Here is a 54049-nt window from a genome sequence, read left to right on the forward strand (position 1 = left end):
CGCTTCACAAAGCGAATCCGGCCACAATCCAGAAAAACACACAACAATTCGCACCGAGATGCGACGAGGCGCAACTCAGCACGGAGAGAAGAAATAGTGTTTCAGAGGATTGGCCACCCCGGGACCGTCCGCGCCGATGCGTGTCCGGTGCTCCCTGCCGAGCGACTAGAGAACACTACCCCTCCTCACACCTCGATGCAAACCGCCGGACCACCAGGTGCGACTCGCTGCGATCCGCCGCGATCCGTCAGTCTTGAGCGACTGCTCAGATCTCTGCCATCATGTCCGCCACCGAGATTGAGCAGTCGCTCAAATCATCAGGGGGGACAGTCATGCCCGGTTCCACCGGACGGCGGGCCAGACCCATCTACGTCGAGATCCAGATCGGTGCAGCGATCGACGTGGTGTGGGAGCTGACCCAGCGTCCGCAGCACCATCAACGCTGGGACGCGCGCTTCTCGCGGATCACCTACGCCGAGGCCTCTGCGCCACCACCAGCCGCAACGCCGTCGCCACCGCCAACCCGCTTCCGGTACACGCTCGGAGCGCGGCACGGCCCGGCACTGACCGGCACTGGGGTGACAACCGCCGAACGCTGCCGGCCCGACGGGACTCGGATCAGTGCATTGCGCTTCTCCTCCGACACGCGGCTCTCACCCCTGCAGGACGGCGCAGGCTACTGGCGCTACCTGTCCGTGCCCTCGCTCGCGGCCTCCACACCCGAGACCGTGCGGTTCGTCACCGGGTACGACTACCGGTCCTGGCCAGGCCGTCTCGGTGACTTGCTCGATCGGCGGCTGGTCCGGCCGATCGTCGGCTGGCTCACCGCCTGGTCGTTCGACCGGCTCCGACTCTGGGCCGAACGCGGGATCACACCGGAGCAGTCCCGGTTGAACGCCTTCTCCGAAGTCCTCGCCCGGTTGGTCCTCGCAGCGGCCGGTGCGCTGATCACCGCGCAGGCGTACGGAACAGCTTCAGGGGTGGCCGTCGGACTGACGGTGCTCGGACTCTCGACGCTCGTCCCGCCCTCGGCGGTCACTCCCGCTGCCCGGCGGTGCATCAGACATCCGCGTGATCGCCACACAGCCCGCGCGCCCAAGGCGCTCAGCACATTGGAGAGGCCATGACGACCGCACCCACACCCACACCCACACCGAAGCGGAGCACCGACGAGGCCCGCGCCACCGGGTCGATCTTCCAGCGGGCCCTCGGGGCCGACTTCGACCGCCTGCACCCGGAGATGCAGCGCCGGTTCGGTTTCTCCAGCCGGGACCGGATCGCCTGCATCGGGACGGGGCGCATGGAGCGGATCTGGCACGGATCCCGCCTGGTCACCCCCTTCCTACGGCTCGGCAGCCGCTTCAACATCCTCTTTCCCGAGCGAGGGCGCGACATCCCGTTCTCGATCGCCAACTACGCCTACCGGGACAGCTTCGGCCGCGAGACGGTGACCTTCGTTCGTACCTTCCAGTTCACGCGCCCGCGCCGCTTCGACGCGACGATGATCGCTTCGGACTGCCGGCCCGGCACCGTCATCGACTATTTGGGGACACATCAGCATCTCGCGGTCGATCTGGCTTTCCGGGTGAGTCCGTTGGGCGGTCTGGTGATCACCTCAGGGGACCAACGGGTCTCCGCGTTGCCGGGTTCGCCACGCTGCCCCGACGCCTTGACCGGTCGGGCCACCGTCCACGAGTGGTTCGACGACGGGCTCGGTCGGTTCCGGATCGACGTACGCGTCAGCAATCCGGTCGTCGGGCCGGTGATCGGCTATCGAGGGTCGTTCACCACCGACTATCTACCGGTCGACTCGGCGGGCATACCGATCCACGTCCGTCCCGTCCGGGAGTCCGCGCGTACCTGAGAGCCGGCGTCCTGAACGGGGAGTGAGTGTCCACAGGGCCGTCGCACCGTCCACGGTCCGGCCGCTGCGGACGGGCCGATACGCTGCACCGCATGGGCGACACACGGGAGAGGCTGATGGAAGCTGCCATCAGCGCGCTCAAGAGACAGGGCATCTCGGGTGTCTCGGCGCGGACGATCGCTGCGGAGATCGGGGCCAACCAAGCGCTGGTCTTCTACCACTTCAAGACCGTCGAAGGCCTGCTAGCCGCGGCGGCCATCCGGGAGACCGGGCTGCGGCTGGAGCGGTTCCGGTCGCGCCTCGACGGCGCGACTTCGCTGCGAGACCTGCTGCGGCTCGGGCGAGCACTCCACGAGGAGGAGCGGGCGCTGGGGAATGTGGCGCTGCTCGGGCAGTTCCTCGCCGGGGCGACCAGCTATCCGAAGTTGGCAGAGGTCACGGCCGATGCCCTGCGTATGTGGACCGACGAGATCCAGCGGGTACTGGAGCGGCTCTTCCTCGGGCATCCGCTGGCGGACCATCTCGATCTGCCCGGTCTGGCGCGGGCCGTGTCCGCCGCCTTCATCGGGTTGGAGCTCTACGACGGGGTCGATCCCGAAGGAGCTGCCGGGGCGTTCGCGGCGCTGGACCAGCTGGGCGCGCTCGTCGAGGTGGTCGACGGGCTCGGCCCGGTGGTGTCGAAGGCCGTTCAGCTCAAGCTGCGGCGCAGCGTCGGCGGACGGGCCCCGAATCGCGGCGACTGATCCGGCCGTCAGCCCAACAGGAGCGGCAAGGAGCAGCAGAGAACGGCAGAGGGCTGCCCGGACCGTCCCACACAGTCGGCGTGTGGTGCGGAGCTGGCAGCCCTCAACCGTCGGTCAGAGAGCCAGAGACCCAGAGAGCCAGAGACTCGGCAACTCAGGAGGTCCGGGCGTCGGATCGTCAGGACCCCAGGAGGTCGCCCCCGATCAGGAGTTGGTCGGGAAGCCCAGGTTGATACCGCCGTGCGACGGGTCGAGCCAGCGCTGGGTCACCGCCTTGCCGCGGGTGAAGAACTGGACGCCGTCGGGGCCGTAGGCGTGGGCGTCGCCGAAGAGAGACGCCTTCCAGCCGCCGAACGAGTAGTAGGCGACCGGCACCGGGATCGGCACGTTGATGCCGACCATGCCGACCTCGACCTCGTGCTGGAAGCGCCGGGCGGCGCCGCCGTCGTTGGTGAAGATCGCGGTGCCGTTGCCGTACGGGTTGGCGTTGATGAGCGCCAGACCTTCCTCGTAGGAGGAGACCCGGACGACCGACAGCACCGGCCCGAAGATCTCGTCGTTGTAGACGGACATACCGGGCTTGACGTGGTCGAAGAGAGTGGGGCCGAGCCAGAAGCCGTCGGCGGTGGGGGTGCCGGAGGCGTCCTCGGCGGCGATCAGGTGCTTACGGCCGTCGACGGCCAGCTCGGCGCCGTCGGCGAGACCGGACTCGACGTACGAGGTGACCTTGTCGCGGTGCTGGCCGGTGACCAGCGGTCCCATCTCGGAGTCGCCGTTGCAGCCGGGGCCGACCTTGAGGGTGGCCATCCGCTGCTTGATCTTCTCGACCAGCTCGTCGCCGACCGGGTCGACCGCGACCAGGACCGAGACGGCCATGCAGCGCTCGCCCGCGGCGCCGAAGCCGGCGTTGATGGCGGCGTCCGCGCTGAGGTCGAGGTCGGCGTCCGGGAGCACCAGCATGTGGTTCTTGGCGCCGCCGAGCGCCTGCACGCGCTTGCCGTAACGGGTGCCGGTCTCGTAGACGTACCGGGCGATCGGGGTGGAGCCGACAAAGCTGACGGCCTTGATGTCGGGGTGCTCCAGCAGGCGGTCGACGGCGGTCTTGTCGCCGTGGACGACGTTGAAGACACCGTCGGGCAGGCCGGCCTCCTTCCACAGCCGGGCGATGAAGTCGGCGGCGGACGGATCCTTCTCCGAGGGCTTCACGACGACCGTGTTGCCGGCCGCGATGGCGATCGGGAAGAACCACATCGGCACCATGGCCGGGAAGTTGAACGGCGAGATGATCGCGACCGGGCCGAGCGGCTGGCGGATCGAGTAGACGTCCACACCGGTCGACGCCTGCTCGGTGAATCCGCCCTTGGACAGCTGCGGGATGCCGCAGGCGTACTCGACGACCTCCTGGCCCCGGGCCAGCTCGCCGAGCGCGTCCGAGTGCACCTTGCCGTGCTCGGAGACGATGATCGAGGCGAGCTCGTCCTTGCGGGCGTTGAAGAGCTCTCGGAAGGCGAAGAGCACCTGGGTGCGCTTGGCGACCGAGGCGTTGCGCCACTCGGCGAAGGCCGATGCGGCAGCCGCGACGGCCTGGTCGACCTCGGCGATCTCCGCGAAGTCCACCTGTCCGGTCACCTGTCCGGTGGCCGGGTCGAAGATGTCGCCCCGGCGGGGCGCGGAGCCCGAGGTGGCGACGGGGGCACCGTCGATCCAGTGGGTGACGTGCTTGGTCCTGTTGAGCTTGCTCAAGGTCATCCTCCGAAGTCCCGTACGGCTCGCCTGCCGCCGGTCCCTTTACGGCGCCGCCCGACTCGGGCCGGGCGACGGGGATCACGGGGCTACCGCTCTCGACTCCAGTCTGCGGACCCGCAGGGCCCGCCTCAACGAACAGCATGACGGGGATCCTGGATTCAGCCTTACAGGTCGTCGGAAGGTCTTGGCGTTGACGGCCACTGCTCCGTTCGGTACAGCTCGGCGGCGGCCTCGTGCAGGGCGAGTTCGAATACGACCGGGTCGGTCAGGGCCCCCGAGCCGTCGGGCGGGACGAGCCATCGGACGCCGCTGCTGCCCCGCCGGGCGGGGTGCGGGAGGACGACCCAGGTCCCGGCTCCGGCGCCGCGCAGTCCGGTGCCGACCCAGCGCCCGGCCGTGCCGACGGGGACCAGGAATCCCAGGTGCTCGTCGCCGAAGTCTGCGTAGACCGGACCGGGTCGGGCCAGGCGGATCAGGACGGCGAGGGCGTGGTGCCCGAGCCGACCGGGCGCCAGCAGGACGTCCCACCGCTGCCCGGCGGGCAGGAGCAGCAGGCCGGATCCGAGGTGGGCCGAGCCCTGGGCGGCGGCCAGCCAGTCCAGTGCACCTGTCCGGGGAGTGCTCGCCATGGCGTGTCCTTCCTGGTCGGACGGTCACCAGGAAGAGGCCGCCCCGCCGGGGTTCTTACACGGTTCGCCACCGGAGTACGCATACGGACAGGGGGCGCATCCACGAACGGGATACGCCCCCACCGAGATCAAGCGGATCAAGCCGAGACCGTCGATCCGGACCGGACAGTCGGTTGAGCCCAGACGGTCAGCTGTCGAATCCGAGGCCGAGACGGTCGAGCGTGCGCAGCCACAGGTTGCGGTGCCCGCCGTTGTGGTCGGAGCGGTCCAGCGACCACTTGGTCATCTCGATACCGGCCCAGCGCACCGGCTCGGGCGGGAACGGCAGCGGCTTGCTGCGGACCATCTCCAGCGCCGTGCGTTCCGTCGTTTCGCCCGCCAGCAGGTCGAGCATCACCTCCGCGCCGAACCTGGTCGCGCCGACGCCGAGGCCGGTGAAGCCGGCCGCGTAGGCGACACGTCCCTTGTAGGCGGTGTCGAAGAAGGCGGAGAAGCGGCTGCAGGTGTCGATCGCGCCGCCCCAGGCGTGGGTGAAGCGGACGCCGTCCAGCTGCGGGAAGGTCTGGAAGAACTGCCGCGCCAGGGTGCGGAAGGTCTCCGGCCGCTGGTCGTACTCGGCCCGGACCTGGCTGCCGTAGTGGTAGACGGTGTCGTAACCGCCCCAGAGGATGCGGTTGTCGGCGGACAGCCGGAAGTAGTGGAACTTGTTGGCGCTGTCGCTGAGGCCCTGCCGGTTGCCCCAGCCGATGGCGGTCAGTTGCTCGTCGGTGAGCGGCTCGGTCATCAGGGCGTAGTCGTAGACCGGGACGATGAACGGCCGCACCCGCTTCACCAGGGACGGGAAGACGTTGGTGCCGAGGGCGACGCGGCGGGCGAAGACCCGGCCGTACGGGGTGCGGACGGCCGTACCGCTGCCGTACTCGGCCAGGTCCAGCGCCTTGGTGCGCTCGAAGATGCGGACGCCCTGGGCCAGGCAGGCGTCCTTGAGGCCCCAGGCCAGCTTGGCCGGGTGGAGCATGGCCACGCCGTCCTTGTCCCACAGGCCGCCGAGGAAGGTGGGTGAGTCGACCTCGGCGCGCAGGGCGTCGGTGTCGAGCACCGTCACGTCGAGACCGTACTGGGCGACGGCCTCCGCGACCTCGTGCAGCTCCTCCAGCTGGTGGGGCTGGGTGGCGATGTCGATCTCGCCGGTGCGCTCCCACTCGGCGTCGATGGCGTAGCGCTTGAGGGTGTCCTCGATGGCGCTGAGGTTGGCCGCGCCCTGGCGCTCCAGCTCGGCGAGTTCGCCGGGCCAGCGCGCCAGGCCGTTGCCGAAACCGTGGGTCAGACTGGCAGCACAGAATCCACCGTTGCGCCCGGAGGCCGCCCACCCCACCTCGTGGCCCTCGACCAGGACGACGTCCAGTGAGGGGTCGCGCTCCTTGGCGATGAGTGCGGTCCACAGGCCGGAGTAGCCGCCGCCGACCACGAGCAGGTCGCACCTGGTGTCGCCGACCAGCGCGGGCAGAGCCTGCGGCCGACCGGGATCCTCCAGCCAGAAGGGGGTGGGCTGAGCATCACTGAGCGCACGGGCAGAGTCCATGCTGTATCAGCTACTTTCTGGTGATCGTAGGTGATCGAAAGGTCATCAGTAGTGATGGAAGAAATATGACATTCGGTCAGGCCTGTGCCTTCCTGCGGTTGCCGATCCACTGACCGGCGACCGTCAGTGCCACGGCAGCGATGAACATCGCGGTACCGATCACATTGACCTGCACCGGAATTCCGCGCTGGGAGGCACCCCAGACGAACATCGGGAAGGTGACCGTGGTCGGTCCCGAGTTGAACTGGGTGATGATGAAGTCGTCGAAGGAGAGCGCGAAGCTGAGCAGCGCACCGGCCGCGATACCGGGAGCGGCGAGCGGCAGGGTGACCCTCAGGAAGGTCTGGGCCGGGGTGGCGTAGAGGTCCTGGGCGGCCTGTTCCAGGCGCGGGTCCATGGACATCACACGTGCCTTGACAGCGGTGACCACGAAGCTGAGGCAGAACATGATGTGCGCGATCAGGATGGTCAGAAAGCCGAACTGGATCCGCATGTTGAGGAAGAGCGTGCCCAGCGAGGCGGCCATCACCACCTCCGGCATGGCCATCGGCAGGAAGATCAGCGCGGTGGTCGCGGCCCGGCCGCGGAAGCGGTAGCGGGCCAGCGCGAAGGCGACCATGGTGCCGAGCACGGTGGCGCCGATGGTGGCCAGCAGGGCGATCTGCAGGCTCAGCGAGAGCGAGCCGCACATGTCGGCGACGCCGCAGGGGCTGGTCCAGGCGTCGGTGGAGAACTGCGACCACTCGTAGTTGAACTTGCCGACGGGCTTGTTGAACGAGAAGGCGAAGACCACCAGGTTGGGCAGGACCAGGTAGGCGAGGGCGAGGATGCCGGCCAGCACCGCCAGATGCTCGCGGATCCACTTGAAAACCCTGGACATCAGACCAGTTCCTCCGTCCCGGCCTTGCGCATGTAGACCGTCACCATGCCCAGGATCAGGGCCATCAGAATGAAGCTCAACGCGGCGGCCGTGGGGTAGTCGAGCACGTTCAGGAACTGCTTCTGGATACCGTTGCCGACCATCTGCTCGCTCGGCGAACCGAGCAGCTGCGCGTTGATGTAGTCACCGGAGGCCGGGATGAAGGTGAGCAGCGTGCCCGCGACCACGCCCGGCAGCGAGATCGGGAAGGTCACCTTGCGGAAGGTGGTGAACGGCCGCGCGTACAGGTCTCCCGCCGCCTCGTGCAGCCGGGGGTCGATCCGCTCCAGCGAGGTGTAGAGCGGCAAAATCATGAACGGCAGGAAGTTGTACGTCAGTCCGCAGACCACGGCGAGCGGGGTGGCGAGCACCCGGTGGCCCGAGGTCAGGCCGATGGCGTCGGTGATGCCCAGCACATGCAGGGTGTTGAGCGCGCTCACCACCGGGCCGCCGTCCGAGAGGATCGTCTTCCAGGCCAGGGTGCGGATCAGGAAGCTGGTGAAGAACGGCGCGATCACCAGGATCAGGATGACGTTGCGCCAGCGCCGGTTCGCCTTGAACGCGATGGTGTAGGCCAGCGGGTAGCCGACGGCGAGGCAGAGCGCGGTGGCGATGGCCGCGTAGCTGAACGAGCGGACGAAGTGCCACTTGTACTCGGCCAGGGCGTCCCAGTAGGTGGCGAAGTGCCAGGTGAGCCTGAAGCCCTGCTCCAGCGAGCCGGTCTGCAGCGAGGTGGAGCCCTGGTAGACCATCGGCACGGCGAAGAAGACGACCAGCCAGGCGATGCCGGGAAGCAGCAGCCAGTAGGCGGTCAGCTTCCGCCGGGGCTTGGTGGGAGGCAGCGGTATGACCTCGGGCGGTGCGGCCTCGGTGGTGGTGGTCACGCCGCTTCCTCCCCGGTGCCGGCGTCGATCGCCTGGGAGGCGTCGAGGCCGAAGGAGTGGGCCGGGTTCCAGTGCAGGACGACGGGGGCGCCGGGGGTGATCCGGGTGTCGCGCTCCATGTTCTGCTCGAAGACGGCGATCTCCCCTCCGCCCTCGGAGCGGACCACGTACTGGGTGGAGACGCCGATGAAGCTGGAGTCGACGACGGTGCCGCTCAGCTTGTTGCGGCCCTCGGCGACGGTCTCGGAGGCGTGCGCGATGGTGATCTTCTCCGGACGGACGCCCAGGTGGATCCGGGTGGCCTCGGTGGCGCAGCGGGCCCTGGGGACGCTGAGCCGCACCCCGGAGGCGCTGAGCAGCAGGTCCTCGCCGCTGCGGCCGGTGACCTCGGCGGGGATCAGGTTGGACTGGCCGAGGAAGTTGGCCACGAAGGTGGTGGCCGGGTTCTCGTAGAGGTCGGCGGGGGCGCCGAGCTGCTCGACCCTGCCGCCGTTCATCACCGCGATGGTGTCGGCCATGGTCATGGCCTCCTCCTGGTCGTGGGTGACGTGGACGAAGGTGATGCCGACCTCGGTCTGGATGCGCTTGAGCTCCAGCTGCATCTGGCGGCGCAGCTTGAGGTCGAGGGCGCCGAGCGGCTCGTCGAGCAGCAGCACCTGGGGGTGGTTGATCAGCGCGCGGGCGACCGCGACGCGCTGCTGCTGGCCGCCGGAGAGCTGGTGCGGCTTGCGGCGGGCGAGCGGGCCGAGCTCGACCAGGTCGAGCATCTCCTCGACCTGCTTCTTGACGTCCTTCCTGCCACGCCGGCGCAGCCCGAAGGCGACGTTCTCGAAGATGTCGAGGTGCGGGAAGAGGGCGTAGCTCTGGAAGACGGTGTTCACCGGGCGCTTGTAGGGCGGAAGCGCGGTGACGTCCTGGCCGCCGATCAGGACGGTGCCACAGCTGGGCTCCTCCAGGCCGGCGATCATCCGCAGGGTAGTGGTCTTGCCGCAGCCGGAGGCACCGAGCAGGGCGAAGAAGGAGCCCTGGGGCACCGTCAGGTCCAGTGGGTGGACGGCGGTGAAGTCGCCGTAGGTCTTGCCGATGCCGGTGAGGCGGACGTCTCCGCCGGCCGTCGCCGCGTCGCGCAGCTGCTCAGTCATGGTGTCTCTCTGTCAGGTGCCGTACTACAGATGCAGGGGCCGATGTGGGTCGGCGCCGATCGACTCAGGCGCCGATCAACTTGGAGAACTTGCCCTCGAAGTCCGTCTCCTCGGCCTCGGTGAGAGTACGGAAGACGTGGACCTTGGCGGCCATCTCCGGGGTGGGGACGACCAGCGGGTTTTCGGCGACGTCGGGGGCGAGCCTGGCGAGCTCGTCCTTGATGCCGGCGACCGGGGACACGTAGTTGATGCCCGCCGTGAGTTCGGCTGCGATCTTCTGCTGATAGTAGAAGTTGATCAGCAGTTCGGCGTTCTTCTTGTGCTGGGCCCTGGCCGGGATCAGCAGGTTGTCGGTCGAGGCGACGTAGCCCTGGTCGGGGATGACGTACTCGATGTCGGGGTTGTCGGCCCTGAGCTGGATCAGGTCCCCGCCCCAGGCCAGGCAGGCGGCGATGTCGCCCGAGGACAGCTCCTGGCCGTAGTCGTTGCCGGTGAACTTGCGGATCTGCTTGTCGTCCACGCCCTTCTGCAGGCGGGCGATCGCGGCGTCGTAGTCGGCGGTGGTGAGCTTCGCCGGGTCCTTGCCCTGGTCCAGCAGCACCATCCCGACGGTGTCCCGCATCTCCGAGAGGAAGGTGACCCGGCCCTTCAGCTCGGGGTCGTCGAGGAGTTGGCTGACGCTGGTGACGGGCTTCCCCCTGGTGGCCTTCCGGTTGTACGCGACCACCACCTGGATGCCCGCCCACGGGTAGGAGTACCGGTTGCCGGGGTCCCAGTCAGGGACGCGGAAACGATTCTCCAGATTCAGGATCGCGTTGGTGACGTTCGCCGGGTCGAGCCGCTGGACCCAGCCGAGCCGGATCAGGCGCCCGGCCATCCAGTCGGTGAGCACCATCAGGTCCCGGCCGGTGTCCTGACCGGCCGCCAGCTGCGGCTTGATCTTGCCGAAGAATTCGACGTTGTCGTTGACGTCCTCGTTGTACCTGACCTTGACGCCGGTGGCCGCGGTGAACCCGTCGAGGGTGGGGTGGCGGTCCTTGTTCTTCTCGTCGACGTCGATGTACAGCGGCCAGTTGGAGAAGTCGACCACCTTCTCCGAGTCGGAGAGGTCCTTGACGGAGCTGTCGGACACCTCGCCCGCACTGCTCTTCGCGGGCGGGATGCCGCAGGCGGCGAGCGAACCCGCACCGGCCATCAGGACCGTGGCCCGCAGCAGCATCCGGCGGGTCAGCGCGGCCCGGCCGCTGGTCAGACTGCGTTCCCACGCCTTGCGGACGGGCTCGGGCAACCCGTCGACGATCTCGTTGAACTCCATGCGGGGGACGACCTCCTGGGGGAAGAGGTGGGGAGCCGGCCGGGCGATCTCGACTCGCGGGGCCGGCTCCCGGCGGGGGCTATCTGTCTCCGAAGATCGTGCGGTGCCAGTCCTTGCGGGCCACCGCCGTGGTGTCGTACATGACGTGCTTGACCTGCGTGAACTCGTCCAGCGAGTACTGGGACATGTCCTTGCCGTAGCCGGAGGACTTGTAGCCGCCGTGCGGCATCTCGCTGATGATCGGAATGTGGTCGTTGACCCAGACGCAGCCGGCCGCGATCTCCCGGGTGGCGCGCAGCGAGCGGTGGACGTCCCTGGTCCACGCCGAGGCGGCCAGACCGTACGGGGTGTCGTTGGCCAGCCGCAGCCCCTCCTCGTCGCTGTCGAAGGGGAGGGCGACCAGCACCGGGCCGAAGATCTCGCCCTGGACCACCTCGCTGTCCTGGGCGACATCGGTGATCAGGGTGGGGAGGTAGTACGCGCCGAGCGAGAGGTCGGTGCCGTCGTGGCCCTTGACCGGCGCCTGCCCGCCCGCCACCACGGTGGCGCCGTAGGAGCGGGAACGCTCGACGAATCCGGCCACCCGGTCCCGGTGGGCGTACGAGACCAGCGGGCCGAGGTCGGTCTGCGGGTTCAGCGGGTCGCCGAGGCGGACCGCCGCGAACAGCTCGGCGACGCCCGCCACAAAGGCGTCGTACAGCGGGCGCTGGACGTAGGCGCGGGTGGCGGCGGTGCAGTCCTGGCCGCTGTTGATCAGGGAGGCGGCGACCGCGCCGTGCACGGCGGCCTGAAGATCGGCGTCGTCGAAGACCACGAACGGGGCCTTGCCGCCGAGCTCCAGATGGGTGCGCTTGACGGTGGCGGTGGCCAGCTCGGCGACCCGCTTGCCGACAGGGGTGGAGCCGGTGAAGGAGACCATCGCGACGTCGGGGTGGGAGATCAGATGCTCACCGGCACTGCGGCCGGCGCCGGTCACCACGTTGACCACACCGTCGGGAACACCCGCCTCGGTGCAGGCCCGAGCGAACATCAGCGAGGTCAGCGGGGTCAGCTCGGCGGGCTTGAGCACGACGGTGTTGCCCGCCGCGATCGCCGGGAGGATCTTCCAGGCCGCCATCTGCAGCGGATAGTTCCACGGGGAGATGGACCCGACCACGCCGATCGCCTCGCGGCGTACGTACGAGGTGTGGTCGCCGGAGTACTCCCCCGCCGCCTTGCCCTCCAGGTTGCGGGCGGCCCCGGCGAAGAAGGAGGTGTTGTCGATGGTGCCGGGGACGTCGAACTCGGTGGAGAGCTTGATCGGCTTACCGGTCTGGGCGGTCTCCACCCGGGCGAAGTCCTCGGCCCGGTCGGCCAGGATGCCCGCCAGTTCCAGCAGTACCTCCGAACGGGCCCCCGGCGTGGCGCGGGACCACTCAGGAAGTGCGGCCTTCGCGGCGGCGACCGCCGCGTCCACGTCGTCGGTGGAGGCGAGCGTGACCTGCTGGACGACGCTGCCGTCGGCCGGGTTTACGACCTGGAAGGGCTCGGTGCCCGTGCCTGCGGTCAGCCGACCCGCGATGTACTGCGCGCCCGCACTGAGACTGGTCAGGTCCATCAGATTCCTCCATGTGCCCGGTGGTTCGACGGCCGCGCGACGAGGTGACTGCCTGGTCACCGCCGGGCGGCCCGGGGAAAGCCGAGTCGGCCGACCGCCGGGTTTGCGCGATCCTGGCAGGCTCGGGCTGCTTCCACAAGGGATTCCGCTGTTGCCTTCTCGTTACGCCACGGATTCCGACGGTGATCTCCGGCTCTCTCCATTTGCCGACCCGCTGACCTTGCCTGCTGCGGCATCCGGGTGACAAGGGTCACTCCGACAGGCCGGCCGAGAAGCGCCTTACAAGGTGCAAGGCTGCGAAGTGGGCAACAGAGCGTCTGGGCGATGGATGATTTCCCTGACACTCTGATCGCCTGGAGGCCCGCGATGCTCCCCACCGTCGCCCGCGTACTCGACCTGGACGTGATGCGACGCGGCCTTCCCGAGGTGGTGGCCGGCGCCGCCCAGCTGGAGCGCCCGGTGCGATGGGTGCACGTCAGCGAGCTGCCCGACGTCGCCGGAATGCTCCAGGGCGGCGAACTGGTGCTGACCACCGGGATCGCCCTGCCCGAGGACCGTGAAGGGCTGGCCAGGTACGTCCGGGAACTGGACGAGGTCGGGGTCGCCGGGCTGGTGATCGAGTTCGGCCGACGCTACTTCGACACCCTGCCGCGTGCCCTGGTCCACGCCGCCGAGCAGCGCGGTCTGCCACTCGTCGCGCTCCGCCGCGAGCTGCGTTTCGTCGCCGTCACCGAAGCCGTGCACGCCCTGGTGGTCAACGCCCAGCTGGAGCAGCTGCGCACCTCGGAGGCTGTCCACCAGGTCTTCAACGAGCTGGCCGTGGAGGGCGCCGAACCGGTCGAGGTGGTCCGCCAGGTCGCCCAGCTTGCCGGGCGTCCCGTGGTGCTGGAGAACCTGGCGCACCAGGTGCTCACCCACGATCCGGCCGGGCGTCCGGAGAGCGAGCTGCTGGAGGGCTGGGAGCGCCGCTCGCGCGGGGTCCGCCCGCCCGGCCGGACCGGCTACGACCCGCGCAGCGGCTGGCTGGTCACCGCGGTCGGCGCACGCGGCCAGGACTGGGGCCGGCTCGTCCTGGTGACGGAGCCGGGTCCGCTGCCCGTCGGCACCCCGCACCCGCACGCCATGCTGCTGGAACGCGGCGCCGCCACCCTGGCGCTCAACCGGCTGGTGGTCCGCGACCGGGAGAGCCTGGAGCGACAGACCCACCGCACCCTGATCTCCGGCATCCTGACGCACTCGCTGACCGTCTCCGAGGTCGCACTGCGCGCCCAGGCCCTGGGTGTGCCGCTGGAGAGCCGCCGCCTGGTCGGGGCGGTGCTGCGGCAGCGCAGCGGGCCGATCCCGGCCGCCCTGGAGGCCCAGGCCAGACTGCGCGACTTCACCGAACTGGCCGCCACCGCGATCCGGACCTGCCGCCTCTCCGCCCTGGTCGGCGCTCTGGACGACGAGGGCGTGGGCCTGCTGATCGCACTCGGTTCACAGCAGGACGAGCACTCCGCGCTGGAGTCCTTCGCCGCCGCCCTGCGCAAGCTGGTGACCGATGGTTCGCGGGACGCCTCGGCGCCCGCCCCCGAGCCGGTGATAGCGGTCGGCTCCTCGGTGGGCTCGGTCAGGGACGCCCGGCGCACCCTGCTGGAGGCCGCCCAGGTCGCCGACGCCGCCCTGCACGACGCCCCCGGCGGCCGGACCGCCTCCTACTACCGGCTCCCGGACGTCCGGCTGCGTGGCCTGCTCCACCTGCTGCGCGACGACGCGCGCTTGCAGACGTACGTCGAACGCGAGCTGGGTCCGCTGCTGGCCTACGACGCGGAGCACGGCGGGCAGCTGGTGCAGATGCTGCGGATCTACCTGGACCAGGGCCGCAACAAGTCGGCGGCGGCCGACGCCGCGCACCTGTCCCGGCCGTCCTTCTACGACCGGCTGCACAAGGTCGAGCGGATCCTCGGCGTGGACCTGGACCAGGTGGAGTCCTGCCTCTCCCTGCACGTCGCCCTGCTCGCCCTCGACGCCGTGCGGCGCTGACGCCCCGTCAGACTCCTGCCACCTTGCCCCAGATCTGATGGAACCCGGGACGCTCCTCGGCCGTGACGTCCCGCATGGTGTGCAGCTTGGCGCGTATCTCGTCGGTGGGGAAGATCAGCGGCTCGTCGGCGAGAGCGGCCGTCACCGGGTCCTCGTTCTTGGCCAGCACCTCGCGGGCGGCCGGGACCGGGCAGATGTACTGCACGAAGGCGGCCAGCTTGGCCGCCACCTCGGGCCGGTAGTAGTAGTCGATCAGCAGCTCGGCGTTCTGCTTGTGCTCGGCCTTGTTCGGGATCATCAGACTCTCGGCCCAGAGTTCGGCGCCCTCCTCGGGCACCACGAACTCGATGTCCGGGTTGTCGGCCTTCAGCTGGATCGCGTCACCGGAGTACGCCTGGCAGGCGATCGCCGCACCGGAGGCCAGGTCACTGGTGTAGTCGTTGCCGGTGAAGCGGCGGATCTGCTTGCGGTCCACCATCTTCTGCACCTGGTCCATGGCCTTGTGCGCGTCGTCGGCAGTGAACTCGGCGATGTCGGCGCCCTGCGCCAGCATCAGCAGGCCAAGCGCCTCGTCCATCCCGGCGAACAGGGTGACCCTGCCCTTGAGGTCGGGCGCCCAGAGGTCGGCGGTGGACTTGATCTCCCGCCCGAGCGCCTTGCGGTTGTAGGCGATCCCGGTGATCCCGGACTGCCAGGGCACGCTGTTCCTGCGCCCGGGGTCGAAGGCGGGGCTGGCGAGCTGCGGGTCCAGGTACTTGGTGACGTTCGGCATCCGGTCCCGGTCCATCGACTGCACCCAGCCGAGCTTCACATAGCGCCCGGCCATCCAGTCGCTGATCACCATCAGATCCCGGCCCGGACTGCCGCCCTGGGCGAGCACCGGGCTGATCTTGCCGAAGAACTCGTCGTTGTCGTTGATGTCCTCGGTGTAGGTGACCTCGATACCGGTCTGCTTGGTGAACTCCTCCAGGGTGGGCCGGTGCTCGGCCTTGTCGACGTCGATGTACTGCGGCCAGTTGGAGAAGGTCAGGGACTTGTCCCGCTCCGAGTGGTCGGGCGCCGAGCGCCGCTCCTCCGGCACGTACGCGGCGGGGATGCCGCAGCCCGACAGCGCGGCCGCGCCGAGCAGACCGGTGGCGCCGAGCAGGGCGCGGCGGGACGTGGTTGAGCGCATGGTCGAACTCCTGGACAGAGAACGTGGGGAAAGGGACGTGGGCAGGGGACGGCCCCGGGCCATGGGGGTGCCCGGGGCCGAGTCGGTGGCGAGGCGTCAGACGGTGTGCGCGTCCGTCAGCGTGAGCGCCTCGTCGAGGATCGCCAGACCGGTCTTGGCCTCCTCCTCGGTGACGGTGCAGGGCGGAACCACGTGGAAGCGGTTCATGTTGACGAAGGGCCAGAGACCCTCCCGCTTGCAGGCGGCGGCCAGCTCGGCCATCGGCGCGTTGTCGGCACCGGCGGCGTTGTACGGCACCAGCGGCTCGCGGGTCTCACGGTTCTTCACCAGGTCGAGCGCCCAGAAGACGCCGAGGCCGCGCACCTCGCCGATCGACGGGTGACGCTCGGCCAGCTCGCGCAGACCGGGGCCGAGCACATTCTCACCGATCCGCTTGGCGTTCTCGACAATGCCCTCCTCGGCCATCGCATTGATGGTGGCGACGGCGGAGGCGCAGGCCAGCGGATGGCCGGAGTAGGTGAGGCCGCCGGGGAAGGGCCGTTCGGCGAAGGTGGCCGCGATCTCGGCGGAGATCGCCACGCCGCCCAGCGGGACGTAACCGGAGTTGACGCCCTTGGCGAAGGTCATCAGATCGGGGACGACACCCCAGTGGTCGGCGGCGAACCACTCGCCGGTCCGGCCGAAGCCCGCCATCACCTCGTCCAGGATGAAGACGATCCCGTACCGGTCACAGATCTCCCGCACCCCGGCCAGGTACCCGGCCGGCGGGACGAGGATGCCGGCGGTGCCGACCACGGTCTCCAGGATGATCGCGGCCACCGTCCCCGGGCCCTCGAACGCCACCACCTGCTCCAGGTGCGCCAGCGCGCGCTCGCACTCCTGCGCCTCGTTCTCGGCGTGGAAGTTGGAGCGGTACGGGTACGGGCCCCAGAAGTGCACGATGCCCGAGACGCCGGTCTCGTTCGCCCAGCGGCGGGGGTCGCCGGTCAGCGCGATCGCGTTGGCGGTGGCGCCGTGGTACGAGCGGTAGGTCGAGAGCACCTTGTGACGGCCGGTGTGCAGGCGGGCCAGCCGGATGGCGTTCTCGACGGCCTCGGCACCACCGTTGGTGAAGAAGATCTTGTCGAGGTCGCCCGGGGTCCGCTCGGCGATCAGCCGGGCCGCCTCGCTGCGCGACTCCACCGCGAAGCCGGGGGCGATGGTGCAGAGCTTCGCCGCCTGCTCCTGGATCGCCGCAACCACCTTCGGGTGCTGGTGCCCGATGTTGGTGTTCACCAGCTGCGAGGAGAAGTCGAGGTAGCGGTTTCCGTCGTAGTCCCAGAAGTACGAGCCCTCGGCACCGGCCACCGCAAGGGGGTCGATCAGTGCCTGGGCGGACCACGAGTGGAAGACGTGCGCGCGGTCAGCGGCCTTGACGGCCTGCCCGGCGGCCGAGTCAGCGGTGGGGATGCTCATGCCGCTAGCGTAGGGAATCACCCCTGTGACATGCAGTTGCATCTTGTCAGGCGGTCCTCGCCACACCCGACAGCCTGACAGGCCCGAGGGCAACCGCACAGGTGCGGCATGCCGGCAGGTACGGGCATGCCAGGGGCGCGGGGAACTGTGCGACCAGCCCTATGGAAGGTGCATGGTCCTCGCGCAGTTCCCCGCGCCCCTGAAGAGCTCCGCTGGATCGCGGTCGTACTGCGCGCTAGATCGCGGTCATGACGTGCTTCACCCGGGTGTAGTCCTCGAAGCCGTACGAGGAGAGGTCCTTGCCGTAGCCGGACTTCTTGAAGCCACCGTGCGGCATCTCGGCGACCAGCGGGATGTGGGTGTTGATCCAGACGCAGCCGAAGTCGAGGCGGCGGGACATCCGCATGGCGCGGGCGTGGTCCTTGGTCCAGACCGAGGAGGCCAGCGCGAACTCGACGCCGTTGGCGTAGTCGACGGCCTGCTCCTCGTCGGAGAACTTCTGCACGGTGATGACCGGGCCGAAGACCTCGTTCTGGATGATCTCGTCGTCCTGCTTCAGGCCGGAGACCACGGTCGGGGCGTAGAAGTAGCCGACCTCGCCGACCCGGTGGCCACCGGCCTCGACCTTGGCGTGGGCGGGCAGGCGCTCGATGAAGCCGGAGACCTGCTTCAGCTGGTTGGCGTTGTTCAGCGGGCCGTACAGGACGTCCTCGTCGTCGATACCACCGGTCTTGGTGTCGGCCGCTGCCTTTGCGAGGGCCTCGACGAAGGCGTCGTGGATCGACTCGTGCACCAGTACCCGGGTCGCGGCGGTGCAGTCCTGGCCGGCGTTGAAGAAGCCCGCGACCGAGATGCCCTCGACGGCCTCGGCGATGTCGGCGTCCTCGAAGACCACGACCGGGGCCTTGCCGCCCAGCTCCAGGTGGACGCGCTTGACGTCCTTGGAGGCGGACTCGGCGACCTGGATGCCGGCCCGGACGGAGCCGGTGATGGAGGCCATCGCCGGGGTCCTGTGCTCGACCATCAGACGGCCGCTCTCACGGTCGCCGCAGATCACGTTGAAGACACCCGCCGGAAGCTCCAGCTCCTTGAGGATGTCGCCGATGATCCCGGCCAGCAGCACGGTGGAGGCCGGGGTGGTGTCCGACGGCTTGAGGACCACGGTGTTGCCCGCGGCGATGGCCGGGGCGAACTTCCAGACGGCCATCATCATCGGGTAGTTCCACGGCGCGACCTGGGCGCAGACGCCGACCGGCTCACGGCGGATGATCGAGGTCATCCCGTCCATGTACTCACCGGCGGCCTTGCCCTCGAGCAGGCGGGCGGCGCCGGCGAAGAAGCGGATCTGGTCCACCATCGGGCCGATCTCCTCGGAGAGGGTCAGCCCGCGCGGCTTGCCGGTGTTGCGACACTCGGCGTCCACGATCTCCTCGGCGCGTGCCTCGACCGCGTCGGCGATCTTCAGCAGAAGCTTCTGCCGGGTGCTCGGGGTGGCGTCGCGCCAGATCGGGAAGGCCGCGGCCGCGGAGGCCATCGCCGCGTCCACGTCCGCCGCACCGGACAGCGGCGACGTCGCGTACACCGCACCGGTGGTCGGGTCGATCACGTCCAGCGTGCGGCCGTCAGCCGCATCGACGAACTCGCCGTTGATGTAGTTGCGCAGCGTACGAAGCTCGCTCACGGGTCTCTCCTCGGTCTGGGCCTGCTGCGTTGCAGAATCCGGCGCCAGGGTACCTCCGGCGCCGAGTGGCCGGGGCCTGTGAGCCGCGTTCCACTTGTGGGTGTGCACGCCTACGCGTGTACTCGGCCAGGGTACCCCTGGCACTGCGGTAATCGACAGACCCTGAGCCGGCAGGCAACGTAATCCGTATCCAATTTTCAAAACAGCGACGAAATCAGCAGCTCACGGGCTTGCGTGACGGAAACGGATCAGGCACAGTGGCGACGTGGCCAACCGCGACCGGAACGCCAGCGTTCCCCTTGATGCCGCCTCCAAGGCGATCATCGAGCAGCTCCAGGAGGACGGGCGCCGCCCGTACGCCGCCATCGGCAAGGCCGTCGGCCTGTCCGAGGCGGCCGTGCGCCAGCGGGTCCAGAAGCTGCTCGACCAAGGCGTGATGCAGATCGTCGCCGTGACCGACCCGCTCACCGTCGGGTTCACCCGTCAGGCGATGGTCGGGATCACGGTCGAGGGTGACGTCGAGCCCGTCGCCGACGCGCTGGCCGCCCTCGACGAGGTCGACTACGTGGTCTGCACCGCAGGCTCGTTCGACCTGCTGGCCGAGCTGGTCTGCGAGGACGACGAGCACCTGCTCGAAATGATCAACAAGCGCATCCGCGCGCTTCCCGGCGTGCGGAGCACCGAGAGCTTCGTTTATCTGAAGCTCCGGAAACAGACCTACACCTGGGGCACCCGATGACAGCCGACCCGGCGCAGAAGGACCTTTCCAAGACCGCCTACGACCACCTGTGGATGCACTTCACCCGCATGTCGTCGTACGAGAACTCGCCCGTCCCCACCATCGTTCGCGGTGAGGGCACCTACGTCTGGGACGACAAGGGCAAGAAGTACCTGGACGGCCTGGCCGGCCTGTTCGTCGTCCAGGCCGGTCACGGCCGCGAGGAGCTGGCCGAGGCCGCCGCCAAGCAGGCCAAGGAACTGGCCTTCTTCCCGGTGTGGAGCTACGCCCACCCGAAGGCCGTCGAGCTGGCCGAGCGTCTGGCCAACTACGCTCCCGGCGACCTCAACAAGGTCTTCTTCTCCACCGGTGGCGGCGAGGCCGTCGAGACCGCCTGGAAGCTGGCCAAGCAGTACTTCAAGCTGACCGGCAAGCCGACCAAGTACAAGGTCATCTCGCGCGCCGTCGCCTACCACGGCACCCCGCAGGGCGCGCTGTCGATCACCGGCCTGCCGGGCCTGAAGGCCCCGTTCGAGCCGCTGGTGCCGGGCACCCACAAGGCCCCGAACACCAACATCTACCGCGCCCCCGCGTTCCTGGAGCGCGATGGCGTGGTCGACCCCGAGGCATACGGCCGCTGGTGCGCCGACGAGATCGAGGTCGCGATCCTCAACGAGGGCGCCGACACCGTCGCCGCGGTCTTCGTCGAGCCGGTGCAGAACGCCGGTGGCTGTTTCCCACCGCCGCCCGGGTACTTCCAGCGCCTGCGCGAGATCTGCGACCGCCACGACGTGCTGCTGGTCTCGGACGAGGTCATCTGCGCCTTCGGCCGCCTGGGCACCATGTTCGGCGCCGACAAGTTCGGCTACCAGCCCGACATGATCACCTGCGCCAAGGGCATGACCTCGGGTTACTCCCCGATCGGCGCCACGATCATCTCGGACCGCCTGGCCGAGCCGTTCTACAAGGGTGACAACACCTTCCTGCACGGCTACACCTTCGGTGGTCACCCGGTGTCGTCCGCCGTCGCGCTGGCCAACCTCGACATCTTCGAGCGCGAGGGCCTGAACCAGCACGTGCTGGACAACGAGTCGAAGTTCCTGGGCACCCTGAACAAGCTGCGCGATCTGCCGATCGTCGGCGACGTCCGCGGCAACGGGTACTTCTACGGCATCGAGCTCGTGAAGGACAAGGTCACCAAGGAGTCGTTCAACGACGACGAGATCGAGCGCGTGCTCTACGGCTTCCTGTCGAAGGCACTCTTCGACAACGGCCTGTACTGCCGCGCCGACGACCGTGGCGACCCGGTCATCCAGCTGGCCCCGCCGCTGATCTCCGACCAGTCGACCTTCGACGAGATCGAGCAGATCCTGCGGAGCACGCTGGTCGACGCCTGGGCCAAGATCTGACGGACCGGTCTTTCGGCCCACCCTCCGCCGAAGGGCGGTCCCGCTACTCCGCGGGGCCGCCCTTCGGCGCTTCTGCATCGACCGAATCCCAGAACTGGTGCGCCTGATTCGTACATGTTTGCCCATGAAAGGGCCAGTGTGCCGCAACCTCAGCGCGACCTTGTCGTTCTAATCTGACGACTGTCATATCCCCGTCGGCATCAGGATGGATCTCCATGTCAGCGGCCCCGCCCGACAACGACGTGCTCTGGGCCCGAGGGATCGTCAAGTCCCACCAGGGCACCCCAGCCCTGCGCGGCATCTCCGTCGGCGTCCGGGACGGCGAAGTACTCGCCATCACCGGGCCCCGCGGCTCCGGCAAGAGCACCCTGCTCGGCTGCCTCTCCGCCCTGCTCCCGGTCGACGAGGGTGAGGTCTGGTTCAACAGCGCCCCGGTACACACCCTCACCCGCACCGGACGGGAACGGCTGCGCCGCGACCGCTTCGGCTTCGTGGGCTCCGAACCCCACCTGGTACCGGAGCTGACGGCCCGGGAGAACGTAGCCCTGCCCCTGCTGCTCGCCGGAGCGGGCCACAAGGCCGCCTACGCCTCCGCCGCCGAGTGGCTGGAGCGCCTGGACGTCGCGGACTGCACCGCCCGCCGCCCCGGCGAACTGATCCAGAGTCAGCGCCAGCGGATCGCCGTCGCCCGCGCCCTGGCCCCGCTGCCTCCGGTCGTCTTCGCCGACGATCCGACCGCCCCGCTGCACCGGGACGCCCAGGACCAGGTCCTGCGGATACTGATCACCGCTGCCCGCTCGCACCAGCTCACCCTGGTGCTCGCCACCCACAACCCGGAGCTGGCCCGCTTCGCGGACCGTACCGTCGCCCTGACCGACGGCAGGCTGTCCAGCCCGGTCGCCCCCGTACCGCGCGGCACCTCCCCCGTCTCCGCCGGGCGCTGAAAGGGACCTCTAGGTGCTCTACCTCCGCCTGGCCAGGGGCTACCGGATCGGTGACCTCGGCCGCTGGCTGCTCACCGCGACCGCCGCTGCCGCCGTCGCCGCCTTCCTGTTGCGCGCTCTCGGCCGCGCCCTCAGCGAACCCGCCGGGGTCTCGGTCGAACGGCTGTTCTGGTGTCTGCCGCCGCTCGCCGCCGTCGGCTGGTTCGCCGCCGTCGCCGCCCGCGCCCTTCCCGCGGCCCGCCCCGAACGGATCACCGGCCTCACTGCCGCCGGGGCCGGACCCACCAGCATCCGCACCCTGATCGCCGGGGAGACCGCCCTCGCCTGCGCCCTCGGCAGCGGACTCACCCTGCTGGCCTTCCTGGTCCTGCGCAACGACGTCGCGGGTGCCTCGCTGGCCCCCGAGGTCGGCCTGGGCGTCCCGCTCCCGGTTTCCGCCCCGATCACCCTGCTGCTGCTGGTCCCGCTGGTGGCCGGTGGCTCCGCAGCCGCCGCCTTCCCGCTCACCGACGCCCTGCCGGGCCGCAGCGAACTCCCCCACCGCAACGGTTTCGGCGCACTGCGACTCGCCCTGCCCACCGGACTCGTCCTGGTGGGCCTCTCCCTTGAGCTGTACGGACTGCGTCCCGGCGCCGACCAGGACGGACGGCCGATCGGCCTGCCCGCAGGACTCGGCGCCACCAGTGACGCCGCCCTGGTCGGCTGGACCTTCGCGGCCCTCGGCCTGGCCCTGCTCACCGCTCCCCTGCTGGCCTGGGGCGGACGGCTGCTCGCCCTCGGCCGACCCACCCCGCTGCGACTGCTTGCGGGACGCGGGCTCACCGCCGAGGCCGACCGGCTGGGCACTCCGCTGGCCGTCCTCGCCCTGGCTCTGGCGACGGTGCTCACCGCCATCCGCTACTGGGCGCACCGGAGCGGCACCGTCGAGGCTGTTCCTGCGGTCGAGGCGACGCTGATCGTCTGCTGCGCGGCGGCTTCGGTGCTCATCCGGGCGGCGCACATCCGCAGCTCCCGGCGGGAGGTGACGGCCGCACTGGTCCAGCTCGGCACGGCGCCCCGGCTGCTGCTCGGCGCGGCCGTACTGCGCACGGCGGCCGCCGGCACCGTACTGCTGGTGTCCGGCGGCCTGACCGCCGCGCTGGCGGCTGGTGTGCTGCGCTAGCCCCTGAGGGAACCGTCAGCCCGCGGCGGCCAGCTGGCCGCAGGCGCCGTCGATCTCCTGGCCGCGGGTGTCGCGGACGGTGGTCGGCACGCCGTGCGCCTGGAGGCGGCGGACGAACTCCCGCTCGTCCTCGGGCCGGGAGGCCGTCCACTTGGAGCCCGGGGTCGGGTTCAGCGGGATCAGGTTGACGTGCACCCGGTGGTTCTTGATCAGGCGGCCGAGCAGGTCTGCACGCCACGCCTGGTCGTTGATGTCCTTGATCAGCGCGTACTCGATGGAGATACGGCGGCCGGACTTCTCCGCGTAGTTCCAGGCCGCGTCGAGGACCTCGGCGACCTTCCACCGGGTGTTCACCGGGACCAGCTCGTCGCGCAGCTCGTCGTCCGGAGCGTGCAGCGAGAGTGCGAGGCGGCAGCTCAGGCCCTCGTCGGCCAGCCGGTTCATGCCCGGGACCAGGCCGACGGTGGAGACGGTGATACCGCGCTGGGACAGGCCGAAGCCGTCCGGAGCCGGGTCGGTCAGCCGGCGGATCGCGGCCAGCACCCGGTTGTAGTTGGCGAGCGGCTCGCCCATGCCCATGAAGACCACGTTGGACAGGCGCATCTCGCCGCCGGGGCTGCGCTCCTCGGAGGAGGAGGACCCGCGCCCGCCGAACTCACCGGCCTTGAGGGCCCGCATCCCGGCCGCGATCTGCTCCACGATCTCGGCGGTGGACAGGTTGCGGGTCAGCCCGGCCTGGCCGGTGGCGCAGAACGGGCAGTTCATACCGCAACCGGCCTGCGAGCTGATGCACATGGTGACCCGGTCCGGGTAGCGCATCAGGACGGACTCGACCAGGGTGCCGTCGAAGAGCTTCCAGAGCGTCTTGCGAGTGGCGTCGTCGTCGCAGGAGACGTGCCGGACGACCGACATCAGGTCCGGCAGCAGCGCCTCGGTGAGCTTTCCGCGCGAGGCGGCGGGGATGTCCGTCCACTCGCCCGGGTCGTTCGACATCCGGCCGAAGTAGTGGTTGGACAACTGCTTGGCGCGGAACGGCTGCTCGCCCAGCTCGGCGACGGCCTCCTTGCGCTCGGCAGGACTGAGGTCGGCGAGGTGTCGCGGGGGCTTGGCGCCGCGCGGCGCGACAAAGGTCAGTTCTCCGGGCTTAGGCATGGTTGTTCCAGTGTCGCAGATCGACAAAGCCCCGAACGCCGGACGTTCGGGGCCTGTGCTCGAGCCGGTCGGATCAGCTGCCGACGAAGGCCGCCAACAGCAGCCAGACCACGGGGGCGGTCGGCAGCAGCGAGTCCAGCCGGTCCATGATGCCGCCGTGGCCGGGCAGCAGGGTGCCCATGTCCTTGATGCCGAGGTCCCGCTTGATCATCGACTCGGCCAGGTCGCCGAGCGTCGCGGTGACCGCCGCGCAGCCGCCGAGGATCAGCCCCTGCCACCACTGCCCGTCCTCGATCACGTACTGCATGATCAGCGCGCCCGCGATCATCGACAGACCGATGCCTCCGGCCAGGCCCTCGCGGGTCTTGCCGGGGCTGATGGTCGGCGCCAGCTTGTTCTTGCCGAACTTGTAGCCGACGGCGTACGCCCCGGTGTCACTGCAGATCGTCACGACAAGGAAGAGCAGGATCCGCTGCGGGCCGTCGCCGGCCGCCAGCATCAGCGCGACGAAGGTGGCCAGAAACGGCACATAGAAGGCGGTGAAGATGCCGGCCGTTATGTCGCGAAGGTAGTTCTCCGGCGGTTGGCTCATCCGCCAGACCATGATCACGAGACCGGTCAGCGCCAGCGCTGCGGCAGACCACTGGACACCGGCCCAGTAGCCCAGCGCCGGCATCGCCACGGCGCTCACCAGCAGCGGGATCAGCGGTGCCGTGATCCCCTTGCGCTCGGTCAGTCGGCTGCTGAGCTCCCAGACACCGACCGCCGCGGCCGCCACCACGACGACCAGGAACAGCACCTTCACGACGAACAGCGAGGCGACGATGACCGCACCGAGGCCGGCACCGACCCCTATCGCGGCCTGAAGATTGCGGCCGCCGCGCTGTTTACGGGGCTGCTGGTCGGGCTGGGCCAAGGATGTCTCCTGGACAGAGGGCATGATCAGAGTCTGTGCCGCGGGTGGCGCCCCGACTCACCGGGCTACCGCGAGGGGAAGCTGCTGCGAGCGACCCGTTCGCCGGCGGCTCGCCGGCCGGTCCAGCGGTGCGGAGCGCGGGGCCACCCGCAGCAGGGGCGCCGAGGAAGTCTGCGAGACGTCGCCCCGTCGGCCGTGGCCGTCCGGGGCGTCGCTCGTCAGACCTCGAGCAGCTCGGCTTCCTTGTGCTTGAGCAGCTCGTCGATCTGGGCCACGTACTTGGCCGTGGTGTCGTCGAGGTCCTTCTCGGCACGGCGGCCGTCGTCCTCGCCGATCTCGCCGTCCTTGACCAGTTTGTCGATCGCGTCCTTGGCCTTGCGGCGGACCGAGCGGATGGAGACCTTGGCGTCCTCGCCCTTGCCGCGCGCGACCTTGATGTACTCCTTGCGGCGCTCCTCGGTCAGCTGCGGGAACACCACCCGGATGATCGTGCCGTCGTTGGACGGGTTGACACCCAGGTCCGAGTCACGGATCGCCTGCTCGATGTTGCGCAGGGCGGACTTGTCGAACGGGGTGACGACCGCCATCCGCGGCTCCGGCACGGCGAACGAGGCGAGCTGGTTGATCGGCGTAATGGCGCCGTAGTAGTCCGCGACGATCTTGGCGAACATCGCCGGGTGCGCGCGGCCGGTGCGGATCGCGGCGAAGTCGTCCTTCGCGACCGAAACGGCCTTCTCCATCTTCTCCTCGGCCTCGAGGAGGGTCTCTTCGATCACTGTGTGCTCCCTGTCCGGTTCATCTGCTGTTGTCCCGTACCGGTGCCCCGGACGGCTTTCTGCTGCACGGCTGACTACGGCGCGGCTGACCGCGACTCAGGCCCGGCCGGAGTCCTCGCTGATGAGTGTGCCGATCTTCTCACCCTTCACCGCCCGGGCGATATTGCCTTCGGCCAGCAGCTCGAAGACCAGGATCGGCAGGCCGTTGTCCTTGCACAGGGTGATCGCGGTCAGGTCCGCCACCTTGAGGTCCCGCGCGATCACCTCGGCGTAGTCGAGCGAGTCGAACTTGACCGCCGCCGGGTTGGTACGCGGGTCCGAGTCGTAGACCCCGTCCACGCCGTTCTTGCCCATCAGCAGCACCTCGGCGTGGATCTCCAGGGCGCGCTGGACAGCGGTGGTGTCGGTGGAGAAGTACGGCATGCCCATACCCGCGCCGAAGATGACCACACGGCCCTTCTCCAGGTGCCGGACGGCGCGCAGCGGCAGATACGGCTCGGCGACCTGACCCATGGTGATGGCGGTCTGGACCCGGGTCTCGATGCCTTCCTTGATCAGGAAGTCCTGCAGCGCGAGGCAGTTCATCACGGTGCCGAGCATGCCCATGTAGTCGGAACGGGCCCGGTCCATGCCGCGGACCTGCAGCTCGGCGCCGCGGAAGAAGTTACCGCCGCCGATCACGACCGCGACCTCGGTCCCGGCCCGGACCACAGTGGCGATCTCCCGGGCAATGGCGTGCACGACGTCCGGGTCGACGCCGAGGCCGCCGCCACCGGAAAACGCCTCACCGGACAGCTTGAGCAGAACGCGGCGGCGCGAGCCACCCTGCACGGTCTCCTGCGTCTCCTGCATGGACTTTCTCCTTCTCCACCTACTGGTTCACAGGGCTGGATGTCTCACAGGGCCGAGAGTGCCGTGTGGGGCCCAGACCTGTGCGTACACGCGAGGAGGCCACTGCCGCGGGAACCGGTACGGTGTCCTGCACGGCAATGGCCTCCTCGTCGTTCATGGTGCCGACGCGGCCCGCCCTTTGTCAGAGTGGCGCTGGATGAGCCCGATCGGCGCGTTCCTGGCCACCCCAGCAGGGGGCCGGGCGATTCCTACCTTAGGCGGGAAGCGCGGGGGAACGTTGCTCAGGCGCCGACGCGGAAGCGAGCGAAGCGCACGAGCTTGACGCCGGCCTCGTCGAGGACCTTGGCGACGGTCTTCTTGTTGTCCTTGGCGAACGCCTGCTCCAGAACGGAGTTCTCCTTGACGAAGCCGGTGACGCGACCCTCGACGATCTTCGGCAGGGCAGCCTCGGGCTTGCCCTCCTCGCGAGCGGTGGCCTCGGCGACGCGGCGCTCGTTCTCCAGGGCCTCGGCCGGGATCTCCTCGCGCGAGAGGTACTTCGGCGCGAAGGCGGCGATGTGCTGCGCGACGTCCTTGGCGACCTCGGCGTTCTCCTTGTCGAGCTCGACCAGGACGCCGACCTGCGGCGGCAGGTCCGGGGAGGTGCGGTGCATGTAGGCGGCGACGAAGCCCTCACCGGCGAACTGCGCGAAGCGCTTGAAGACGATCTTCTCGCCGAGGTTGGCGTTGGCCTCGTCCACGAACTGCTGGACGGTCTTGCCGGCCTCGATCTCGCTGGCCAGAGCGGCCTCCAGGTCGGCCGGGGCGGCGGCGGCGATGTGCTTCGCCAGCGCGTCGGCGACCTCGACGAACTTGTCGCCCTTGGCGACGAAGTCGGTCTCGCAGTTCAGCTCGACCAGGACACCGGAGTTGCCACCCTCAAGCAGGACGGCCAGGGCGCCGTTGGAGGCGTCACGGCCCTCGCGCTTGGCAACACCCTTCTGGCCCTTGATGCGAAGGAGCTCGACGGCCTTCTCGACGTTGCCCTCGGCCTCGTCCAGAGCCTTCTTGCAGTCCATCATGCCGGCGCCGGTGAGCTCACGGAGCTTCTTGACGTCCGCGGCGGTGAAGTTCGCCATGGTGTGAATCTCTTCTCGCGTCTCGCGTGTCTGCGTGGAGTTGTGCCCAGGACTGGTGGTTCAGTCCCGGCACGGGAGAGAGGGGCACCTACCGGTGTCGTACCGGCGGGTGCCCCTCGCCCTTGGTACGTCAGGCCTGCTCGGCCTCGGCGGCCGGAGCCTCGGCGGCCGGAGCCTCGGCAGCGGCCTCAGCGGCAGCGGCCTCGGCGGCCGGGGCCTCCTCGGCGGCCTTCTGGCCCTCGATGAGGTCCTTCTCCCAGGCGGCCAGCGGCTGGTCGGCGCCCGGCTCGGCCTTGGCGTCGCCCTTGGCGACACCGGCACGGGCCTTCAGGCCCTCGGCGACGGCGTCGGCGATCACGCGGGTCAGCAGGGTGACGGAGCGGATGGCGTCGTCGTTGCCCGGGATCTTGTAGTCGACCTCGTCCGGGTCACAGTTGGTGTCGAGGATGGCGACGACCGGGATGTTCAGCTTCCGGGCCTCGCCGACCGCGATGTGCTCCTTCTTGGTGTCCACGATCCAGACAGCGCTGGGAACGCGCTGCATGTCGCGGATACCGCCGAGGGTCTTCTCCAGCTTGTCGTACTCGCGCTGGAGGACCAGGAGCTCCTTCTTGGTGAGGCCGGAGCCGGCCACATCCGTGAAGTCGATCTCGCTGAGCTCCTTGAGGCGCTGCAGACGCTTGTAGACGGTCGAGAAGTTGGTCAGCATGCCGCCGAGCCAGCGCTGGTTCACGTAGGGCATGCCCACGCGGGTGGCCTGCTCGGCGATGGCCTCCTGGGCCTGCTTCTTGGTGCCGACGAAGAGGACGCTGCCGCCGTGGGCAACGGTCTCCTTGACGAACTCGAAGGCGCGGTCGATGTAGTTCAGCGACTGCAGGAGGTCGATGATGTAGATGCCGTTGCGCTCCGTGAAGATGAAGCGCTTCATCTTCGGGTTCCAACGACGGGTCTGGTGACCGAAGTGGACGCCGCTCTCCAGCAGCTCCCGCATCGTGACGACGGCCATGGCCGTGCTCCTCAGTGTTGCGCCTGGCTGGCTTGCCCTTGTCGTTGCCGGTGTCGGGCAGCTGCCAGGTCGGGCTCGGTTTGTCCGTGCCGGTCGGGTGACCGCCACGCCTGACGCCCCGAACGTGCCGAGCCACCTCGGCCTGGCGGCGACTGGGCCGCAACAGGCTCGGTGGACCGAGCGGCACTCGCACCGGATGAGTCGGACGGCTTGATCGGGCCCGGGTGGACCCTCACCTTCCGACGCATTTCGACCGGTGGCGGGGCGTGCGAAGTCGACCCGGGTGGACCGGGTCGCGTGTGAAGTGTACGGGAAGCGCCGAGCGACGAGCGACTCTGGCTCTTGCGGGCACCCGGTGGGGTCGCTTGCGAGGCGGTGCTCTGGGGTGACGCTCGCGGTCCGACGGTGGCGGCGCCGGTCAGCGCGCGAGCCGCTTCGAGCCCTCGTTTCACCCGTCTGGGGTACCGCGGTTTTCCACAGGCGGTAGTTGTCCACAGGAAAAGGGCCGGGGGTGGCCACCGGGGTGATCGGCGAGCACTCTCCTGCGCATGGCAATCCATCTGACTGATCCGGTCCTCGCAGCCCCCGTGGCCCGCCGCCCCGGCGTCGTCGGCCGCCGTGGCACCGACGCGGCCATGCCGCCCCCCGCACCGGACCGGCGGATCCAGGCGGTGCTGCTCGTTCTGCTGCTGACAGCGCTGCTGCTGACCGGGCCACCGCTACCCCCGGCGCACGCGACAGAGTCGCCGGGCGCGGTGGGTGCGGTGGGTGCCGTGGGCACGGCAGGCGCGGTGGCTGTGACGGCGGGACTCGGGCCGGGACCTGGACGCGCCTGGCCGGTCGGCGGGCGGTCCGATCTGCTGCGCCGCTTCGACGCTCCTCCGGTGCGGTGGGCGGCAGGCCACCGAGGGGTGGATCTCGCGGCCTCGGAGGGCATGACCGTACGGGCCGCCGCGCCCGGCGTGGTCTCGTTCACGGGCATGGTCGCGGGACGCCCCGTGGTGACCGTTACTCACCCGGCCTCCGGCACACCCCCACTGCGGACCACCTATCTACCGGTCATCGGGTCCGTCCCGACCGGCGCCCTGGTAGCGGCCGGAGACGCCATCGGGACGGTGTCCGCCGGCACCGGACACTGCGCGGCCGGCTGCCTGCACTGGGGACTGCTCCGCGGCAAGCGCTACCTGGACCCGCTGGCTCTGATGGGGAGCGGACAGGCCCGCCTGCTACCACTGGACGGCCGCTGATCGCTCGGGCAGTCGTGCGGCGCCCGTGCCACTGGTGTCGCGGGTGTCGCGGGTTCGGCGCAGCTGAAATCGTGGACGTGGCTCAGCGCGTGGTCGTAGGTGTGGCCACGGTCGGAGGGGTGCTCGTCGTATCGGTGACGAGACCGTGCAGAACGAGGGTCACGGCGGCGTCCGCAATGACCCCGGACTCCTCCGCCGGGGCGTGTGCCGCTTGGCGGACCGCCGCCTCGACCACGCCTTGGAGCAGCGCGGCCGCCAGCCGAGGCTGAGTGTGACCGAGATCCTGGAGAGCCCGGACGACGAGTGCGACCAGCTCGGTGTGCGCCGCCCGGATACGCTCTCGGGCTGCCTCGTCCAGTTCGAGCATCGAGATGGCCGTGATGGCGCGATGACGCGGATCTCCGGCCAGCGCCAGCTGACCACGCACGTACGCCTCCACCTTGGCCGCCGGACCGTCACAGGCGCCCATGCCCGCTTCGATCTCGGCTGCCCAGAGCGGGAAGTCCACGGCGCAGAGTTCCTCGATCACTGCGGCACGCGAGCCGAAGTACTCGTACACCGAGGAGCGGGCCAGCCCGGTCCGCGCTGCGAGGGCCGGGAAGGTGAGGGCGTCCATCCCGCCCTCGGTGAGCAGCGACCGGGCAGCGTCAAGAAGAGCTGCGCGCTGCAGCTGACGATGCTCGGCCACTGTGGCTGCTCGGATTTTCGGCACGTTCCTACTGTACGGAGACCGATGACCACTCGGAACGGCACCACGCAACTGGCCTCGACCGGATATCCGGACAGGCCGAGCCACTGCCCCGCCGAACTCGGTGACTCAGCGGATGTCGGTCAGTTTGGCCCGGAGTTGGAGCACGGACTTGGTGTGGATCTGGCTGACCCTGCTCTCTGTCACACCCAGCACCTGGCCGATCTCGGCGAGGGTGAGGCCCTCGTAGTAGTACAGCGTCACCACCGTCTTCTCCCGCTCGGGCAGGGTGTTGACGGCCGTGGCCAGCAGACGGCGCAGCTCACGATCCTCGGCGATCTCGACCGGGTTGTCGGCGCCGGTGTCCTCCAGGGTGTCCATCAGGCTCAGCCGGTCGCCGCTCTCCCCCACCGGGTGCAGCAACTCGTCCAGCGCCACCACGTTGGCGAGCGAGAGCTGACTGAAGATGGCGTGCAGGTCCTCGATCGCGATACCCATCTCCGCAGCCACCTCCGGCTCGTGCGGGGTGCGGCGAAGCCTGGCTTCCAGGGTGGCGTACGTCCGCTCGACCGCCTTGGCCTTCTGGCGGACCGAACGTGGGATCCAGTCGAGCGCCCGGAGCTCGTCGATGATGGCACCGCGGATCCGGCTGATGGCGTACGTCTCGAACTTGATGGCGCGGTCGACGTCGAACTTCTCGATCGCGTCGATGAGACCGAAGATCCCCGAGGAGACGAAGTCGGCCTGCTCCACATTGGCGGGCAGCCCGACACCGACTCGTCCCGCCACGTATTTGACCAACGGCGAGTAGTGCAGGATCAGTTGGTCGCGGAGCCGGATGTCCCCGGTTTCCTTGTACGACCGCCAGAGGGACTGCAGAGCGGTGCGTTCGTCGGTGCGTTCGTCGGTGCGTTCATCACAGGCGCGCTCGTCCCCTGGTGGCATGGCCGTGCCGGAGGCTGCGAGGACGTGGGCGGGGACGGGAGCGGAAGCAGCACCCGGAGGTACGGCGCTACCGGGACCGCGCCGGGCCGCCGGCGGCCGGGCGCCGACCGGGGGTGAAGTCTCCTCCCTGCCACCCGAGGACGGTGGCCGCCCGGCCTGCCGGGTCAGCCCCATCACCCCTGGCGCCTTCGGCTGGTGATCAGCGGTGGGGCGCGCCTCGGCCCCTGGCCCTCCCGAGGACCGGAGGCCACCGGCTACCCGGTGTCCGGGAATGTGTGTGGGCATGCGTTGGTCTGCGCCGTTCTGCCGAGTCATGTGCTGATAGGAGGCACTGCGAGCGTAGCGTGACCGACTCGCTGCAGTGTGCTACCGCCACTCGGTCGTCCCTCGATCCGGTGGCGAGCCCGGCCCGTCGTACCCCCTTCGCCGCCGCGAGGTCGGGTTCACCACCGCGAGCTGCGCTTCACCGACCCGGTGCGCGTCCGACCACCCCGCTGTCTGATCGGTCGCCCCCGCGTCCAGCTGATCAGCCCGTTGTCCAGCCGAGTCGGCTCGCTGTCCGGCCGATCACCGTGAGGTGTTGCGGGCGCCTCGGGCCAGCCTCCAATGTGCCCCGAACCGCTCTACGAAACCGAGCGACCCCAACTCGTAGAGCCTCTGCAGGACTTCCTCGGGCGGCAGCCCCGCTGCCCGGGCGAGGCTCTCGACCGGTGCACCCTCTGCATTTGCCGGTACGGCCTCCAGCACCCTTGCCACGGGCGGCTCCAGGCAGTCCCGGGGTAGGACGGGACCGGAGCGTCTCGGTGCCAGGTCTTCCCCGATCGCGCCGATCAGCTCGCCGATCTCGGCGGCATCGGTGACAAGTGTGGCGGCTCCACTGCGGATCAGGGCGTGCACCCCTGCGGAGAGCTCTGAAGTCACCGGGCCCGCGACGCCCATGGTGTGGCGATTCAGATCACGGGCACGGCGTGCCGTACTCAGGGCCCCGCTGCGGAGGGCTGCTTCGACCACCACCGTTCCTCGCGTCAGCGCCGCTATCACCCGGTTCCTCAGCACGAATCGGAACCGGTTGGGGTGCTCACCTGGCGCCAGTTCGCTCAGCAGAAGACCCTGTTCGGCGATTCGTCCGATGAGCTCGGAGTTGCCTGGCGGATAAGCCTCGTCCACCCCGCAGGCAAGAACGCCGATGGTGATACCGCCAACGGCGAGCGCACCCCGATGGGCCGCGGCATCAATCCCGTACGCCGCACCAGAGACCACGACCCAACCGCGCTCGGCGAGTTGTGCCGCGAGCTCTCCGGCAACGTGTGCGCCGTAAGTGGTGCACGCACGGGCGCCAACCACGGCGACCGAACGCAGCGCAAGCAGGCGGAGCGACCCGGTGCCCCTGGTCCAGAGTCCGATCGGTCTGCTGTCTCCCAGGTCATCGAGCTGGGAGGGCCATTCGATGTCGCCCGGAATGATGAACCGCCCACCGAGCGCACGCACCCGTTCCAAATCCGCCTCGGGGTCGAGGTACGGAAGTCTGGCTCGGTACCCCGCGAGCCTGGTGGCGTCCAGGTCGAGGTAGCCGGGCACTGTGCGGTCGCGGATGGCCTCGATGAGGGTGGGCGCGCTGACTCTTGAGAGCCACCTTCCGACCACGGCGTCGCCGGGCTCGGTGATACGGGCAAGCGCTGCCCGGGCGAGTCGCTCGGGCTCTCGCCCCCGTTCTTCCTCGGCACTCGGCCCGTCCACCGGTTCGGCGCGCGGAGGGCCTGTGGCATCGGCCGACTCACGGTGGCCAGGCCCGGCCCCGCCCCGCGCGGCTCGGCCAGGCCCGGTGCGACCTGCTCCTGAGCGGGCGGGCCCGGTGCCACCTGCTTCGAAGCGGTCGGGCGCAGGTGAGTTGAAGGCGGAGTCGTCGGGCGTGTCCTGCGTGCGGTTCACCTGCACCTCCACTGGTGACGGCGGATCAGGGTCCTCTTGGTGGCAGTTGGCCGACCGGTGGTCATTTCTCGCCTCCCAGATCCAGAGCGGGATCCTGGTAGGGGCCGGTCGTCCGGTCACCGGCCGGCAGGCCACGCTGCACACCCGTCCGAAGCACCAGCGCGGTGCGGACGTCGAGCCTGGTCGGATGCTCGCGGCCGACCAGGTCGGCGACTGTCCATGCGACCCGGAGCACCCGGTCCAGCCCTCGGGCGGTGAGGATCCCGCGTTCCAACTCCCGCTCGGCATCGACGAGTGCGCCCGGTGCGAGCCGCCAGCGGGTGCGCAGGAAGTGCCCCGGCACGTCTGCGTTGGTGGTCCACGGTGTGTCGGCGAGCCTGATTGCGGCCCGCTCACGCGCGGCCAGCACCCGGGCGGCGACCGTCGCGGTGTTCTCCACCGCCCCGTCGCGTTCCATCAGCTCGGCCCTGGTCACCGGGGCGACCTGGACCTGGAGGTCCACCCGGTCCAGCAGCGGCCCGGAGAGCCTGGCCTGGTACCGGTGGACCATCGCCGGGGTGCACTCGCAGCCTTCGCCCCGCCTGGAGTGCCGTCCGCACGGACAGGGGTTGGCGGCCAGGCACAGCTGGAATCTCGCCGGCAGCCGCAGGGATCCAGCGGCTCGGGCGATCGTGACCTCACCGGATTCGAGCGGCTGCCGCAGGGCGTCGAGTACCCGGACGGGAAATTCGGGAGCCTCGTCCAGAAACAGCACGCCTCGATGAGCCAGCGAGACGGCGCCGGGCCTCGGCATCCCGCTGCCACCACCGACGATCGCGGGCATGGTGGTCGAGTGGTGCGGCGCGTAGTACGGCGGGGTGTCGATCAGCGGCCGGTCGGGCGGGAGCAGCCCAGCGACCGAGTGGACGGCCGTCACCTCAAGTGCCTCGGTGGGAGTGAGCGGTGGCAGCAGGGTGGGAAGTCGCTCGGCGAGCATCGTCTTGCCTGCGCCCGGCGGACCCTTGAGGTAGAGGTGATGGCCGCCGGCAGCGGCGATCTCCAGGGCGCGGCGAGCCTCGTACTGGCCCGTGACGTCGGCGAGGTCGAGCTGGGCGGCCTTCCCCAAGGGATGCCCTCGGATCCCGGACCCGGGCACCATGAGCCCTGCCAGCGAGGGATCCCGGCGTCCGAAGAGCTGGTCCGGCTCCTCGTCGGGCACCGGAGCCTGGGTGAGAACGGCGATCAGCTGACGCAGGCTACGGACGCCGAGCACCGAGACCCCCGGCACGAGGGCAGCCTCGGCGGCCGTCGGCTCCGCGACGACGACCTGTTTGTAGCCTGCGTCCGCGGCCGCGAGAACCGACGGGAGTACTCCCCGTACCGGACGGACTCGGCCGTCCAGGCCGAGCTCGCCGATGATCAGCAGATCGGCGATGGAGGTCGGGTCAAGCCGCTCGGCTGCCGCCAGCACCGCGCAGGCCACGGCCAGGTCGAAGCCGCTGCCGCTCTTCGGCACGGAGGCCGGACTGAGACCCACCGTCAACTTCCGCTGCGGCCAGCTCTCTCCGCTGTTGACCACGGCTGCGCGAACGCGATCCCGGGCCTCCGAGAGAGCTTTGTCAGGGAGGCCGACCAGGGCGAAGGCCGCGACGCCGGGCTCAAGGTCGGCCTGGACCTCGACGACCACTCCGTCCACTCCGATCAGTGCGACGGAACAGGTATGGGCGAAGGCCATCTCACACCGCCCCTCGGTGGTGTTCGATCTGTGCCGCGCCCTTGAGCCGGTTGACCACTGCGATCAGGTCGATCCGCACCCCACCGGGTGGCAGCGGAACCGACCGGACTTCCGATGCGGCCTGCGCCTTGGCTACCTGCGCCTTGGCCACAGGATCGGCGTCCGCCCCCGGCCCGTCCACCGCCACCGTCTGGGCGAGTCTGACGAAGTGGGCCGGCCAGCGCTCGCCGAGCCAGCGCTCCGCCAGGTGCCGAAGGCGCTCGGCCTTGGTCCGGTCGATGCCCTCGCTCGGCTGTTGGAACCCGCGCTCGGACCGGGTCTTGACCTCGCAGACGGCGAGCGTGTCGCCATCGAGGGCGACGATGTCGAGCTCACCTTCCGCGCAGCGCCAGTTGCGCTCCAGGATTCTCAGACCACCTGCGGCGAGCCACCGGGCGGCCACCTCTTCGCCATAGCGGCCGAGGCCGTTGTTGGAACTCTTCACGGCTATCACCTCCGTGTCGGGGAGGTTGCCGCTTCGCCCGTTATCGGGCCAGAGAGTTCTTAATTCCTGTGGACAACTCGGGGTTGTGGATAACTTTCTTCACTCCCAAGAGTGAATATCGAGCAGAACTCTGGACATCGGCCGGACGCCCGGACCAATGTCAGCTGCCAAACGCCGCGTCGTCGGAGGGCAGCTCCAGGTCGCTCTTCGCCAGCTCCTCGACATTGACGTCCTTGAAGGTCAGCACTCTCACCTTGCGGACGAACCGGGCCGGCCGGTACATGTCCCAGACCCAGGCATCCGCCATCGACACCTCGAAGAACACTTCTCCCTGAACCGAGTGCACTTGCAACTCGTAGTCGTTCGTCAGATAGAAGCGTCGTTCGGTCTCGATCACGTACTTGAACAGGCCGACGACGTCCCGGTACTCCCGGTAGAGCTTGAGCTCCATCTCGGTCTCGTACTTCTCGAGGTCTTCGGCACTCATTCAGGCGTCCCCTCAACTCGTCTGGTCCACCCCATTGTGGACCACTGTGCCCGTCCGGAGAGCCTTACCGGCAGGACTGGCGGGCCATCCCGCAACAACCGCTCGACCAGATCCGCCACAGCATCGGGGTAGATCGTCTCCTCGGTGGCCCGCAACTCCGCGACGGTCCACCAGCGGGCGGTCAGCAGCTGTGCATGTTCCTCGGCCTCGCACACAGGCAACGGCAGCTCGGCATCGCCCTTTCCATCACCAGCCCCCCGGCCGCCCGCTGCTCCACTCTCCCCGACACGGGCGAGGTAGAACGACTGGTCCTGCTCGTAATGCTGCCCTTGGAAGGAGAAGGCAACCGTGTCGCATGCCACCACCGGTCCCAGCTCGACATCTCTCAACCCGGTCTCCTCGGCCAGCTCGCGCAGCGCAGCATCGCGCGGCTCCTCACCCGGCTCCAGCCCGCCGCCGGGTGTGAACCACCAGGCCACCCCTGGCACCGCCGGGTCCACGCCCCGGAAGAGCAGGATTCGATCCGCCCCGTCCAGGAGCAGGACGCGAGCCGCACGCCGCCGCTCGACCATCCCCGTCACCTCCACGCGCCTGGAGCGTCTCGCTGTCGTGGGGCGCCTCGCTGCCGGCTTCTCAGGAGCTCCCGCACCTCAGCCTGCGACCGAGCGAAACCACCCCACCGGCCGCCGAGGCAAGTACGACGACTGCCGCGCCGCCAACCGTCGCGTACGTCGCCGGCGCGATCGACCCCGGCTCGGCTGCCGTCGGCGCACCGAGGCCATCGAAGGCAACCGTACGCTTGACCACGCCCACCCGGCCGTAGGGCCAGACCGTGGCCTCAACCCGAGCCGTCACATCGGAGGCGGGGACGGTGCCACTCGCAACATCGAGGTGGGCCCGCGAGTCCAACGAATTCACCCGGGAGTCCCCGAGCAGGAAGAGCCGACCGCTCGGGACAGTCGTCTTGAAGTCCTTGCCCGGCATCACCTGCGGCGCGGTGTACGGTTCGTCGATCGGCTTGCCGTTCACCAGCAGACGCCCCTGGGAGTCGCAGCACGCCACCGTGTCCCCGCCGACCGCCACCACTCGCTTGACCATCACCTCGCCGCCCCACTGCGAGTCCCGGAAGATCACGATGTCTCCGCGGCCGACTGCACCGCCGCTCACCGTGTGGGCGAGCACTGTGTCTCCGGGCTGCACTGTCGGGGTCATGGAGTCGGTCGGGATCCTGTAGGGGCGGTAGTTGAGCGCGATCACCGCAAAGCCGCCGACCAGCATCACAAAGCCCAAGCCGATCACCAGACCGTGCAGCAGCGATCCCATGCTCCGTCGGGTCTTCGTTGTAACCGGCGTCCCAGCCGCAGCCGACGCCGGAGTCGTATGCTCCACGACACCGCTCATCGCCACCGCCCTTTCCAGATCGACCCGTGCGCTGCACGAGTACGCCGCGGCAGGCTCGGAAAGGCCGACGGGCCGTGGCACGTGCGAGCAGATTACTCGCCGGTACCACGGCCCGCGCAAGACCCAGAGCCAGACCCGGAGGTCGTCAGCGGCGAGACCTCCGCAGCCACCAGACCACCGGCAGCGCGAGCGCCGCCCCGGCCGTCGGCGGCGCGAAGGGCAGCGCGGCGGAGGCCAGCCCCTTCTGGTCGAAAGTGCTGGGCACCGGCAGGGTGGACCAGTCGCTGATCGGCCAGGCCACCACGAAAGCGCGGCCGATGACGTTACCGACCGGCACCGTACCGCCGCCGGGCTGGTCCTGGTGGAACCGGGAGTCCAGCGAGTCCCCGCGGTGGTCGCCCATCACCCAGATCGCGCCCTTCGGCACCTTCACCGGGCCGAACGGCTTGTCACCACAGGGGGTGTTGCCCGGGAAGATGTACGGCTCGTTGAGCGCGACTCGGTTGACCTTGACCGGACCGGTGCCCTGGCACTCGACGGTGTCACCGCCGACCGCGATCACTCGCTTGATCAGGTCCTTCTCGTTGGCCGACGGCATCAGACCGATAAAGCTGAGTACATCCTGCACACCCCGGACAACGGAGTTGCTGCTCTGCTGGGTCGGCTCGTCGGCCAGCCAGCCGCCCGGATCCTGGAAGACGACCACGTCTCCCCGCTCCGGCTCCGCACCGAACCAGGGCGTGAGCTTGTCCACCAGTACCCGGTCGCCGATCTGCAGAGTGTTCTCCATCGACCCCGAAGGAATCGAGAAGGCCTGGACAAAGAACGTCTTGATCACCAACGCCAGGATCAGCGCAATGCCGATCAGGATCGGCAGTTCCTTCCAGAACGAACGCTGCTTCGGGGGCTTGGGGCCTTCCTCCGACTCGTCGCCCGTAGCGCCCACCGAACCATAGCCACCACCGGAGCCGCCCAGACGAGCCGACCCGCCGTCCGCCGGTCCGTTGCCCGAGTCGCCTACCGCTCCAGTGGCCGATCCGTCCTCGCCAGGCTCCGACGGTTGTGCGGACTCGGTGGACCGGGCCGTACGGCTGCCGGTGCCCTCCGGCTCGGGGGCTCCCGAGCGGGCTCCGATCACCAGATCCCCCACAACATCTCCTCCCTGCTGTGCGGACGACTGCGCGTCCGCGCTCACCAGTGCCGCACAGCGGGCACCACGCTCTGTGACCGACCGTCAACCCGCCTCAGAACTTCCCTACATGGGCGGTCCTGACACCAGTGCAGCCTCCGGAGGCAACCGGAACGTACTCCGAGCACTCCAGACCTTCTCTATCACTCCAGGGCATCACGCCACTGCTCCCACACGGCAGATCGCGTAATCAACCAGTTGGCAGCCAGTGCCGAAGCCTTGCCCGCCGCCACCTCGTGAGGAATGGAGTAACGCCCAACACACCCATAACGAGCGGAGGTTCCGCTGGATCCGGGTTGATCCCGGTGGATTCCACAGCGTTGGCAGCGCCGTCGGGGACAGGCGGCCCTGAAGACCCAGCTCGCGCCGACAGAACGGAAAAGGAGGCAGGTACGTCAAGTTGACGCATCCGCCCGGTCGGCCAGGCGATCACAAATGCCCTGCCCACCACATTGGCCACCGGGATGGTGCCACCACCAGGCCTGTCCATATGGAACCGGGAGTCGGCCGAGACATCCCGGTGGTCTCCCATCACCCAGAGCCGCCCTGCCGGGACGGTGACCTTGAACGGCCTCCTGGACGGCGCGTTGCCGGGCGCGACATAGGACTCGTCCAGCGGAGTGCCGTTCACGCTCACCCTGCCTTTGGCGTCACAACATTCGACGGTGTCCCCGGGCACCCCGATCACCCGCTTGATCAGATCCTGCTCGTTCTCCGAGGGCAGCAGCCCCACGGACGAGAAGACCTGCTTCACACCACGCAACACAGGCCCGTCATTGCCCGACTTGGGCTCCGTCTCCAACCAGCCGCCCGGATCCTTGAAGACGACTACCTCGCCCCGCTTCGGCTCCGCACCGAACCAGGGCGTGAGCTTGTCCACCAGAACCCGATCGCCGATCTGGATGGTCGGCTCCATCGACCCGGAAGGGATGACGAAGACCTGTAGCAGAAAGGTCTTCAGCAGCAGGGCAATCAGCAGCGCAACCACCAGGATCATCGGCAGTTCACGCAGTAGAGAGCGTCGTCTGCGCCGCTCGGCCCGGCGCGCCGTCCGTCGACGCTCGGCCCGCCCGCGGGCAACGGTCGCAGGGCGCCCCGTCGAGAGATCGTCCGGATCCGGCACCAGCGCCCACTCGCCGCCTTCTACGGCCCGTTTCCCGGCCGGTGGCGCAGCTGCCTCCTCGGCCGGCCTGCCCCTACCTCTGACCCCCATGGCCACCAGTCCCCTCAGCGGCGGCAAAGCCGGCAGGCCGGTCCAGCGAAGTCCAACGCCCGATCGGGAAGATCACCCAGTCCGCGCGGCCGATCACCTTGGATTCGGGAACGAACCCGCCCCCGGGCTCACCGAGGTGATCCCGTGAGTCACGGGAGTCGCCACGGTGGTCCCCCATGACCCACAACTTCCCAGCCGGTACCACGACATCGAAGGCCACCTTCGACGGGGTGTCGCCGGGATACAGGTAGCCGGACTCGTCCAGCGGTACGCCGTTGACCCTGATCCGACCGTCCGAACCACAGCAGGTGACCCGGTCCCCGCCGATCCCGATCACTCGCTTCACATACACCGAGTCGCCACCGGATGACAGCCCCAGCCCGGCAAGAAAACGCTGCCCAGCCGAAGGCTCGGAGGCATACGGGAGGAAGGAGCCGATGCCGTCGAAGACCACCACATCACCGCGCCGGACGTGACTGCCGAAGTCGTACGCCAGCTGGTTCACCAGCAGCCGGTCGCCCGGGCGCAGCGTGCCCTCCATCGACTCGGACGGCACCGCGAACGGGCGGACGACGAAGGTGTTCACGAGCAGCAGTACCAGCAGGCAGGCCCCTAGACACAGGAGGAAGGTCCGTGAGAACCATCGCCCACTACCGTTGTCCGGTTGCGCGTCTCCATCAGCCCGCATGTCACCGTCGGCGCACTCTTCGCCTTTGGCAGGCGTTTCGACCTTGGCACACGCTTCGCTCAGCGTCGCGGCTTCGCTGTTGGACTCGACTCCGGCCGAGGGCTGAGCCTCCCCGGAAACGACCGCGGACCACGGCGGCGAGTCCGCACCCGGAGGTGCAGGACTGCCGACGCGGTCCGCGAGTGGTTCGTGCGTGCTCATCGGGGCTGAGCTTATCCCGAAGGTTCTCAGCCCGATCCGAGCGTACCCAACCCTCGGCAGGGCCGAGGGTGAGCGGATCAGCGCTCGCGCTTCTCCTTGATCTTCGCGGCCTTGCCGCGCAGGTCACGCAGGTAGTACAGCTTGGCGCGGCGAACCGCACCGCGGGTGACGACCTCGATCTTCTCGACGACCGGGGTGTGCACCGGGAAGGTGCGCTCCACGCCGACGTTGAAGCTGACCTTGCGGACGGTGAAGGTCTCACCGATGCCGGCGCCGTGGCGGCGGATGACGACGCCCTGGAAGACCTGGACACGGGAGCGGTTGCCCTCGATGACCCGGACGTGAACCTTCAGGGTGTCACCGGCGCGGAAGGCCGGGATGTCGGTGCGCAGCGAGGCCGCGTCGACAGCAGCGAGCTTGTTGCTCATGATGCTCTCCATCGCAGGCGCCACGGGCCGCCCACGGAAAATCGTCTCAATGGGGTGTGTTGCGGGCCGCTTCGACCGTCGACGTTCCCCCCGTGGCGAGGGCGCCGGGCCACCGACCCCTACGAGAGGAGTCCAGCAACAGACAACAGCGGCCTATTCTTCCACAGCATCGGCCGCAGCCCGAAATCGGCCGAGCCGCTCGTCCCAGACCAGACCGAGGATGCTGAGGGCTTCCCGCTCCTTCTTGTCGAAGGAGCCGTACTGCCAGCGTTCAACGAGGTCCGGCCGGTTGGCGAGGGTACGGGCGAATGCCTGCTCGCGGCGCCAGCGGGCGATCTTGCCGTGGTGTCCGCTGAGCAGCACCTCGGGCACGGCCCGCCCACGCCACTCGGCGGGCTTGGTGTAGACGGGGCCTTCCAGCAGGTCCGCCATGGCTCCAGGGGCAAAGGAGTCGTCACGGTGCGACTCCGCGTTGCCGAGCACACCGGGGAGCAGCCGTGCGATCGCCTCCACCATGACCAGTACGGCGACCTCGCCGCCGGCCAGCACGTAGTCACCGATCGAAGCCTCGACCACGGGCATCCGGGTCGCGGCCTCTTCAATCACCCGGCGGTCGATGCCTTCGTACCGGGCTGGGGCGAAAGTCAGCCAGGGCTGCCCGGCCAGTTCCTGCGCCAGTTCCTGGGTGAACGGGCGGCCGCTCGGGGTGGGTACGACGAGGGTCGGCACGGTGCCCTCTGGCCCCTGAGAGACCACTGCGTCCAGCGCGGCCCCCCATGGCTCGGGCTTCATCACCATGCCGGGACCGCCCCCGTACGGGGTGTCGTCCACGGTGCGGTGGATGTCGGTGGTCCAGCTGCGCAGGTCGTGCAGGTGGACGTCCAGCTGGCCGCGGGCACGGGCCTTGCCGACGAGGGAGACGTTCAGCGGCTCCAGGTACTCGGGGAAGATCGTGACGACGTCGATCCGCATCTCACTCATGCGCCGGCCCTGCCTTCGCCGTCCGCATCCGTGCCGGTGCCAGCGCCCGTACCCCGGTCCGACTCCTCGCCCGCCTCCGCCTCGGACTCGGACTCGGACTCCGCCTCGGACTCGGACTCGCCGTCAGCCGTACCGGCAACCACGACCGCCTGGTCGGGGTCGATCAGGCCGGGCGGCGGGTCGATCACGGCGCGCTGGTTCTCCAGGTCGATGGTGGGCACGATGCGCTCGACGAAGGGCACCAGCACCTCCGTACCATCGGCCTTCTTCACGGTGAGAAGGTCCTGGTAGGGCAGGTGGATGATCTCGGTCAGCTCGCCGACCGGGGTGCCGTCGAGGAGGACCACGTCCAGACCGATCAGCTGGTGGTCGTAGTACTCGTCCTCTTCCTCCGGGCTCTCGTCCGGGTCGACCTCGGCAATCAGGATGGTTCCACGCAGCGCCTCGGCACCGTTGCGGTCCTTCACCCCGGCGAAACGCAGCAGCAGTCGCCCGCTGTGCACCTTGCCGGACTCGACGGTCAGCGGTCCGGCCGACGCCGGGTCAGTGAGCAGTACCGCCCCCGGGCCGAGCCGGAGCTCCGGCTCGTCGGTGCGGACCTCGACACTGACGTCCCCCTTGATGCCGTGGGCGCGGCCGATCTTGCCGACGACGAGCTGCACGGTGATCGCTCTCCTGAAGTTGCTGAGTTGGCGCTGCGTAGGAAGAAAAAGACAAGGAAGGGAAGAGAGGAGAAAAGAAACGGTGGAACGAAAGAAGGCCGGTCGGGACGACGAGCGTCCCGACCGGCCCCAAGCCTGACGGCTGTGCGTCAGCGAATGCTGTCCACGTCGACCAGGTCGACACGGACGTTGCGACCGCCGAGGGCGCCGACGACGGTGCGCAGAGCACGCGCCGTCCGGCCACCCCGACCGATCACCTTGCCGAGGTCATCGGGGTGCACCCGCACCTCGATGGTGTTACCCCGTCGCAGGTTGCGCGAGCGCACCTGTACCTCGTCGGGGTGCTCGACGATGCCCTTCACCAGGTGGTCGAGGGCCTCCTCGATCACGGTCAGGCCTCGGTGGAAGCGGCCTCGGCGTCAGCCTCGGCCTTGTCCGACTTCTTGGCCTTCGGGGTGATGGCAACACCGGTGGTGCTGTCCTCGAAGCCGGCGACGGCCTTGGCGAACAGGTGCGAGAAGTCCTCGACCTTCGGCTCGGCGACCTTCAGCGGCGCCGGAGCCGGCAGGCCCTTGAACTTCTGCCAGTCGCCGGTCAGCTTCAGGATGGCGAGAACCGGCTCGGTCGGCTGGGCGCCGACGGACAGCCAGTACTGCGCGCGGTCACTGTCGACCTCGATCTTCGAGGGGTTGTAGGTCGGCTGGTAGATGCCGATCTCCTCGATCGCACGACCGTCACGCTTGGTGCGGGAGTCGGCGACGACGATGCGGTAGTGCGGGGAGCGAATCTTGCCGAGACGCTTCAGCTTGATCTTGACTGCCACGGGAGTGGATTCTCCTGGTGTTGACGTGGGTGAGCGGCCGCTGCCACCGCGTGGGGTTGCGGGGTCGGCCGTTCAAGGGACACGCCAGCCGTAGGAGAGAGGGGTCCTGCTCGGCTGCCGAGTACTCAGCTGTCCATTGTGCCATATCGGACTCGGCGGCCCGACCCGGCGGCCCCCGACCGAAGGAGGAGCACAGGCAGGGACCACGGGCGAAGATGCAGGAAAAGGGCCGGAGCCAAGGCGCAGGCGCGGGAAACAGGGCAAGAGGACGGCCGGCGGCACCGCGCGCGACATCGCGAGCAGTACAACCGGTCGGCCCCACCGAGGGCCCCTGCCCCCGGTCGAGCCGAGCCTCCACCTGATTCGATCGAACCGGGCTCCCGCCCGAGCCGAGCTCCCGTCCGATGTCCGAGCCGAGCCTGTGCCGACGCGCCACCCCCTGGCGGGAGGGCGCCCGACCAAGACCTCAGGCGATCCCAGGCGATCTCAGGCAATCCGGAACGGCTGCTGGCACGCGCCGCAGACGATCGACGCCTGCGCGAGCACCGAGGGCACCACCCGCACGTTCCGGCCACAGCCGCAGACGGCCTTGACCCGGACGCCACCGCCGGAGGAGCCGTGCCTGGCCGCCGGGCCGCGGAACGCGCGGTGCGCACCCTCGCCGGCCACGGCCAGCTGGTGCGCGCCGAGTGCGAGGTCGAGCCGCTCGATGGTCGGGGCGTAGCGCTCCTGGGTCTCCTTGAGCATGGTCACCTGGGAGAAGCCGCTGCTGGCATGCGGCTCGACCGGGTGGGCCAGCCCGAGCTCGGTGGCGAGCATCAGGAAGCGCCGGTTGTGGTAGCGCCCGGCCCGCGAGGTGTCACGAATGTCTCGCGCGGCTGCCAGGCCGTGGGCGGCCTCGTGCAGCAGCCGCTCGAAACCGAGCCGCGTGCCGCAGGCCGAGGAGGATTCGCCGATCAACGCCTCGGGCGAGGCAAGGTCGGGGAGATCCTGGTGATGTGCCTGAATGTCGCTCCAGGCGGCGGCCAGTTCGGCCGCGAGGACGAGGGGCTGTGTCGTGCTCACGCTATGCCAACGATGGAGTGAGAGCCGATGTTCCGCGACTTCGCGTTCTCCTGGAATTCCCAGGAAACTCTCAGGAATGCGTATCGGTGCGCGAATTGCACTGCTCGGATCTGACGCAAGACCAACCCCCTGCAACTGTGGGCCCAACAAGCCTCGCCGGGCTCTTGGCTATTGCCCCAGGGCCCCGCAAGTGCGCGGGTACAGCGCTACCCCAAGGCAGACGGCCCGTGGCGCTGTCGGGAATTGACAGGGCCACGGGCCGTACACCGTACCGCTAGTTCCATAGGACCGGCAGTTGACTGGTCAGTAGTCTCATCAGGCAGTCTGCAGACGGTAGAACAAACGACCTCTACCGGCGCGGAAGTGCGACCGGTTAACGGAAGCTCAGTAGGCGCGTGCGACGATCGCGACGTTGCCTTCCTGATCGTCCGTCGCCGGAACCGAACCGTCGGCCGCAACAATGCAGCGCACCGAGACGCCCTGCTCGGCCAGCTTGGCCTCGCCCTCCGCGCCCAGTTCGGCCCAGGAGATCCGACCCCAGCCGGTCGCGGCGGCCTCGACGGCCTCGTCGAGGTTCTTGACCTCGACCGTACGGGCCTCGCGGCGCTCGCGGGACTGGCGGAGCAGCAGCGCCTGGTCCTCGTCGAGGATGCCGGGGAGCAGCGCAGCCAGACCGTCGATCGAGACCGGCTCCTTGCCGCCGGGGATACGGCGCGCGAGCATCGCGGTGCCGTTCTCCAGGTCGCGCGGGCCGACCTCGATGCGCAGCGGTACGCCCTTGAGCTCCCAGTCGACGGCGCGGCGGCCGAACGGGGTGTCGGTGCGGTCGTCGACCACGACGCGGATACCGGCGGCCTCCAGCTGGGCCCCGATCTCGCGGACCTTGGCGAGCACCGCGTCGTCGCCCTTGATGGCGAGGACGACGGCCTGGACGGCGGCCAGGCGCGGGGGCACCCGCAGGCCGTTGTCGTCGCCGTGGGACATGATCAGGCCGCCGACCATACGGGTCGACACACCCCAGGAGGTCTGCCAGACGTACTCCCGCTCGGCACCCTGGAGCTGATAGGTGGTGTTGAACGCCTTGGCGAAGTTCTGGCCCAGCTCGTGGCTGGTGCCCATCTGCAGCGCCTTGCCGTCACCCATCATGCCCTCAAGGGTGAGGGTGTTGATGGCGCCGGCGAAGCGTTCCTTGGCGGTCTTGCGGCCGAGCACCACGTCGATGCCCAGCACATTGGTCATGAAGTCGCCGTAGACGTCCGTGTGGATCATCGAGGCGTACGCGTGCGCGTCCTCGTAGGTGGCGTGGGCGGTGTGGCCCTCCTGCCAGAGGAACTCGGTGGTGCGCAGGAAGACGCGGGGGCGCAGCTCCCAACGGACCACGTTGGCCCACTGGTTGATCAGCAGGGGCAGGTCGCGGTGGCTCTGCACCCACTTGGAGAAGTACTCGTTGATGATGGTCTCGGAGGTCGGCCGGACGACGATCGGCTCGTCCAGCTCCTTGCCACCTCCGTGGGTGACCACGGCGAGCTCCGGGGCGAAGCCCTCGACGTGCTCGGCTTCCTTGGTCAGGTAGGACTGCGGGATGAACATCGGGAAGTACGCGTTCTGGGCACCGGCCTTCTTGATCCGGGCGTCCATCTCCTGCTGCATCCGCTCCCACAGGCCGTAGCCGTACGGTCGGATGACCATGGTGCCGCGCACCGGACCGTTGTCGGCCAGCTCAGCCTTGTTGATGAGGTCCTGGTACCAGCGCGGGAAGTCGTCCGCCTGGGGGGTGAGAACGGGTGCCTTTGCCATGGGGCAGATGGTACGGGGATCAGGGCCCTGATCGTGAATCGCCCTCATCCTGAACCGCCCTCACCCGCGCGAAGCAGGGGGCGCACGACCACCGCGCGCGGATACCTCCGCGCACCCCTCTGGACGCCAGGCCGCAGCCGCTGTTCGCTGGAACCGGGGCGGGACTTTTTTTGGGGGGTGCCAGGAGCTGGACTACCAGAAGACCGGATGGGAGGCCGCGATGGCTTCAGCGCAGGTGACCGGTACGACCGCGCAGCGACCCCGCGCCCACGGCGGCGCGAGTACACACGGGCGGGCCCGCGACTGGGCGGAGATCCAGGAGCGCATGCTCGTACCGCTCTACCAGGCGGTGTACGAGCGCCTGGAGGTCGGCTCGGCGACCAGTCTGCTCGGCCTCGGCTGCCGGTCGGGGCTGTCCCTGCTGCTGGCGGCGGAGCGAGGTGCGGAGGTGGCCGGTCTTGAGCCGGACACGGAGTTGCGCGAGCTGGCGCAGGGCCGGCACCTGCGGGTGTCCGGTCCCGGACACCACGACCGTCCGTCGGGTCCCTTCCCCCGCACGGCCCAGTCGCTGGTGACTCTCTTCGAACTGTGGCAGGCGCCTTTCCTGCGGCAGTCCGGTGCATCGAGGCCGTCCGGTGAGCCGGGACGGCCGACGCCCGCGCAGTCGGTGGCCCGGGCGGCCGGGCTGACCCTCCCGGGCGGGCACGTGGTGCTGGCCGGCTGGGGCCCGCCGGAGCGCTGCGAGAGTGCCGCCGTGCTGGACGTGGCGCGCCGCAGGGCCGCCCGGACACCGGGCTGCGACCCCTTCGCACTGAGCACGCCCGGCGCGCTGGAGACCCTGCTGACCGGTGCCGGTCTGCGCCCGGCCGGCAGTGGACGGGTGAACTGCCCGTTCGCGTACCCGGATCTGGAGAGCGCGGTGCGCGGGATGCTGTCGACCGGCCTGTACGAGGCGGCGATCGAGGACTCCGGCGCGGCGCTGGTGGAGAAGGAGCTGGAGGAGGCCCTGCACCCGTTCGTCCAGCGGGACGCCTCCGTGCGGATGGCCAATCTGTTCCGCTACGTGATCGCCGAGAAGCTCCGCTGACGGCACGGTGGGCGGCCGACCGACGAGACGTCCCGGGAAGCAGCCCGGGAGACGACCCGGAAGCAACCAGGGGGCAGCCCGGGAAGCAGCGCGGAGAACGGGCCGCCCACCGGCCGTGCGGCACACGGCCGTCGTGCCTCAGGCGAGTTGCTTCCTGGGCACTCCCGCCGCCCGGTAGGCGGCCTCCTCGTCCAGGGTCTCGGCCTCCAGCAGCGCACCCGCGAGGGCGGCGAGCTGTCCGCGGTGCTCGGTGAGGATCCGGGTCGCGTCGTCGTAGCACTCGGCGACGATCCGTCTGGCCTCCTCGTCCACCACGTCCAGCGTGGCGGGTGCGGCGGAGAGCCCGTACGCGCCCTGGCTGTCGCTGGGCACGGCGGTGAGGCGGCCGGCCCGCTCGCTCATGCCCCAGCGTCCGGCCATGCCCCGGGCCATGTTGGTGACCTGTTCCAGATCGCTCCTCGGGGAGAGCGGCACGCTCCGGGTGTGGATCTTCAGGATCGCCTCGCGCCCGTCGCGGTCCGGCGGGCTGGCGGTGATCCGGCGGTCGAGGCGTCCCGGGCGCAGCAGGGCCGGGACGAGGACCTCGGCCCGGCTGGCGCCGACGCCGACGATCATCTCGATGAACTCCGATGCGGAGGCGGAGAAGAACGGCACATCCGCCTCCCCCGCGACCGCCCTGGCCAACAGGGTCTTGCCGTTGCCCGGCGGACCGCTGAGCAGCACGCCGCGCAGCATCCTGGCGCCGAGCCCCCGGTACGCCTGCGGGTTCTTCAGGAAGTCGACCACTTCGGCGGGTTCGGCCCCGACCTCGTCGATCCCGGCCACGTCGGCGAAGGTCGTCCGCCTGCCCGCCGTGGTGTCGACCGGCTTCGGCGGGGACTTGCGGCCGAGCGCCCCCGCTGCGCCCATCCCGCCGGCCATCCGGCGGGCCGGCAGCATCCAGACCAGGATCAGCAGCAGCACAGGATCAGCAGCAGCATCGGAGCGAGCGAGATCAGCAGGTTGGCGAGGAAGCTGCGCTGCTGGACCACGGGTTCGGCGGTGACGGTGACGTTCTACTGCTGGAGGCCGTCGGACGATACGGACACCCCGGGTGAGCTGGCCCCGCGAAACGCCGTGCCGCGCCTACCCCCTGGGCAGCGGCTCCCACTCCTCCGCCGTCAGCGCGAACCGCTCGTGGTCGCGCCAGGCGCCGTCCAGGAAGAGCATCCTGGGGGTGAAGCCCTCGTGCCGGAAGCCGAGCCGCTTCGCCATTGCGATCGAACGCCCGTTCTCCGGCTGGACGTTGATCTCCAGCCGGTGCAGGCCCAGACCTCCCGCCTCCAGCGGGGCGAAACAGCGGTCCACCACCAGCCGCATGCCCTCGCTCATCCTGCCCGTCCCGGCGAACGGCAGGTAGGAGTCGTAGCCGAGCGCGGCATTGCAGAACCGGCCCATGACGATGTTGGCCACATTGCACTTGCCGACCAGACCGCCGGTCTCCACGTCCACGATCAGGAGGGTCCGCAGTCCCGGTCCCTGACGCTCCAGCAGATCGGGCAGGCCGTCCGGTTCGACCGGGTTCCACCGGCCGACGTGCTCCGCGGAGCGGCGGACCGCCTCGGCGTACTGGGCCGCGTCTGCGGGCTTCGGCGCCCGGATCATCACTCGCACGCCCCCCATCATCCGCCATGCGCCCGGTTCACGCGTACGGCCCACAGCCACGGGGCTGTGGGCCGTACCGGAACGAGCCCTGGCGGAGCTACCGGACCACCGGGGCGGGCTCCCGGGTCAGAGCAGGTCCTTGAACTCCTTGGGGAGCTCGAAGTCGGCCGGCCCCTTGCCCGCGCCGAGGCCGAAGGCGCCGCCCTCGGCCGGGGCCTGCGCGCCACCGGGGCCGAGCGCCTTGCGCTGGGCGGCGGCCGCCTCCTCCTGGGCCCGCTTCAGCGGGTTGCCGGACTTCTTGCGTCCCTTGGCCGCCGGGGCCTTCTTGGCGGACTTCTTGCCGCCACCGCCCATACCCGGGATCCCCGGCATGCCGGGGATGCCCTTGCCCGAGGCCATCGCGGACATCATCTTGCGGGCGTCGAAGAAGCGCTCGACCAGGTTGTTGACCTCGCCGACCTGGACGCCCGAACCCTTGGCGATACGGGCGCGCCGCGAGCCGTTGATGATCTTCGGGTCGGTCCGCTCGGCCGGGGTCATCGACTTGATGATGGCGCCGACGCGGTCGACGTCCTTGTCGTCGATGTTGTTGATCTGCTCGCGGATCTGGCCCATGCCCGGCAGCATGCCGAGCAGCTTGGAGATCGAGCCCATCTTGCGGACCTGCTCGAGCTGGGCCAGGAAGTCGTCGAGGGTGAAGTCCTTGCCGCCGCCCTGCAGCTTGGAGGCGATCTTCTCGGCCTCGGCCTGCGAGAAGGTCTGCTCGGCCTTCTCGATCAGGCTGAGGACGTCACCCATGCCGAGGATGCGCGAGGCCATCCGGTCCGGGTGGAAGGCGTCGAAGTCGTCGACCTTCTCGCCGTTGGAGGCGAACATGATCTGGCGGCCGGTGACATGCGCCACCGAGAGCGCCGCACCACCGCGGGCGTCACCGTCCAGCTTGGACAGCACCACACCGGTGAAGTCGACGCCTTCGAGGAAGGCCTGCGCGGTGGTCACCGCGTCCTGGCCGATCATCGCGTCGAGGACGAACAGCACCTCGTCCGGGTTGATCGCGGCCCGGATGTCCGCGGCCTGCTGCATCAGCTCGGCGTCGATACCGAGGCGGCCCGCGGTGTCGACGATGACGATGTCGTGCTGCTTCTGCTTGGCGTACTCGATCGAGTCGCGGGCGACCTTGACCGGGTCGCCGACGCCGTTGCCCGGCTCGGGGCCGTAGAAGGCGACCTGGGCCCGGTCGGCCACCACACCGAGCTGGGTGACGGCATTGGGGCGCTGGAGGTCACAGGCGACCAGCAGCGGGGTGTGCTTCTGCTGCTTCAGCCAGTGGCCCAGCTTGCCCGCGAGGGTGGTCTTGCCCGCACCCTGCAGACCGGCCAGCATGATGACCGTCGGGCCCGACTTGGCGTACCGCAGGCGCCGGGTCTCGCCACCGAGGATGTTGACGAGCTCCTCGTTGACGATCTTGACGACCTGCTGGGCGGGGTTCAGCGCGCCGGAGACCTCGGAGCCCAGCGCACGGTCCTTGACCTGCTTGATGAAGGCCCGCACCACCGGCAGCGCGACATCCGCTTCGAGCAGGGCGATCCGGATCTCGCGGGCGGTGGCGTCGATGTCCGCCTCACTGAGGCGGCCCTTGCCCCGGAGGTTCTTGAACGTCGCTGCGAGGCGGTCGGAAAGAGTGTCGAACACGTCGGTCGCGGGTCCCTTGCGGCATCGGTACGGGTACTGTCGTCGCCCCCAGGGTATCCGCCCGCCCCAGGTACGGTCTCCACCCCACCTCCGGCTCAGCCCGCGACGCCCTCCGGCGCCCGCTTGACCGGCGTGCGGCCGGCCTTCGGGACGAGGGTCACACGCCGCTCACCGCTGGCGGCGGGTCGAGGTCGCGGGCGGGGTCCGGCGGATTCCGCCGGTGCTCGCCCGGATTCTCCCGGTGCTCACCCGAGCGCCTCCCGCACCTGCGCCGCCACCTCGCCGGCGCGCTCGGGCGTGAGCGGGCGGCCCTCGGGGTCCGTGAGGTAGAAGGCGTCCACCGCATCCGCGCCGAGCGTGCTGACGTGGGCGGTACGGACGACCACCCCGGCCGCGTCCAGCGCCCGGCCGATGCGGTGCAGCAGGCCGGGGGCGTCGTGGGCGCGGACCTCCAGGATGGTGGCGCTGGACGACGCCCCGGGGGCGACCGCCACCACCGGGGGCGGGGTGGTGATGCCCCGGCGGCGCGGGGCGGCGGCGTCCCGTTCGGCGAGCTTGCGGGCCACGTCCAGCGAGCCGTCCAGGGCCCGGCGCAGGTCGGCCCGCAGCCGGTCCGCCTCCGGCAGTTCGCCGTACTCGGCGGCGACCTTCCAGCGGATCAGCAGCACCGGACCCTCGCCGATCGGGTCGAGCAGACGCAGCGCGGCCGAACGGACCGTCAGCCGGTGCAGCGCGATCACTCCGGCCGCCGTGCTCAGCAGTGCAGGGCGGTCCGGGATGGCCAGGGTCAGCTCGACGCCCATCGGCTCGCTGCCGAAGGCGTCCTGCTGCGCCTGGGCGAGCAGAGCGAGGGCCGGTTCACCGGTCCGGGCGGCCTCCACGGCGAGGCGCTCCTGATCGACCGTCGGCTCGGCCTCGGCCGGGAAGGGGTCGGCGCCCGCGAGCTGCGCGGCCACCCGGTCGACCAGCCGGTCCACCAGCGAGGCCCGCCAGCTGCTCCAGGCGGCGGGTCCGGTGGCGGTGGCGTCGGCCTCGGTGAGGGCGTGCAGCAGCTCCAGGTGCGGGAGGGTGCCGACCACCTTGGTGACCAGGTCGATGGTGGCCGGGTCGTCCGGGTCGCGGCGGGTGGCGGTGTCGATCAGCGTCAGGTGGTGGCGGACCAGCAGGGCCAGGGTCTCGGTGTCGGCCTTGTCGAAGCCCATCCGGACGGCCACGTCCCGGACGATCACCTCGCCCGCCTCGGAGTGGTCACCCGGCCAGCCCTTGCCGAGGTCGTGCAGCAGGGCGGCGACCAGCAGCAGGTCCGGCCTGGCCACCCGGCGGGTCATCGCGGCCGCCTTGACCGCCGTCTCGACCAGGTGCCGGTCGACCGTCCAGCGGTGTACGGCGTTGCGCTGCGGCCGGCAGCGCACCCGCTCCCAGTCCGGCAGCAGGCGGGTGATCAGGCCCTCGGCCTCCAGCGCCTCCCAGACCGGCAGACAGGACTCCCCCGCGCCGAGCAGGGTGATCAGCTGCTCCCTGGCCTCGTCCGGCCACGGCACGGGCAGTGGCCTGGTCTCGGCGGCCAGTCGGCGGACCGTCGAGTGCCCCACGGCCAGCCCGGCCTGCGCGGCCGCGGCGGCGGCGCGCAGCGGCAGGACGGGATCCTGCGCCGGGCGGGCGCTCTGGGCGAGCACCGCCTCGCCGTCCTGCTCGACCACGCCCTCGGCGAGCGGCCTGCGCTCTATGGCGCCGTGCGCCACCGCGCCCGCACCGCGCCCGACCCCGGTGAACGGGAAGGCCAGCCGGGCCACCCGGCGCCCCCGGCTGACGCGCGCCGCCAGGATGCGCTCCACGGCCCGCCAGGTGACGTCGCCGGCATAGGCGATGGTGCGGGCCGCCTCGTACACCTGGCGCAGCAGCGTGTCGGCGTCGAGCACGCCGAGCTGGGCGGCGACCTGGTCCTGGTCGTGCAGGCCGAGGCGTTCGGTGGCGCGTCCGGTCGTGAGGTGCAGGGCGTCGCGGACGTCGGCCAGCTTGGCGGCTGCCGCGTCCAGGCCGTCCCTGGGGGCGTCGGCGAGCCAGCTGGCGGCGATCGCGTTGAGTGCGGCCACATCGCGCAGCCCGCCCCTGGCCTCCTTGAGGTCGGGCTCCAGCAGGAAGGACAACTCGCCGTGGCGCTCGGCGCGTTCGAGGCAGAGCCGGCGGAGTTCGGGCAGCCGCTTGGCGGCGGCGGCGCGCCAGTCGGCGAGGACGGCCGAGCGCAGGGTGGCGGTCAGCGCGGGGTCGCCCGCGAGGTGGCGGGCGTCCAGCAGGCCGAGCTGCGCCTTGAGGTCCTCGGCGGCCACCGCGCGGGCCTCGGCCACGGTGCGTACGGAGTGGTCGAGCGCGGTGCCGCCGTCCCAGACGGGGTACCAGATCCGTTCGGGCAGCCGGGGGTCGAGCGCTCCCTGGTGCAGCAGCAGAACGTCCAGGTCGCTGCGCGGCGAGAGCTCCCCGCGCCCGTACCCGCCGACCGCCACCAGGGCGGTTCCCGACGGTGCCCCGCAGGCCCCGTACAGCTCGGTGAGCCAGTCGTCGGCCAGGGCGGCGAGGGCGGCCCGGCGCTCGGCGCCGCCGCGGCCCGGCTCGGCGAGCAGCCGGGCGCGGGCGGCGGCAAAGCCGGAGGGGCCGACCGGGTCGTCGGCGGGAGGGGTGTCGGAGGTCGTCACGTCAGGGTCCCCATCCGTGGTGCGGGTGGTGCGGAGCGGCTGCGCCTGTGCCTGTCCCGAATGCTAGGGCCATGCACTGTCCGGGGCGCGGGGGGGGGGGGGTTTAACCCGCAGCGCCCCCCCCCCCGGGGGGGGCCGCGGGGGTTGGAGGCCGCGGGGCCGCCGCCCCCCCGGACGGCCCCGGCGGC

The 54049-nt window shown here is 69.8% G+C and carries 47 protein-coding genes and 2 pseudogenes; 10 read left to right on the forward strand and 39 right to left on the reverse strand.

Going from position 1 to position 54049, the window contains the following annotated elements:
• Positions 1–332 precede the first annotated feature (332 nt).
• The 3 genes from P3T39_RS30325 (at position 333) to P3T39_RS30335 (ending at position 2607) form a co-directional block, all read left to right on the forward strand.
• Complete coding sequence (locus P3T39_RS30325) at positions 333–1127, forward strand: hypothetical protein (RefSeq protein ID WP_280702412.1); 795 nt, start codon at positions 333–335, stop codon at positions 1125–1127.
• On the forward strand, positions 1124–1864 hold the full coding sequence (locus P3T39_RS30330; protein WP_348534406.1) for a DUF4166 domain-containing protein: 741 nt from the start codon (positions 1124–1126) through the stop codon (positions 1862–1864). The genes P3T39_RS30325 and P3T39_RS30330 overlap by 4 nt, the downstream gene beginning before the upstream one ends.
• A gap of 116 nt (positions 1865–1980) precedes the next feature.
• On the forward strand, positions 1981–2607 hold the full coding sequence (locus P3T39_RS30335) for a TetR/AcrR family transcriptional regulator (protein WP_280702413.1): 627 nt from the start codon (positions 1981–1983) through the stop codon (positions 2605–2607).
• Positions 2608–2811: 204 nt separating this feature from the next.
• Here the strand turns inward: P3T39_RS30335 and P3T39_RS30340 are convergent, their stop codons facing one another.
• The 8 genes from P3T39_RS30340 to P3T39_RS30375 form a co-directional block, all read right to left on the reverse strand.
• Positions 2812–4356 (reverse strand): CoA-acylating methylmalonate-semialdehyde dehydrogenase, encoded by a 1545-nt coding sequence (locus P3T39_RS30340; protein ID WP_280702414.1) that lies wholly within the window; start codon positions 4354–4356, stop codon positions 2812–2814.
• Positions 4357–4517: 161 nt separating this feature from the next.
• The gene (locus tag P3T39_RS30345; RefSeq protein WP_280702415.1) at positions 4518–4982 is read right to left on the reverse strand and encodes a hypothetical protein; all 465 of its coding nucleotides are present in this window, start codon (positions 4980–4982) and stop codon (positions 4518–4520) included.
• Positions 4983–5169: 187 nt separating this feature from the next.
• The gene (locus P3T39_RS30350; RefSeq protein ID WP_280702416.1) at positions 5170–6564 is read right to left on the reverse strand and encodes an FAD-dependent oxidoreductase; all 1395 of its coding nucleotides are present in this window, start codon (positions 6562–6564) and stop codon (positions 5170–5172) included.
• A gap of 76 nt (positions 6565–6640) precedes the next feature.
• A complete protein-coding gene (locus P3T39_RS30355; protein ID WP_280702417.1) occupies positions 6641–7444 on the reverse strand; it encodes an ABC transporter permease in 804 nt (267 codons plus the stop codon).
• On the reverse strand, positions 7444–8367 hold the full coding sequence (locus P3T39_RS30360) for an ABC transporter permease (protein WP_280702418.1): 924 nt from the start codon (positions 8365–8367) through the stop codon (positions 7444–7446). Before P3T39_RS30360 ends, P3T39_RS30355 begins: the two co-directional genes overlap by 1 nt.
• Entirely contained in the window at positions 8364–9509 is a 1146-nt protein-coding gene (locus P3T39_RS30365) for an ABC transporter ATP-binding protein (protein WP_280702419.1), read from the reverse strand. The genes P3T39_RS30360 and P3T39_RS30365 overlap by 4 nt, the downstream gene beginning before the upstream one ends.
• 64 nt (positions 9510–9573) lie before the next feature.
• Positions 9574–10824: a spermidine/putrescine ABC transporter substrate-binding protein gene (locus tag P3T39_RS30370; protein ID WP_280702420.1), complete on the reverse strand. Its 1251-nt coding sequence runs from the start codon at positions 10822–10824 to the stop codon at positions 9574–9576.
• Positions 10825–10903: 79 nt separating this feature from the next.
• Complete coding sequence (locus P3T39_RS30375) at positions 10904–12421, reverse strand: gamma-aminobutyraldehyde dehydrogenase (protein WP_280702421.1); 1518 nt, start codon at positions 12419–12421, stop codon at positions 10904–10906.
• A 324-nt stretch (positions 12422–12745) separates the two neighbouring features.
• Between P3T39_RS30375 and P3T39_RS30380 the strand changes: the two genes are divergently transcribed.
• Positions 12746–14443, forward strand: a complete 1698-nt coding sequence (locus tag P3T39_RS30380; protein ID WP_280702422.1) for a PucR family transcriptional regulator — start codon at positions 12746–12748, stop codon at positions 14441–14443.
• A 7-nt stretch (positions 14444–14450) separates the two neighbouring features.
• On the opposite strand, the gene P3T39_RS30385 is transcribed toward P3T39_RS30380, so the two are convergent.
• The 3 genes from P3T39_RS30385 to P3T39_RS30395 form a co-directional block, all read right to left on the reverse strand.
• Positions 14451–15617 (reverse strand): spermidine/putrescine ABC transporter substrate-binding protein, encoded by a 1167-nt coding sequence (locus tag P3T39_RS30385; protein ID WP_280702423.1) that lies wholly within the window; start codon positions 15615–15617, stop codon positions 14451–14453.
• Between the two features lie 96 nt (positions 15618–15713).
• Positions 15714–17072 (reverse strand): aspartate aminotransferase family protein, encoded by a 1359-nt coding sequence (locus P3T39_RS30390; protein ID WP_280702424.1) that lies wholly within the window; start codon positions 17070–17072, stop codon positions 15714–15716.
• 235 nt (positions 17073–17307) lie between these two features.
• Positions 17308–18753 (reverse strand): gamma-aminobutyraldehyde dehydrogenase, encoded by a 1446-nt coding sequence (locus tag P3T39_RS30395; RefSeq protein WP_280702425.1) that lies wholly within the window; start codon positions 18751–18753, stop codon positions 17308–17310.
• A 265-nt stretch (positions 18754–19018) separates the two neighbouring features.
• Here P3T39_RS30395 and P3T39_RS30400 point away from each other — a divergent pair, with 265 nt between their 5' ends.
• The 4 genes from P3T39_RS30400 to P3T39_RS30415 all read left to right on the forward strand — a co-directional run bounded on the left by P3T39_RS30400 (position 19019) and on the right by P3T39_RS30415 (position 22986).
• Positions 19019–19492 (forward strand): Lrp/AsnC family transcriptional regulator, encoded by a 474-nt coding sequence (locus P3T39_RS30400; RefSeq protein WP_045301249.1) that lies wholly within the window; start codon positions 19019–19021, stop codon positions 19490–19492.
• A complete protein-coding gene (locus P3T39_RS30405) occupies positions 19489–20880 on the forward strand; it encodes an aspartate aminotransferase family protein (RefSeq protein WP_280702426.1) in 1392 nt (463 codons plus the stop codon). Before P3T39_RS30400 ends, P3T39_RS30405 begins: the two co-directional genes overlap by 4 nt.
• 215 nt (positions 20881–21095) lie before the next feature.
• A complete protein-coding gene (locus P3T39_RS30410; protein WP_280702427.1) occupies positions 21096–21824 on the forward strand; it encodes an ATP-binding cassette domain-containing protein in 729 nt (242 codons plus the stop codon).
• A 13-nt stretch (positions 21825–21837) separates the two neighbouring features.
• Positions 21838–22986 carry a hypothetical protein gene (locus P3T39_RS30415; protein WP_280702428.1) on the forward strand — a complete coding sequence of 383 codons (1149 nt, stop codon included), beginning with the start codon at positions 21838–21840 and terminating at the stop codon, positions 22984–22986.
• A gap of 15 nt (positions 22987–23001) precedes the next feature.
• On the opposite strand, the gene rlmN is transcribed toward P3T39_RS30415, so the two are convergent.
• The 6 genes from rlmN to rpsB all read right to left on the reverse strand — a co-directional run bounded on the left by rlmN (position 23002) and on the right by rpsB (position 28806).
• On the reverse strand, positions 23002–24138 hold the full coding sequence (gene rlmN, locus P3T39_RS30420; RefSeq protein ID WP_280702429.1) for a 23S rRNA (adenine(2503)-C(2))-methyltransferase RlmN: 1137 nt from the start codon (positions 24136–24138) through the stop codon (positions 23002–23004).
• Between the two features lie 73 nt (positions 24139–24211).
• Positions 24212–25078, reverse strand: a complete 867-nt coding sequence (locus P3T39_RS30425) for a phosphatidate cytidylyltransferase (RefSeq protein WP_280702430.1) — start codon at positions 25076–25078, stop codon at positions 24212–24214.
• 194 nt (positions 25079–25272) lie between these two features.
• Positions 25273–25830 carry a ribosome recycling factor gene (gene frr, locus P3T39_RS30430; protein ID WP_280702431.1) on the reverse strand — a complete coding sequence of 186 codons (558 nt, stop codon included), beginning with the start codon at positions 25828–25830 and terminating at the stop codon, positions 25273–25275.
• 96 nt (positions 25831–25926) lie between these two features.
• Positions 25927–26682: a UMP kinase gene (pyrH, locus tag P3T39_RS30435; RefSeq protein ID WP_280702432.1), complete on the reverse strand. Its 756-nt coding sequence runs from the start codon at positions 26680–26682 to the stop codon at positions 25927–25929.
• Positions 26683–26963: 281 nt separating this feature from the next.
• The gene (gene tsf, locus P3T39_RS30440) at positions 26964–27800 is read right to left on the reverse strand and encodes a translation elongation factor Ts (RefSeq protein ID WP_280702433.1); all 837 of its coding nucleotides are present in this window, start codon (positions 27798–27800) and stop codon (positions 26964–26966) included.
• Between the two features lie 130 nt (positions 27801–27930).
• Positions 27931–28806: a 30S ribosomal protein S2 gene (gene rpsB, locus P3T39_RS30445; RefSeq protein WP_280702434.1), complete on the reverse strand. Its 876-nt coding sequence runs from the start codon at positions 28804–28806 to the stop codon at positions 27931–27933.
• 548 nt (positions 28807–29354) lie between these two features.
• Here rpsB and P3T39_RS30450 point away from each other — a divergent pair.
• Positions 29355–30053 carry a M23 family metallopeptidase gene (locus P3T39_RS30450; protein WP_280702435.1) on the forward strand — a complete coding sequence of 233 codons (699 nt, stop codon included), beginning with the start codon at positions 29355–29357 and terminating at the stop codon, positions 30051–30053.
• Positions 30054–30135: 82 nt separating this feature from the next.
• On the opposite strand, the gene P3T39_RS30455 is transcribed toward P3T39_RS30450, so the two are convergent.
• The 18 genes and pseudogenes from P3T39_RS30455 to proS all read right to left on the reverse strand — a co-directional run bounded on the left by P3T39_RS30455 (position 30136) and on the right by proS (position 46748).
• Positions 30136–30741 carry a helix-turn-helix domain-containing protein gene (locus P3T39_RS30455; protein WP_280702436.1) on the reverse strand — a complete coding sequence of 202 codons (606 nt, stop codon included), beginning with the start codon at positions 30739–30741 and terminating at the stop codon, positions 30136–30138.
• A gap of 129 nt (positions 30742–30870) precedes the next feature.
• Positions 30871–32001 carry an RNA polymerase sigma factor WhiG gene (gene whiG, locus P3T39_RS30460; RefSeq protein WP_348534407.1) on the reverse strand — a complete coding sequence of 377 codons (1131 nt, stop codon included), beginning with the start codon at positions 31999–32001 and terminating at the stop codon, positions 30871–30873.
• Between the two features lie 252 nt (positions 32002–32253).
• On the reverse strand, positions 32254–33423 hold the full coding sequence (gene dprA, locus P3T39_RS30465; RefSeq protein WP_280702453.1) for a DNA-processing protein DprA: 1170 nt from the start codon (positions 33421–33423) through the stop codon (positions 32254–32256).
• Between the two features lie 253 nt (positions 33424–33676).
• Complete coding sequence (locus P3T39_RS30470) at positions 33677–35329, reverse strand: YifB family Mg chelatase-like AAA ATPase (protein WP_280702438.1); 1653 nt, start codon at positions 35327–35329, stop codon at positions 33677–33679.
• A 1-nt stretch (position 35330) separates the two neighbouring features.
• On the reverse strand, positions 35331–35813 hold the full coding sequence (locus tag P3T39_RS30475) for a YraN family protein (RefSeq protein ID WP_280702439.1): 483 nt from the start codon (positions 35811–35813) through the stop codon (positions 35331–35333).
• A 160-nt stretch (positions 35814–35973) separates the two neighbouring features.
• On the reverse strand, positions 35974–36300 hold the full coding sequence (locus tag P3T39_RS30480) for a DUF2469 domain-containing protein (protein WP_280702440.1): 327 nt from the start codon (positions 36298–36300) through the stop codon (positions 35974–35976).
• Complete coding sequence (locus P3T39_RS30485) at positions 36297–36872, reverse strand: NUDIX domain-containing protein (RefSeq protein ID WP_280702441.1); 576 nt, start codon at positions 36870–36872, stop codon at positions 36297–36299. The genes P3T39_RS30480 and P3T39_RS30485 overlap by 4 nt, the downstream gene beginning before the upstream one ends.
• A gap of 61 nt (positions 36873–36933) precedes the next feature.
• Positions 36934–37623 carry a signal peptidase I gene (lepB, locus tag P3T39_RS30490; RefSeq protein ID WP_280702442.1) on the reverse strand — a complete coding sequence of 230 codons (690 nt, stop codon included), beginning with the start codon at positions 37621–37623 and terminating at the stop codon, positions 36934–36936.
• A gap of 223 nt (positions 37624–37846) precedes the next feature.
• Positions 37847–38851 (reverse strand): signal peptidase I, encoded by a 1005-nt coding sequence (gene lepB, locus P3T39_RS30495; RefSeq protein ID WP_280702443.1) that lies wholly within the window; start codon positions 38849–38851, stop codon positions 37847–37849.
• Positions 38852–39080: 229 nt separating this feature from the next.
• A complete protein-coding gene (lepB, locus tag P3T39_RS30500; RefSeq protein WP_348534408.1) occupies positions 39081–39887 on the reverse strand; it encodes a signal peptidase I in 807 nt (268 codons plus the stop codon).
• Positions 39888–40086: 199 nt separating this feature from the next.
• Positions 40087–40716 (reverse strand): annotated as a pseudogene (gene lepB, locus P3T39_RS30505) (signal peptidase I); the annotation flags it as partial.
• 353 nt (positions 40717–41069) lie between these two features.
• Positions 41070–41420, reverse strand: a complete 351-nt coding sequence (gene rplS, locus P3T39_RS30510; RefSeq protein WP_280702444.1) for a 50S ribosomal protein L19 — start codon at positions 41418–41420, stop codon at positions 41070–41072.
• 153 nt (positions 41421–41573) lie between these two features.
• Positions 41574–42392: a tRNA (guanosine(37)-N1)-methyltransferase TrmD gene (gene trmD, locus P3T39_RS30515; protein ID WP_280702455.1), complete on the reverse strand. Its 819-nt coding sequence runs from the start codon at positions 42390–42392 to the stop codon at positions 41574–41576.
• A 5-nt stretch (positions 42393–42397) separates the two neighbouring features.
• On the reverse strand, positions 42398–43063 hold the full coding sequence (gene rimM / locus P3T39_RS30520) for a ribosome maturation factor RimM (RefSeq protein ID WP_280702445.1): 666 nt from the start codon (positions 43061–43063) through the stop codon (positions 42398–42400).
• Positions 43064–43212: 149 nt separating this feature from the next.
• Entirely contained in the window at positions 43213–43452 is a 240-nt protein-coding gene (locus P3T39_RS30525; protein WP_030275689.1) for an RNA-binding protein, read from the reverse strand.
• A 2-nt stretch (positions 43453–43454) separates the two neighbouring features.
• Positions 43455–43886 carry a 30S ribosomal protein S16 gene (rpsP, locus tag P3T39_RS30530; RefSeq protein WP_280702446.1) on the reverse strand — a complete coding sequence of 144 codons (432 nt, stop codon included), beginning with the start codon at positions 43884–43886 and terminating at the stop codon, positions 43455–43457.
• A gap of 486 nt (positions 43887–44372) precedes the next feature.
• On the reverse strand, positions 44373–44951 hold the full coding sequence (locus tag P3T39_RS30535; protein ID WP_280702447.1) for a hypothetical protein: 579 nt from the start codon (positions 44949–44951) through the stop codon (positions 44373–44375).
• Between the two features lie 384 nt (positions 44952–45335).
• On the reverse strand, positions 45336–46748 hold the full coding sequence (gene proS / locus P3T39_RS30540) for a proline--tRNA ligase (RefSeq protein WP_280702448.1): 1413 nt from the start codon (positions 46746–46748) through the stop codon (positions 45336–45338).
• 220 nt (positions 46749–46968) lie between these two features.
• On the opposite strand from proS, the gene P3T39_RS30545 reads away from it, so the two are divergent.
• Positions 46969–47835 carry an SAM-dependent methyltransferase gene (locus P3T39_RS30545; protein ID WP_280702449.1) on the forward strand — a complete coding sequence of 289 codons (867 nt, stop codon included), beginning with the start codon at positions 46969–46971 and terminating at the stop codon, positions 47833–47835.
• A 138-nt stretch (positions 47836–47973) separates the two neighbouring features.
• On the opposite strand, the pseudogene P3T39_RS30550 reads toward P3T39_RS30545, so the two are convergent.
• The 4 genes and pseudogenes from P3T39_RS30550 to P3T39_RS30565 all read right to left on the reverse strand — a co-directional run.
• A pseudogene (locus tag P3T39_RS30550) lies at positions 47974–48902 on the reverse strand (AAA family ATPase); the annotation flags it as partial.
• Positions 48903–48960: 58 nt separating this feature from the next.
• A complete protein-coding gene (locus tag P3T39_RS30555) occupies positions 48961–49500 on the reverse strand; it encodes a GNAT family protein (RefSeq protein ID WP_280702456.1) in 540 nt (179 codons plus the stop codon).
• Positions 49501–49605: 105 nt separating this feature from the next.
• Positions 49606–51171, reverse strand: coding sequence for a signal recognition particle protein (gene ffh / locus P3T39_RS30560; protein WP_280702450.1), 1566 nt, complete (start codon positions 51169–51171; stop codon positions 49606–49608).
• 245 nt (positions 51172–51416) lie between these two features.
• The gene (locus tag P3T39_RS30565) at positions 51417–53861 is read right to left on the reverse strand and encodes a [protein-PII] uridylyltransferase (protein WP_280702451.1); all 2445 of its coding nucleotides are present in this window, start codon (positions 53859–53861) and stop codon (positions 51417–51419) included.
• Positions 53862–54049 lie beyond the last annotated feature (188 nt).

The sequence above is a fragment of the Kitasatospora sp. GP82 genome, assembly GCF_029892105.1.
Classification (GTDB): Bacteria; Actinomycetota; Actinomycetes; order Streptomycetales; family Streptomycetaceae; genus Kitasatospora.

Coding starts and splice junctions, on each gene's coding strand:
- P3T39_RS30470 (WP_280702438.1), bottom strand. CDS start 35,329: ATGGCCTTCGCCCATACCTGTTCCGTCGCACTGATCGGAGTGGACGGA.
- lepB (WP_280702442.1), bottom strand. CDS start 37,623: ATGGGATCGCTGCTGCACGGTCTGGTGATCGGCTTGGGCTTTGTGATG.
- P3T39_RS30410 (WP_280702427.1), top strand. CDS start 21,096: ATGTCAGCGGCCCCGCCCGACAACGACGTGCTCTGGGCCCGAGGGATC.
- P3T39_RS30450 (WP_280702435.1), top strand. CDS start 29,355: ATGGCAATCCATCTGACTGATCCGGTCCTCGCAGCCCCCGTGGCCCGC.
- P3T39_RS30390 (WP_280702424.1), bottom strand. CDS start 17,072: ATGAGCATCCCCACCGCTGACTCGGCCGCCGGGCAGGCCGTCAAGGCC.
- trmD (WP_280702455.1), bottom strand. CDS start 42,392: ATGCGGATCGACGTCGTCACGATCTTCCCCGAGTACCTGGAGCCGCTG.
- rpsB (WP_280702434.1), bottom strand. CDS start 28,806: ATGGCCGTCGTCACGATGCGGGAGCTGCTGGAGAGCGGCGTCCACTTC.
- P3T39_RS30380 (WP_280702422.1), top strand. CDS start 12,746: ATGGATGATTTCCCTGACACTCTGATCGCCTGGAGGCCCGCGATGCTC.
- P3T39_RS30485 (WP_280702441.1), bottom strand. CDS start 36,872: ATGGTCGAGCGGCGGCGTGCGGCTCGCGTCCTGCTCCTGGACGGGGCG.
- whiG (WP_348534407.1), bottom strand. CDS start 32,001: ATGACTCGGCAGAACGGCGCAGACCAACGCATGCCCACACACATTCCC.
- tsf (WP_280702433.1), bottom strand. CDS start 27,800: ATGGCGAACTTCACCGCCGCGGACGTCAAGAAGCTCCGTGAGCTCACC.
- P3T39_RS30405 (WP_280702426.1), top strand. CDS start 19,489: ATGACAGCCGACCCGGCGCAGAAGGACCTTTCCAAGACCGCCTACGAC.
- proS (WP_280702448.1), bottom strand. CDS start 46,748: ATGGCAAAGGCACCCGTTCTCACCCCCCAGGCGGACGACTTCCCGCGC.
- P3T39_RS30335 (WP_280702413.1), top strand. CDS start 1,981: ATGGAAGCTGCCATCAGCGCGCTCAAGAGACAGGGCATCTCGGGTGTC.
- P3T39_RS30425 (WP_280702430.1), bottom strand. CDS start 25,078: ATGCCCTCTGTCCAGGAGACATCCTTGGCCCAGCCCGACCAGCAGCCC.
- P3T39_RS30375 (WP_280702421.1), bottom strand. CDS start 12,421: ATGGACCTGACCAGTCTCAGTGCGGGCGCGCAGTACATCGCGGGTCGG.
- P3T39_RS30365 (WP_280702419.1), bottom strand. CDS start 9,509: ATGACTGAGCAGCTGCGCGACGCGGCGACGGCCGGCGGAGACGTCCGC.
- P3T39_RS30545 (WP_280702449.1), top strand. CDS start 46,969: ATGGCTTCAGCGCAGGTGACCGGTACGACCGCGCAGCGACCCCGCGCC.
- P3T39_RS30350 (WP_280702416.1), bottom strand. CDS start 6,564: ATGGACTCTGCCCGTGCGCTCAGTGATGCTCAGCCCACCCCCTTCTGG.
- P3T39_RS30345 (WP_280702415.1), bottom strand. CDS start 4,982: ATGGCGAGCACTCCCCGGACAGGTGCACTGGACTGGCTGGCCGCCGCC.
- P3T39_RS30370 (WP_280702420.1), bottom strand. CDS start 10,824: ATGGAGTTCAACGAGATCGTCGACGGGTTGCCCGAGCCCGTCCGCAAG.
- P3T39_RS30330 (WP_348534406.1), top strand. CDS start 1,124: ATGACGACCGCACCCACACCCACACCCACACCGAAGCGGAGCACCGAC.
- lepB (WP_348534408.1), bottom strand. CDS start 39,887: ATGATCCTGGTGGTTGCGCTGCTGATTGCCCTGCTGCTGAAGACCTTT.
- P3T39_RS30355 (WP_280702417.1), bottom strand. CDS start 7,444: ATGTCCAGGGTTTTCAAGTGGATCCGCGAGCATCTGGCGGTGCTGGCC.
- P3T39_RS30385 (WP_280702423.1), bottom strand. CDS start 15,617: ATGCGCTCAACCACGTCCCGCCGCGCCCTGCTCGGCGCCACCGGTCTG.
- pyrH (WP_280702432.1), bottom strand. CDS start 26,682: ATGCAGGAGACGCAGGAGACCGTGCAGGGTGGCTCGCGCCGCCGCGTT.
- P3T39_RS30480 (WP_280702440.1), bottom strand. CDS start 36,300: ATGAGTGCCGAAGACCTCGAGAAGTACGAGACCGAGATGGAGCTCAAG.
- rplS (WP_280702444.1), bottom strand. CDS start 41,420: ATGAGCAACAAGCTCGCTGCTGTCGACGCGGCCTCGCTGCGCACCGAC.
- P3T39_RS30340 (WP_280702414.1), bottom strand. CDS start 4,356: ATGACCTTGAGCAAGCTCAACAGGACCAAGCACGTCACCCACTGGATC.
- P3T39_RS30325 (WP_280702412.1), top strand. CDS start 333: ATGCCCGGTTCCACCGGACGGCGGGCCAGACCCATCTACGTCGAGATC.
- P3T39_RS30555 (WP_280702456.1), bottom strand. CDS start 49,500: ATGATGGGGGGCGTGCGAGTGATGATCCGGGCGCCGAAGCCCGCAGAC.
- rlmN (WP_280702429.1), bottom strand. CDS start 24,138: ATGCCTAAGCCCGGAGAACTGACCTTTGTCGCGCCGCGCGGCGCCAAG.